The organism is Pseudoalteromonas sp. NZS11_1 (assembly GCF_015864275.1).
Taxonomy (GTDB): domain Bacteria; phylum Pseudomonadota; class Gammaproteobacteria; order Enterobacterales; family Alteromonadaceae; genus Pseudoalteromonas; species Pseudoalteromonas arctica.
Genome location: NZ_JADYXK010000014.1, coordinates 1 through 57,671, shown reverse-complemented (window position 1 = coordinate 57,671; position 57,671 = coordinate 1). Strand labels below are relative to the sequence as shown.

The window sequence follows — 57,671 nt, the reverse complement described above, 5'->3', positions numbered from 1 at the left end:
AGGTTTACTTGTTCTTATTCCACTGTGGATGTATTTTGTGCCACCTCTAAATGGTAATGCGAGTTTAGTGTCTTTATTTTTGCCTATTATTCCGTTACTACTGCCGCTAAGAGGCATAATTAAAGATAATACATACACTTATGCGTGGGCTAACTTTGTTGTAATGTTGTATTTTATTCACGGACTTACCATGCTGTGGGCCGCTCCTGATGAATTAATTTGGGTATTGCTAGAGCTTGTGTTTGCCTCTTCAATGTTTATTGGCTGTACTTACTACGCAAGACACCGCGGACAAGAACAAGGTTTAAAAATCCGAAAGCTTAAAGAAGAACTAGCTGAAGAAAAAGCAGCAAATGAGAACGGTAAATAAGGCTTAACCATAAACGGTTATAAATACAAAAAACGCGCTTAAATTGCTTTAAGCGCGTTTTTTATTAGCTGTTTAAAAGTGACTAAACCAAATCACTTAAGGCAGCTAGCACCACAATGCTCGCCAACCCTATTTGAGCAATTAAGCTAATAAACGAAAAGCCTCTAAGCACAAATAAGCCCCAAGGGTGTTTAATATGTGGATATAACGCACAGCGTTTTAAAGTGGTCGCAAAGAAAAAACAAATCACTGCCGCCATAGTTAAACTCAGCGTCAGCTCACTTTTAATAGAGAGTGTTTCATCAAAAAAGAAGAACAACTGCAAAGGCAGCAATATAGTGACAATAGCGTGCAGCACATGTACTTTTTTAATTCGATCAAACTGCCCTTCCGGCGAAAGCTCTTTAATACCAAAGTCACGCTCTAAGCATTTAACTAAGTTATTAGCTTTAATACTAACCGCCAAACGGTAACAACTTAAACCTTCTTTATTGCGCGCTCTAAAGTTATAGCCTGCCTTAATCAGCAGCACCATTAACGATTCATTTTTAGCAAATACAGCGTAATGAAGTGCTGTGTTACCTAAATTATCAACCGCTTTTTTGTCTTGCTTTGCAAGTAGCGTTTCAACCACATTTACAAAGCCTTTTTCGGCGGCCCACATAAAGGCTGTTTTATTGTTTTCATCAGCAAGAACACCTGTAGCGCCTTGCTCAATAAAACGCATTGCCATTGTTTGCTTGGCTGTTTTTTTACGTAGGTGCGTTAATAATGCTTTTTCTAGCAGTACAACAGAGTCAACATCAGGAGAAACCTGTGTAAGCAACGTAAAATAATCTTTACCCGCTGCTACTTTTTCGCTGGCAAGTTCAGAAAGAGTATCTAAATCAGCAATAGACTCTGGAATAAACGCACTTAAGCGCTCTCTAAAATCAACTTCTTTCCAAAGGGCTAATGTATCTTTTGCCGAAAGTTTACTTTTATTATTTAGCGCATGCTCAATTAGCGTGAAGTAGCGTTTACTAAAAAACAAATCGACTAAAGACAGTGGCGTATCTATGGTGTTTTGCGCAGCCACACTTGCGTATTTTTCAAGGCGCTGGCACAACATAAGCACTAAGCTTTCAGGGGTGTATTCATTATCGTAGTAATGGCTTTTAACCGCACTAATATACGCTTGTGCGTCTTCGTCATATTCAGAGATATGTTGAAAGTAACATTCTTCAAATGGTTCTAGCGGGGTTAGCCATGCCAAATAATAAATAGGCGGTAACACGGTGGTGCATACACCATCGTCTTCATTTGTAGAACGACAAGCAGGCCAAGCTTCCAAAGCATCTAAAATAAAGGCACCGTTTTGTTCTACCAGTCCTTTAATAAGTAATGGGTATTCCTTTGGCCAAATCAGTACATTTTCCATTAAAACAACACAACTCCAGTGTGGCTTGGGGGTGGTAAGTTATATCAGTTTTTAGCTGACACCACGCTTAATCAAAGTGTCGATATTCTAGCACACCTTTGTTTTGCTGCTAGCGCAAAATTACGCAATAACAACAATCCTTTACTTACAAATATAAAAACGGCCAAGTACATAAGTAATTGGCCGTTTTTGAGGTTGGAGTTGGGCTTAATCAGAGCCAGACAAATAGTCTATTTACTTTTTAACTCGCTAATAACTTGATCTAAACCCACTTCAGAAATACGTTGAATAATCTCTTTTTGCTTAGCACTTAATAGTGAAATGCCTTCGGCAACAATATCGTATACTTTCCACTCATCATTTTTACCTAAACGAAGCTTAAAACTTAAGTCGATTGTAGGCGCATTTGGCTCAATAATTTGTGTGTTAACTGTTGCGTACTCAGAGTCACTTTTTGCGTTATTACGCTCAAATACTACTTTTTGACCTGTGTACTTCATTAGTGCACCAGCGTATGTGCCTGTTAAGTAATGCTCTACTGCATCTATAAATTGAACTGCCTGCTCGCGCTCAATGCCTTTAATGTGTTTACCTAATAATTTAAACGACACAAACTTAACATCAATATGTGGCATTAAACGTTTTTCAACAATGGCAGCCATCGCGTCTTTGCTTGCTGTGCCTTTTGAATTTACTTGGCCAATGTCTGCAAATAGCTTATCGGCTACTGATTCAAGTAACTGATCTGGCGATTGCTGAGTTTGTGCAAATAACGAACTACTAAAAAAAGCAGTGGCTAAAACGATTAGTTTAAAGAGTTTCATAATTGTATATGTCTGTGTGATTAAGATGGCTGTAATTTACGCGAACTATACGCAATAAAAAAGGCACAAATAAGCAACTTATTAATGCCAAAATCGCACCAATAAAATAACTAAAATAAATTCAAGCAGTTAGAAACCACCGTTAACAGGCCATATACAACCGGCATTTTGTCCTCATTGTAATTGTTAATAGGTCGCCCTTATCATTTAGTTATCACTTGAATCAGACAAACATTTGGCACCTATGAAAACGTCACTTAAAACACTTATTATCTCTTTTGTATTAGTAGTTTCACTTTTTGGCAAACTTGCTTTTGCTCAATCGAACCACGGTTATGCCGTTGATTTTCTCAAAGGCGAAGGTAACGTAAACGGCGTTAAGCTTGCGTATCAGTATCATGCACCTAGCATGCAAAATATAATTGGTGATGCACGCTTTTACTTTGAAACCAGCGTAAATATGTGGGAATACCGCCACGGCGATGAAACACAATCAAACCTAGTACTTGCTATGTCACCTGTGCTGCAATTTCCTGCCTTTAGTTTTAACAACACCCCATTTTATGTAGAAGCAGGCATTGGTGTATCACTGATTGATGAAACGCAGTTTGCCGGTAAAAACATAAGTACTCACTACCAGTTTGAAGACCGCATAGGCCTTGTTGCCGACTTTGGTCATACTAATGTTGCCCTTAGAGTTATTCACTATTCAAACGCAGGCTTTAAAGAGCCAAACCCAGGACTTAACTTTTTAACGCTTTCGGTAGCTAGACGTTTTTAAGGTTATTGATTGTGTTTAAAGTTATTGATTGTGTTTAAAGTTATTGATTGCGTTTAAAATTATTGATTGTGTTTTGAGTAATTTAATTGCTGTTATAGCGTAAAACGGTCACACTTAAACGTACTAAATATTAAGTGATACTGCGATGCAAACTTGGCATATTGTAATTATTGTCGCCGTTATTTTTGCTATTGTCATTGGTAATATTGCGCTGATTAGACTCTCTGCAAAAACGGAGTTTAAAAAGCCCAACGCCAATATTAAAAATACAACAGACACAAAAAAGCCCTGATTAATCAGGGCTTTTTTAACAATACCGATTCGCTTAATTATATTTTCGTTAATTTAGCCTACTAACCAATGCGCCATTAGCGCAATAACAGGTAAAGTAATTAGCGTTCGCAAAATAAATATAATAAACAACTCTAAAATATTTACCGGTATTTTACTGCCAAGTAAAAGTGCGCCCACCTCAGACATATAAATAAGCTGAGTTACACTCATTGCGGCAATAATAAAGCGCGTTACATCACTTTCAATTGTACCTGCTGCTAATATTGACGGAATAAACATATCAGCAAAACCAACCATAATAGTTTGCGACGCCGCTGCCGCTTCGGGTACTTGTAATAACTCTAAAAATGGCACAAACGGCATACCTAAATACTGAAATATAGGCGTATGCTCAGCAATGATCAGTGCAAATGTACCTACCGCCATAACCACAGGCAATACACCAAACACCATATCAAGCGCGTTATGTAAGCCCTCTTTTATAGTACCTTTAACACCCGTTGAGTTATCTGCTTTAGCTAATGCAACATCTAACGAATGACCAAATAAAGTTTTATGACCCGGAATTGTTTCAGCGTCTCTATCTGGCTCAGTACCATCAATCAATAAGTCTTTTTTAAAGCGCAGTGGCGGTAATCGCGGCACAATAATAGCGGCAACAATACCGGCTAAACATACCGTTGCGTAAAACGGTGCAAATAGGTATTCAAGTTTAACTTGCCCAAGCACCACTAAACTAAACGTAATTGAAACCGCTGAAAACGTAGTACCAATAATAGCCGCTTCGCGTTGTGTATAGTGCTTTTGATCGTACTGCCTTGCAGTCATCAAAATACCCACACTACCATCACCTAACCACGATGCAGTACAGTCAACCGCGCTTCTACCAGGTACACCAAATACAGGGCGCATTACTTTAGTCATTAACGTACCAGCAAGCTCTAGTAGACCAAAGTTAATTAATAGCGGCAGTAATAAGCCCGCTAAAATAAATACCGAAAACAACACTGGCAATAAGTCATTTAATACCAGCGCGCCAGTATTGGCCGAGGTAATCATCTCGCTGCCTAGGCTTAAGTACGTCATTAAACCAAACGCCATACCAAATAAGCGCACCACCAGCCATGTCCAGCTCACGTCAAATAAATGCTTTAACAAAGGTGAGTTACATATAGCGGCGGGTTTAAACACTTTAGTAATTACAGAGATAACCCCTGTAATACAAATAATGAGAGTAATAATTGCTTGAGCAGAACCAAGCATCATTGCTTGAACCGCTTTTGCCATAACGGCAATAGGAATGGTCATCCCTTGCGAGGTACTAATGGGTGTCATAAATAAAAACACACCAATTAACGAAGGAACCAAAAAAGTAAACCAAGTGCGCCACGTGTAGTGTGAACGATGAGGTAGCTGAGACATATTTATTAACCTATAAAAACCACAAAAAGAGCATAGCGCTCTTTTTGTGGTAAAACTTATTATTATTTAAATTTTAATGCCGCGCTGAATGAGTGCTGCTTCTAATGCTTGTTGTAAACCATTCATAGTACCTGGCTCAAGCGTTTCGCCTTTATCATCCATCCACGTTAAGCTAGTACCGCCTTCTTTAGTTTTACTTACTAAAATTTGGTATTGGCCTTCATCAATAGGTAGTTGAGCTACGTCATCACCCCAAATTGAATCCCAAACACTTGTTTCTGGTTTAGTGTAATCAGCAGTAATTAAGCCCGTATCTGGGTTAATTTCAACAATAGTGAACGACAAGCGCTCTAAAAATCCAGAGAAACGGTCAAACACAGCTTCGTAAGATTGCTCAGTTACAAGTGCTGCATTACCTTTGTTATCAAAGCCCATTTCAAGAGAAATAATACCTTGGCGTTTACGCATATCAACTTCAAGTTGACGGTAACGGTAATCAAACTCGCTCACTACTTGGTTAAGCGCACGTACTTCTAACTGCTGTTTTAACAAATCAGTTAGCGTATGGTCGCCTTTAAAATCAATCAGCTCTACACGTAAAGACGCAGTACGCTGATGTGACTTTTCTTCAATAGTGAATCTAAATTTTTCTAAGTCATCGTTAACTTCATCGCCCCACCACCAAAAACCTTCTTCGGTTTTAATGATTGAGTACCAATCAGTTTCAATAGTACCTAGTAGCTTGTCTTCTTTAGTGGTTCCTGCATTGTTATCAGCGAGGACTGATTGAATCGTGTCCCAAAGAAATTCATCTAAATCAGCAATGCCATCGTTTTTATCAAAATAAATACGCGCTTGTTTATCTGTCTCTTCTACCCAACTGCCTTTAGCAATTGTTAATACTTGTGCCGGTGGGCGGTAATTTGTAGCTTCAGGATTGTTGTCGTATTGACCTACATCCATTTTATAAACTGGGTCTTGAGCTGGTTGAGATAACGACGTTGGTGCTTTTACAGGCTCATGCGTACGATAGTTACGTTCGTCATGTGCCTTATTAATAAATACACTACACCCTGATAAACTTACCAATACACTTACTGCAAGTGCTTTTGGGATCCAATACTGCACAGATATTTCTCCTTAGCATACCCTTTAATTGTTTTAACAAATATATGAGTGGGTAATGCCGATTTGGTTCAGTGTAAAATCAATATTAACTTTACATTTATTATTTGGCTGCCTAAATGCAATAAAGTTCAGCACTTCAACTTAGCAATAAAACTAAGCGCAAATAAGCAAATTTTAGCTATGGTACTTTCCCGTGCCAGTAAAAACAAGAAACACCGCACTTTAAAAGCGCTTAATTAGCGTGTGCTGTAGTTTAGAGCCCTTTTTGTGTTAAACTTCGCCGCCGTGCAACTTCTCGTGTGTATTTTTGGTGTTGCCAACTCGGTTGATATAATCCAAGTAACAAGGTATTTGAACTCATGACTGCATTTTCAAATCATCAAATTGTTTTAACAGCGATTGGCGAAGACAGACCCGGTATTGTAAGTGAACTAACCCAACTGGTTAGCGATTGCCACTGCAACATTATTGACAGCCGTATTGCTATTTTAGGCTGCGAATTCACCTTCATAATGCTACTTAGCGGCGACATGTCGGCAATAAGCCGCATAGAGCACGTACTACCAACTAAAGCCATGGAACTTGGCCTGCTAACCATGATGAAGCGTACAGCGAGTCATACTCCTAGCGAATTTTGTGCAGGTTACACACTAGAATATACAGGCATAGACACCCCAGGCACTTTGAGCAAAGTAACGCGCTTTTTTGCCGACAATAATATTAGTATTTGCTCACTTAAGTCAGACACTTATTCTCAAGAAGACAACATTAAAATGCGTTGTGAACTTGAATTCAACATACCTGTTGATGTAGATATAGATCAATTTAAAATTAGTTTTGAGAGCCTTTCTCACACACTAAACGTAGATTATATTTTTAAACGAATTCGTTAAGGATGCTAAACATGAACACAATTAGTCCATTACAAGCTGGCGATACTGCACCCGCTTTTAGCCTACAAAACCAAAACGACGAAACAGTAACATTAAGCGAGCTGTTAAAAGAGCAACAAGTGCTTGTGTACTTTTACCCTAAAGCGTCAACGCCGGGCTGTACTGTACAAGCCGAAAACCTACGCGATGAGCAAGCACAGCTTGCTAAATTTAACACCCGCGTTGTAGGTATTAGCCCAGATCCAATTAAGCGCCTTAAAAACTTTGAAACTAAAAAAGAGCTTAATTTTGACCTATTAGCCGATGAAGACCACGCCATTGCTGAAGCATTTGGTGTATGGGGCTACAAAAAATTTATGGGTAAAGAGTACGATGGTATTCATCGCTTAACATTTTTAGTAGGCCAAGACGGTAAAATTAAACACCTATTTGATAAGTTTAAAACTACAGATCACCACCAAGTGGTTTTGGATTATTTAGCAGCAGAATAAGTTTGTGGCTGAGTAAGTTAGCGGCAGAGTAAGTTACTCGCTGCTAGAAAAATACAGAAAAGCGTTGCTCAAGGGCAACGCTTTTTTTATGCTAGTTATTAAATATTTGGGTTAAGTAAAAGCAGAATCCAGAGGTAGATTGATGTCTGAAAATAGAGATTTGCATCCCTTCGGCTTAGCTTTGACATACAACCTTTACTTATTTATATCATAATGGTCAATTGCCATCATAATACGATCTAGTAATGGCTTCAGACCATTAAAGTTTATATTCTTCTTTTGTGCTTTTATGATATGTGTCGCAAATGCATCTTTACTAAGGTCTTTGTCAGCGTTTCGTTTAGCCACGGTGTTGAAACATTTTTTAGAGTGTTCTCTAAGTCGGTCCTTGTCAGTAAAGAAGTATTCAATATCGGTATCACAATCTTTAATACCTTTAGGTGTCATTACAATATATAGATTATGAAATAAATGTACGAAGTTTGCACTTCTCAAATCTTTTTTTAAATCCAAAGTTTGAGGATATATTTTTGCTTCCTTTTGATTAGAAATGTAACCAAAGATACCCGCATCTTTTGGCCCAGCATCATTATCAATGATTATAATTACAGGGTGCTGTGGTTTAGCCGCTTTATACTTTTTAAATTGTGTCCGGTAGTTAACAATAAAGTCTTTTAAATAGCTAGCTCCACCATATAGCTCCAGTAAAAATCGGGTCCGCTTTGAGTACTCAACGAAGCGAACTAATAACTTATACTCATTCTTAGCTACTCTTGCTAACTTTGGATAACTAATAACTAACTCACTGATAGCTGATTTAATATAAATATTATCAGTTTTACCTTCGCATAAAATTGTCGGCTTATCATTGCCATAAAATAAACGATAGAATATAAATTGGCTGAACGTTTTCTCTCTGCCCGATAGAAGTAGCTTAGTATTACTTCCTACGTTTTTTAATGCCAGCTCAGGCTTTAAGGGACTTTTTTGCCTAATTCTATTGTAATGATCCACTTGGTCAATAAAGTTGAGCTGCCCTTCCAGTTCATTTATATTTCCAGCAACCACAATATCATTTTTAATTGAAGTGAACTCTCCCGTTTTAAATAGAAAATTACACTTAGCCCGTACTGTGCGCCAATACTCTTTTTTAGTATTCGGTCTTTGGTTTACTATTAAGCCAGTAACATCTTGTCTTGAATCTTTATATTGAATACGTGTTTTTTTATGATTTATTAAAAAGCCAGCACGTTTAATTTCATTAGTTAATTTTTCTCCCGGTATATAACCATGATTATCATCAACTTTACCCCTCATTATTTGAGGTGGAAATACTGATTTTCTAGTAGAAAAGGTAATATCATCAGCATACCTTGTGTAAGTACACTTATAATCCTTTGCTAATGAAGCCAAACGAATATCTAGACTATGAGTAATTAAATTAGTTATTACTGGAGAGCAAGGACTTCCTTGAGGCAAGGTGTCTTTGTAACAAGCAATTTGAGCAATCATTGTTGCTATACTAGGATCTAATCGAAAATTTATATTCTTAATAAAAAAGCTGCGCACGCGACCAAAATTAAAACTATCAAAAAAATCTTTTAAATCGATATTGAGCACATTCTTCTTACCCAAGTGCATCATTGCATTAGTAATAATTGAACGTTCTCTAACAAAACCATGAGATAAGGAAGGTTGTTTATGCTCAGAGCTTGGAATTTTAATTTTTAGAACTTCAGCAATATGATCTTTTTTCTTTGGCGAAAGCATTTTTGGAGAAGCAATCTGAGATTCTGGATATTTATTTTTATTAATCTCATCAATACAATCTAGCAATAAATTAGATAAGGAAGATTGTAAACTTTTCAAGTCATCCGATGGTGCATTTATAAGCCTTTGACCGCCAGACTTTTTATCAATCGAAAACTGATGATATTGATTTTCTGGTCTTACAACATACAAGCAACGAGTTAAGAAGCGAGGGTCTACATTTAAAGCTCTTGCGAAACCGGGCTTCGATGAGACTGTTTTTAAATGAGTAAGTCTTGGCATAAATAAATCCATTTATAAGTGGTGGCTTATGGGCACTCCTAGGCATTATTATATACGGAAGCAACTATGAGAAACTATAAGATGCAATCCAGACGGATAATTGTTTCACTGTTCGCGAAGCGCGAACTAAAAATCTGCCCATAAGCCGAGGAAAACAATAACAGATACATAGATAGATTCAAATATATTCTTATCTTTCTAAAAACAACAATAATAACGTTGACACCCATCCTAATTCCCTTCGAAAGTAACAATAGAATGGGCTTTTAGTTCAGAAATTAGCTTAAGTAGCAGCTTGGCTTGTTCAATTAAGATACCCGCTTTTTTATTGTTAATATTGGCTTAAAATTATGATTTTAATGTAAATAAAAACATAAAAAGTTATATAAACTAGTTATTTATATTCGCCGAAACTTAAATAAGTTACTGTGTCGGATGGCGCCTCGCTTATCCGACCTACATTTTCAAATATATAATGCGGAGTTATTGGGCCGTGGGTATTGGAGGTTCATTGGAGCTCGTTGGGTTTCGCTACGCTCTACCAACCTACGCGTTTTTCTTAAATTTTTACGCAGACGAAAATGGCGTTGCCTGAGCGCTGTGCCCATGGGGTTATTTTGTCGTAGTCATGTTCAAATATGTGGAATTCGAAGTACGGCTTTAAGGCTTCTTTAAGCTCGGTATAACTAAAAGCAACCATTGGGTGCTCGTCGTGCCATACGAGTGTTTTATCTGCGGTGGTTTTTTCGATGTTGAGTTTTAATAACTGTTTGCTGCCAGTGCCACTGTAATGCCAACCAGAGCGAAATGTGAAGAAGCTACTTTCGCTTGTTGCTGTGTGCTCTACAAATGAATCGCTGTCGATTTTGTTTTTATCAACCGTGTTAAAGCAAAATATTCCACCCACGTTTAATGCGCTGTGTACGCTGGCAAGGCATTCTTTTAGCTTATTAATGCCGTCGCAGTAATGGATTGAATACAAAAAGCAGGTAATTAAATCCAATTGCTCGGTTACTTTAAATTCACTCATGTTTTGCAACGAAAATTGCGCTTCTGGACAACGAACTTTTGCTTTATCGAGCATTGGCTGGTTTAAATCAAGCCCACTACTTTTATAGCCGTAATCAATAAAGTGGCGTACATGCGGGCCGGTGCCACATGCTAAATCGAGGTGGGTATTTGCGCCATTACCAAAAATTTGGTGCAGCCTGTGAATAGAATTGCTTTGGGCTTGATAATCTATATCTGCGCACATTAAGTCGTAGTAATCAGAGAGGTCGGTGTAAAGTGCATTTGCGGACATATAAGCCTAGTGGTAAGTAGTAGAATATTTTTAAGTCGCGCATAGTAAACTAATTAGCACAATTAACGAAGAAGATATGAGCTTTAGGGTAGATGTAATCTTAGGTTATAAAGTTCAGGCTATAAAGTACAGGGCTGTCGGATGGCGCTTCGCTTATACGGCCTGTGTATTTAAATATTATAGAGCGTTGTTATAAAACGGTGTGGAATTGGAGGCTCGTTGGGTTTCGCTACGCTCTACCCAACCTACGTACTATAACTTTAAGCTACTCTTTAACTAATTCCTAAATACTTATGTACTTGTATTGATAGGCGCCAGTTTTTGGCAATACAGGTGTCGATTGCTAATTTAGTTGCTGATACTTTTTGGCTAATTGGCTGCAAGTAAACAAGCTTTGGATTAACGCCTGTTTTAGCAAATAATTCTTCTAACTCTTCTACGTGCTTTTGCATAGCAACGGGGTGTTTTATCTCGTTTGCACGCTTCATGGTGCTGGTAAGTACTTCATAACCACCGCGCATATTAATTTTTGGCGATACCGTTACCCATGTTTGCTCTGGGGCGAGTATTTCAAACGTGCCGCTGGTTTCTATTTGTGTGCTAAAGCCGTGTTCGTGTAATAAGTTACATACAGGATTTAAATCAAACATGCATGGCTCGCCGCCGGTAATTACTACGTGCTTTGCGGTATAACCACGTGATTGAAACAACGCTAAAATTTGCTCTGCACTGGCGTTAGCCCAATGATCTGAGTCGGCTTTTTTTTCTACGGTTTCATCCAGCGATACTTTATATACATTATCAACATCCCACGTTTGCTTAGTGTCGCACCAAGAGCAGCCTACTGGGCAGCCTTGCAGACGTAAAAATATTGAGGGTGTGCCAGTAAAGCTAGCTTCACCTTGAATGGTTTCAAACACTTCATTAATTTTGTACAAAAGAGATCTCACTTACTACCTAGCAGCCAAATTGCTACTATTAAAAAACCAAAAAGCGCTGTGCAAAAATTGTTATTTAAGCTGCGGCCGTGTAGTATATCGCGCCCTGATATAAACCTCTATTAAAACTAAGAGCAAAACAGATATGACGCAAAAAGTAGTTGTTATTTATTCCGGCGGTATGGACTCATTTACCGTATTAAATAAAGCCCTGCAACAAGGCCATGATGTATATGCCCTATCATTTGACTATGGTCAGCGTCATGTAAAAGAGCTTAAAGTGGCGGCAAGTGTGTGTGAAAAATTAAACGTTCCACACAAAATTGTTGATATTTCGGCGATTAACCAACTTATTGGTGGCTCATCACTTACTGATGACATTGATGTGCCTGAAGGCCATTACGAAGAAGAAAGCATGAAAAGTACGATTGTACCTAATCGTAATATGATTTTGCTCTCGCTTGCTGTTGGTTACGCGGTATCACTTAAAGCTGGCCAAGTTTATTACGGCGCTCACTCTGGGGATCATGCTATTTACCCTGACTGCCGTCCTGAATTTGTGCAAAAAATGGATGATGTATGCCGTATTGCAAATTACGACGCTGTAGAAATTTTTAGCCCATACTTAAACAATACTAAAATTGGTATTTTAACCGACGGTATTGAAATGGGATTAGATTACAGCCAAACGTGGACTTGTTATAACGGCCGTGAAAAGGCCTGTGGTAAATGTGGCGCGTGCCAAGAACGCCTTGAAGCATTTGCACTAAATAACATTACAGACCCGTTAGAATACGAATAAGCACCAATTAATTAGTAATACAATTGCTGTAAACAAAAAAGGCTATCATCGATAGCCTTTTTTGTTTGTTTAATTTTAACGTAGAGATTACAACCAGCGTTTTACGCGCGCTTTATAGGCGGTAAACTCTTCGCCAAATAATTTAGTGAGCGCACGCTCCTCGGGTATTATTTGAAAAAACGTTAAATACGCAATAAACCCTATAATACATAAAAGTGCCCACAAGGAACTTAACCAAATACCCCACCCTGCTAAAATAAATGCAAAACCTACGTACATTGGGTTACGCGAAATCCGATAAATACCGCTAGTAATAAGTTTTGACGCTTGCTCAGGTTTATTAGGGTTTACAGTGGTGTTTGCTATTTTAAAACTCACCACCCCTGCAATACAAAAAACACACCCTATAATGACCAAACTTGCTGCTAAGTAGGTAATAAATGCGGTGAAATCAATAACACTGTAATGCGCAATAAGCGCCATTATGCCTGCAAAAAACAGCACAACAATAACGGGAGGTATTTTATTATTTAACATGGCAACTCACTGTATTGGCTAAAGTATGTTTATTATATGGTGGCTATGCAGCCATTAAACAATATCTGAAGTGTATAAATGATGAACACGCTCAAACCTGAGCTTAAGTAAAGTATACAAATTAAGTTACAATTGTCAGCTTTATCAAAAGCGCTTAAAGGTTATACTTTAACCATAAACGAATAATAAAATGATAAGGAATGAGGTTATGTCTGGAACTACGATGATTGTACTTATTGTGCTAATTTCGGTTGGCTCAGGAGTGGTTTACGATATGTATAAAAAGCATCTTGAGTTTAAGCATAAAATGCAAAACAACAACAGCGATGCCCATAAACAATTAGCTGAAACAGATGCACAAGTGCTTGCATTAAAAGAGCGTGTACAAACACTTGAGGCTATTGTTACCGATTCAAGCTTTAGCGTTAAAGATGAAATTAATAAACTTTAAATTGTTATAAGTAATTTGGATATAAATGTGCATTTTCTGGCTGCTCAATACCGTGAGCAGCTAAAAACCCACCAATAGCTTGCCCGCAGCCCTGTGGTGCTCGCCCGCTGTCTATCTCAAAATTTAACTGGTTAGCATGTTGCTTACCCATAGAGCAAAGCCCTACAGTACTTGGCGAGCGCATAGCGATACTTAAGTTACCTATTTGTTCAACCACAACGTGCTTACTAAAGCGGGCAAAACCTTTGTACTTAAATTGCTCGTTTACGTAATCATTGCTTGTGGCTACTAATGCTGTAATTAAGGCGTGTAAAAAGCTATTAGCGGATGGATCTGCTGTTAAAAACGCGATTGTTTTTTTATTAAACTCGCTAAGTTGGCAATCTTCACACAACAGCTCAACAGTATATAAATGTTGCTCGGCTATTTGCTGCTGGCTCTTAAGCTCAATACTTTTTCCTGCAAATACAATACATTTAAGCACTTCATCAACACGGCTTTCAGCACTTTCACTTTTAACAAGCTCAGGGTTTTGAGCCATTACCGGTAAGTCGTGATGGTTATTAAATGGCGTACTTGTTGCGCCACTTTGCATTAACTGAAAAAGCTCTCTTACTTCATGTTCACGCGCTACTTTTAACGCTAAAAATGCAGTTTGAATAAGTTCTGAAGTAGGTAAGTTTTCCTCTACTATCCAGCGTCTGCCAAATAATAGCTTTTTGGCTTTGCCTTCATTTGCAGATGCACTTTTTTGATAGTTATCTGGGCTCAGCACTGCTACTTGCAGGTAAATTTCTTCACCTTTTTGTGCAGCAAGCACTCTAAAGTGAGCCGAAAACTCAATACTCTCAAGCACTTCGTTTACGCTTTCAAGCGTGTGCTTGTAACGTAAAAAATGTTGTGGCACTACCCAGCTACTATTAGCCAATTGCACAAGGGGTGCATAAGAAATAGGTTGCTCGTAACTGTGTTGCCATTTTTGCTCATTGCTAAGCAAATGATTAATGTGACTCTTGTTATCTGACATAAATAAACCAAATAAACTCGCGTTGTGCGATATAAACTATGAACACATTACGTCGTCAATGTCGTAATTAGATCACATGTACGCCCTACTTTCGGGCTTTTTTAACTATCGGTGAGTTCTTGATAGTCTGTTATAACTTTTTGATAGTATGGCTTATCTTTATTGAGCATTTTATTATAATGATTTATGAGTTGCCGTTGGTACATAGCGTGCTCTGCACTACTAAAATCCCACATTTTATTGCCGGTGTGACTAATCTCATTATTGCTACTAAAGCTCACTTCAATCACTTCATAAAAACGTTTGTTGTCGTAAACTATTTGCTCACTTACAAGCCCTAAACCTAATTGCTTTAAACCGACTCGCAACTTATAAGTGTGATGCACTGGGCATAAAATAAACCGAACATTATTTAAATGCTCACTTACGTTATTAGCAGTAATTTGTTGTATTAAACTTAACAACAGCTCACCGCCAACACCTGCTATTACAACTACTTGGCTTTTACTTTGAGCAATTTCAATTTTGCCTACATCCTGACATAAGACCTGCCACTGCGGATTTTTATTACAGGTTTTTTGTAATTTATTAATAGATGATAATTGCGTTTCTAGGTCGTTCATTAAAGTGGCGACTATATCTACAAAAATAACTTGGTTTGCAGCTGCGCGTTTTAATAGCGCCATGCCTAAATAACCATGGTCGCAGCAGCAATCCCAAATAATACCGTGATGCTGCGAGATTAATGTATCAATGGCAGTTAGGCGTTTGCTGAGCTTCATTTAATCTGCAGATTGTGACGTTTTGTAGATAAGTGCTTTTAAGCTTCTGTCGCTGTCTACTTCAATAAAACGCTCGGTAGGGGCTAGGCGCTCAACAAATTCAATTGCGCCTTGGGTATGCTCGTTTATTAACGCTTTAAACGCCTCTTCGCTAAGCTCTGGGCTATTAGCGCACAATAACAATTGTGTGGTATCGCAAAGTAGCTCTGGCAACCTGCGCAGCACTTTTTGATAGTCTTTAGTTAATATAAAGCTGCCTTTTTGAAAGCTTGGCGGATCAACTATTATTAAGTCAAACGGGGCTGCTTTTTTTAGTTTTCCAAACGACTTTAAAATATCGTGAGGTAAAAAACTTACGCCACGCTCAAAACCATTTAATTGATGGTTTTGCTTGCCGACTTTAAGTACACCTTTGCTCATATCCATATTCATCACATGATCTGCCCCGCCTTGCATTGCGGCAAGCGAAAACCCACACGTGTACGAAAATAAATTAAGCACTTTGCCATGCTTACTATTAGCCATTACAAACTCACGGCCGCTGCGCATATCGGGAAATATTCCGGTATTTTGACGGCTCTGTAAATCAACCAAAAAACGAATGCCGTTTTCGGTTACAACATGCGGGTTAGATAATTGCCCATAAACCACGGTGTTTTGGCTTTGTACGCCAGCGCGTTGCTGATACACAAGTGAGCTAATAAGCTCTGGCTGGTTTTTTTGTGCCCACTGCCACACAACATCGGTAAGCTCGCTAAGTGTTTGCTCGTCAATTTCGTCGTACGAAACCAAAAACAAACTTGGCGGATAAAAGTCTAAATTAATATGACTTAACGCCTCAACACTATGGCCACGGCCATGAAAAACACGGCACAGTTCATTTTTTAAAATTGGCGCATCTTCAAGCGCAGTAATAAGAGGAGTAAAGTTTGCTGTCATTTTTAATTAATCAACTGTTGTTGTAGTTCATGTATTTCATCGCGAACAGAGCCCGCTTTTTCAAATTCTAGATCGCTTGCGTATGCATGCATTTTGGTTTCAAGCTGCTTAATTTGCACTGTAATTTCTTTCGCACTAAGTACCTTTTTAGAGTCTTTACGAACAAGTCTAAGGTTATCTTTAGGGCCGGCTTCTTCGCCTACATCCATCGCATCAAGAATCTTTTTGGCTAGTGAATGCGGTTCAATACCGTGTTCTATATTATAAGCATGCTGAATTTCGCGTCGGCGCGCTGTTTCGTCCATGGCCTTAGCCATCGATTTTGTAATTTTATCACCGTACAAAATAGCGCGGCCATCTAAGTGACGTGCTGCACGACCAATGGTTTGAATAATTGAACGCGCTGAGCGTAAAAAGCCTTCTTTATCGGCATCAAGTATAGCTACTAGCGCCACCTCTGGCATATCCAGACCTTCTCGAAGTAAGTTAATACCCACTAACACATCAAACACGCCTGCACGTAAATCACGAATAATTTCAACCCGTTCAACCGTGTCTATGTCTGAATGTAAGTAACGCACTTTTACGTCGTGCTCACTTAAGTAATCGGTTAAATCCTCAGACATACGTTTGGTCAAAGTGGTTACAAGTACGCGTTCGCCCTTCTCTACACTTTTATAAATTTCTGAAAGTAAATCATCAACCTGATCGCCTACTGGGCGCACTTCAATAAGTGGATCGAGCAAGCCTGTTGGGCGAATTACTTGCTCTGCTATTGCGCCCACACAACGGTCTAACTCAAAGTCGCCTGGCGTTGCCGATACATAAATTGTTTGTGGTGAAATAGCTTCAAATTCTTCAAAGCGCAGCGGCCTGTTGTCCATTGCTGAGGGCATTCTGAAGCCATACTCAACCAGGTTTTCTTTTCGGCTTCTGTCGCCTTTATACATTGCCCCAATTTGCGATACGGTTACGTGCGACTCATCAATAATCATCAATGCGTCGTCTGGGAGGTAATCAAGTAATGTGGGTGGCGGATCGCCCGGCGTACGACCCGATAAATAGCGGCTGTAGTTTTCTATACCAGAGCAATAACCTAGCTCCCGCATCATTTCTATATCGTATTGCGTACGCTGCGTTACGCGTTGCTCTTCTACTAATTTATTAGCACTGAGTAACTGGGCTCTTCGATCTTTTAGTTCTTCTTGTATTTTATCGATAGCACCGAGTATTTTTTCACGCGGGGTAACATAGTGTGTTTTTGGATAGATAGTGGTGCGTATTATATGCTTTTCGACGGCGCCTGTAAGCGGATCAAAAATACTCAAGCGCTCTATTTCGTCATCAAACATTTCTACGCGAATTGCGAAGGTGCTAGATTCTGCAGGAAATATATCAACCACTTCACCACGAACACGATATGTACCACGGCTAAAATCTATATCGTTGCGGGTGTATTGTATTTCAGCTAGGCGACGTAGCATGTCGCGTTGGTCTACTTTTTCGCCCACTTTTAAAAGTAGCATCATTTTCATGTATGATTTAGGGTCGCCCAAACCATAAATAGCCGATACCGACGCCACAATAATGGTGTCGCGACGCTCAAGCAGTGCTTTGGTCGCACTTAAACGCATTTGTTCTATATGCTCGTTTATCGAGGCATCTTTTTCAATAAATGTGTCGCTAGATACAACATAGGCTTCTGGCTGGTAGTAATCGTAATACGATACAAAATACTCAACCGCATTTTTAGGGAAAAACTCTTTCATTTCGCCGTATAGCTGCGCGGCAAGCGTTTTATTGTGCGCCATTATTATTGTCGGACGGTTTAAATCGTTAATAATATTAGCCATGGTAAAGGTTTTACCTGTACCGGTGGCACCTAATAAAGTTTGGTGTGCAAGGCCTGCTTCTAATCCTTCACATAGCTGCTTAATCGCTGTGGGCTGATCGCCTGCTGGTTTAAAATGTGATTTTAACTGAAAATGGTCGCTCAATTATTGCACTCCTGTAACGATTCGCCGCTCAGCGCTTCTAGTTTTTTCATAAACCATTTGTATGCCACTATTGCTGTAAATAAGTTACCTAAAGCAGCGCCAATAAATAGCCCTAATAATCCGGCTATTTCGTTGCCTACATAAGCAAATGGTACATAAAATATGAATAACCGAATGACACTTAATACCAATGCGTACATTGGTTTGTGTAAAGCATTAAACGATGAATTTGATAATATGATCACCCCTTGTAAGCCATAACTTAGCGGGATGGTATAAATAAAGAGTTTAATTACATCTATTACAGCTTGTTCTTTACCAAATAATTGGCTTATAACACCTGAAAATGCAATGAGTAATACGTAAATGGCAAATTGCCATACCATCACAAATTTTAGTGTGCCGGTATACGCTTCTTTAACGCGGCATAATTTGCCAGCGCCAAAGTTTTGGCTAACAAATGGCGGTAATGTCATCGATAGCGCAAGCACTAATATACTTGCAATAGATTCTATTCGACTTCCCACTCCAAATGCGGCTACGGCCTCAGGCCCGTGGTGCGCAACCATAGCGGTCATTACGGCCATTGCAACTGGTGTAAGCATGTTTGCGCCGGCAGCAGGCAAACCAATTTTTAATATTTTACGAATAGCGCCCGTCACTGTTTGCTTGCCTGCTTTTAGGCTCAACAAGCGTTTTTTAACCGCTAATATATATAAAATAATAACCACAGCAACCGACCATGCAATAACGCTTGCTATGGCCGCACCTTGAATACCTAACGCTGGTACAGGCCCAAAACCAAATATCAATATAGGGTCGAGTACGGCGTTTATAAGCCCTGCTCCACCCATTACTATACTTGGCGTTTTTGTATCGCCACTGGCGCGCAGTACCGAGTTACCAATCATTGGGGTTATTAAAAATACACTACCAATAAACCATATATTCATGTATTCGTGTATTAACGGCAATACTTGTGCGCCCGCTCCTAGCAAAGTAAATATGGGGTCAATCAGTAAATACCCAACAGATGACAACACAATAACCAGAACCACACCAACCATTAAAGAAATACTGGCGTCAAAACGCGCTTCATCTATTTTATTACTACCGAGCGCTTTTGCTATTACTGCCGATGTACCGATCCCCAGCCCTATTGCTAAGCTAATAACGGTAAAGGTAACCGGAAATGTAAAGCTCACCGCTGCAAGCGGCTCAGTGCCTAGTAAGCTTATAAAAAATGTATCGACAATATTGAACATCATTAGCGTGATCATGCCGAATATCATCGGGATGGTCATCGTCTTTAATGTGGGCAAGATGGGATCGTTTAGTAAATCTGGGCGAGTCTGGGATTTTGAAATTGCGCGCATGAAATAAATAGGCCTCTTTTACTGAACGAATCATTTTAAAGCATCAAGGCAGTTCAAGCCACGGATTTATCACTACAATTGAAGTAATTAAAAAAGTAAAGATTCGAAAAAATAGTAAAACTTAGTTTTTGCATCTTTTTGTTAAAATAGAGCCTAAACACACCAAAAACCAATTAAAACACATTTTTATAACTTTTATTACAAACACCCAGTGATATATGATGCTTTTTTACACAAAGGTACTGCTTGGTTTATCGTTACGAAAAAATTCCCTCATCGAGTTGCATACATTCAGCATCAAATCATAACCCATTGTTTTATATTGAATTAAAAATAGTGATTTAAAAGCTTGAAATCGTTGTAGCACCCTAAACCATTGGTGCCGATGATGTTCTTAAAGTTTCATAAACAGAGTTATCCACAGAAACCGTGGATAACTCATTCAAACCCGCATTTATAAAGGCTTTGAGAGAGCCTCCATTTTCGGTGATATCCAACCAATTGACCATTTGTTAATTGTGGCATTTTTATAAACTCACGCTAAAAACTGTAGCTCACCAATTTTTCTTCTTAACATAGTTGTACGTTAGGTATAAAAAAACGTTTAATACAAAGTTAAGTTATTGATTGCTCTATTTTTGAACGGATAAAACAAATTCTCATTTTATACATAGTGATTAGATCACAATTTAGATCAAAAAATATTTCTGCGAATATACGCATAGGTATATTTTTAGAAAATTAAAACAAAAAACGAATTAAATACGAAAAATATCGCTAAGTAAAAAATGAGTTTTTATGTTTTTGAGTTGTTTTTTAATAACAAGCCACTTTAATACCGTGTTTAATTTAACCAATTTGAAGACTCAGCAATAATAAAAGTCACATTGTTATTCTTAAATTTTTAAAAAAGTAACTTTAATAGAGCTATAAAACACGCAGATCGAACACAAAAACAACGAATAAACCTCTTTTTTCAATTTATGACTTTTATATGTTGACACTTTGCGGCGCGGTCATTAATATTTCGCCCCGTTGAAAGGCAAGACGCTTCCCCCTTAGCTCAGTTGGTTAGAGCGACGGACTGTTAATCCGCAGGTCCCCCGTTCGAGTCGGGGAGGGGGAGCCAAGTTTTTCAACCATAAACGATTCCCCCTTAGCTCAGTTGGTTAGAGCGACGGACTGTTAATCCGCAGGTCCCCCGTTCGAGTCGGGGAGGGGGAGCCAAGTTTATGTTTATGATGTAGTTCCCCCTTAGCTCAGTTGGTTAGAGCGACGGACTGTTAATCCGCAGGTCCCCCGTTCGAGTCGGGGAGGGGGAGCCAAATCATCATAATAATATCACTACTTTAGTTCCCCCTTAGCTCAGTTGGTTAGAGCGACGGACTGTTAATCCGCAGGTCCCCCGTTCGAGTCGGGGAGGGGGAGCCAATTCTAAGAATTTCATAGACATCTCAAGCTAATTCCACTACTCTTCCTTATATAACTAAAGCATTAGTTTATTCCTTAATGCGCTGTACTTAGTTTATTAATCAAGGACTTGATTCCTTCCCTTTTGAATTATTAAAAGACTGAAAACATGGCTGGATTTAAAAAACTTATTTTTATACAAATTATCTCTTGGTTATTGTGTGTTGCAGCAGGAAGCTACTTCATATCTATAAGCTTTGATACTGCGGTAAGTGATGCACAAAAAAGTGCGCAAACTACTGTTACTAAGTATATTAATGACCTTTCTTTAGACGATATTTCTGCTCAAAATTTAAAACAATCAATTGCAGATGGTAAAACGTTTTCAAGCTTCACCCTAAGAGATTACCAAGGGGCTGAAATATTTAGCATTAACCCCCCTACTCAATTACCAATGTTTGCTGATTTTGTACTCTCTAACTTTAACTCAGTGCGCCCTCAATTTGCTGTAAATGACGCCTCAGATATAAAAGTTGAATTTGTACTTAACATTGAGCATTTAGCGTCGCAGCTACAAACGTCCCTTTTTATTGTTATTTTGATTTCTGCCATTTTAGTTATTATTCCAATAATTCTAATGAAATCTATTTTTTACCATTTAAATAAAAACATAAGTACAACAGTTGCTGACATTATCGATATTTATATCAATCAAAACCAAGTTGATAATGATTTAGAAACAGCACTAGATGGCACTCGATTGAAAAAAATGGGAAAAGATTTAGTACCTAGCTTTAATCGATTATCACATTTCTTAAAAAACAAAAACGAAGACATACAAAGCGCTGCTATGACTATTAAGCATGAAGCGTACAAAGATGTAATTACCTCCCTTGGTAATCGTAATATGTTTGTTGAGTACTACGAAAAAAATATTGAAAACACTGAGCAAAGTACATTTGGATCTTTAGCTATGGTTCGTTGTAGCGAACTACAAGCTATAAACCAAAGCCGTGGTTATCAAAAAGGTGATGAGTACGTTAAGGGCGTTGCCGATATTATTAAGCATATAAGCGGCACTTACACTGGCAGCCAAGTATTTAGATTAAACAGCTCTGACTTTGCGGTAGTACTCCCCCACATTCCTTTAAAAGAAGCTGAGCGCTTTGGTGAAAACCTGCAATCGCGCTTCACGCAGTACCAACAAAACCAAGAGTTAAGCTCGGTAGCTAATACGGGTATTGTAGGTTACGAAAAAGGTAAGCCGTTAGGCGAATTGCTTTCTGTTGTTGATAACGCGATGAGTATGGCGCAATCAAAACAAGTAAACGCATGGCACGTACAACGCGAAACCGATTTAGTTAATAACGTAAGTGCGGGTTTTGGTAATCAAAACTGGCGTAAGGTTATTAAAGAAGTTATTGAATCTAAGCGCGTGCATTTAGTGATGCAAAACATTATGCCGCTTGGTAAAAGCATAAAAGCCTACGCTGAAGTACAAGTTCGATTTAAAACAGAAGACAATCAAGTACTGCCTACCGCTTCTTTTTTAGCGATGGCCGAAAAGCTTGATATGGCAATAGAAATTGATCGCCTGATAATAGACTCTTCTCTTGAAAAGGTTAAAAGCCGTAATTTATCTGAAAAGTTTTTTGGTTTAAACGTAACAGCCTCTAGTGCACACAACGATCAGTTTGTAATTTGGCTAGAGCGCCGATTATTGAAAGATACGCATATTGCATCTAAACTAGTATTTGAAGTAAGTGAGTTTGGTTTACAGCAAAACATCAAGGCTAGTAAGCGCTTTATCGACATGGTTCACCGTGTTGGCGCACGCGTTACTGTTGAACGTTTTGGTGTTGGCTTGACTTCATTTAAGTTTTTCCGCGATTTAAAACCTGACTTTATTAAAATGGACGCAAGTTATACTCGCGGCCTAGAAGACGATAAAAACAATCAGTACTTTATGCGCTTAATGGTCGATTTAGCCCACCGTATTGGTGTTAGCGTATTTGCTGAGGGCGTTGAGAGCCAAGAAGAGAAACACATAATAGAAACTTTGTGTTTAGATGGCGTTCAAGGTTATTACATAGAAAAACCTAAAGATATTTAATTAGTTTTTAATTAATAAAAAAAAGAGCATTCGTTGCTCTTTTTTTGTTTCTGCTATTTGAGTAATTCCTTACATCAAAATCACATTAATTTTACAGCCTTGTGATCAATATGTTTGTCCTTGCGTTTATTTAACTGATAACGACTCGCAAATGTTGTTTATCGGGGCAGAAAAAAGGATAATACGCAGGACTTTAATAGCGTGAGGCACACATGACAGAATATGTCTTGTTATTGATTGGAACCGTTCTGGTTAATAACTTTGTATTAGTACAATTTTTAGGCTTATGTCCGTTTATGGGCGTATCAGGTAAGCTTGATACAGCGATTGGTATGTCTTTGGCAACCACGTTTGTGCTTACCCTTGCCTCTGTAACTAGCTATTTAGTTAACCAATATATTTTAATCCCTCTGGATATCGAATTTTTACGTACCATGAGCTTTATTTTGGTAATTGCCGTTGTAGTGCAATTTACCGAAATGGTTGTACGTAAAACAAGCCCTACTCTATATCGTTTACTAGGCATATTTTTACCGCTGATCACCACTAACTGTGCGGTATTAGGTGTAGCTCTATTAAATATCAAAGAAGATCATTCATTTTTACAATCTGCAGTGTATGGTTTTGGTGCTGCGGTTGGTTTTTCTTTAGTGCTTGTATTGTTTGCAGCGCTACGAGAACGCTTAGCAGCAGCTGACGTTCCTACGCCTTTTAAAGGCGCCTCCATTGCAATGATCACCGCAGGCTTAATGTCGATGGCGTTTATGGGTTTTACTGGATTAGTGAAGTTTTAATATGACCTTGTTTTATGCCTTGATAGCGATTGGCTCGCTAGCACTCGTTTTTGGACTTATTTTAGGATTTGCAGCAATTCGCTTTCGTGTTGAAGGCAACCCTATTGTTGAGCAAATTGATACCATTTTGCCGCAAACTCAATGTGGACAATGTGGCTACCCGGGCTGTCGCCCTTACGCCGAAGCTATAGCCAATGGCGATGAAATAAATAAATGCCCTCCGGGCGGCGAATCAACTATGAAAAAGCTTGCCGGCTTAATGGGGGTTGATGAAAAACCACTTGCAGGCGGCGAGCAAGCAGAACCTATAAAAACAGTGGCTTATATTCGCGAAGATGAATGTATTGGCTGTACCAAATGTATTCAGGCCTGCCCTGTTGACGCTATTTTAGGCGCGACTCGTCAAATGCACACCGTGTTAATTGATGAATGTACTGGCTGTGATTTATGTGTTGAGCCTTGCCCTGTAGATTGCATTGATATGCTACCTGTAGCCGAAACTAAACAAAACTGGAAATGGCAGCTAGATGCTATTCCTGTTACACAAATAGATTAGAGGTTTGAGTGGACAAGTTACTTGAACAAATAAAAAAAGGCACGGTGTGGGCATTTCCTGGCGGCATACACCCACCACAACAAAAATCACTCTCTAATAGTGCGAGTATCACTCGCCTACCTTTGCCCGATAAACTCATTGTTGCGCTTAAGCAACACATAGGCGCAAACGGTAAGTTACTTGTAGAAAAAGGCCAACACGTCTTAAAAGGCCAACCACTTACAGCACCTGCTGCTAACTGGTCGGTACCTGTGCATGCTCCAAGCTCTGGTGTGGTTACTGATATTGCACCTATGCCATCAGCACATCCATCGGCCCTACCTGAACTAAGTGTTATTATTGAACCAGACGGCAAAGACGAATGGGTAGCTCTAAATAAAAATAAAAATCCTACTGAGCTTAGTCATGACGAGCTAATAAATATTATTCACCAAGCCGGCATTAGCGGTATGGGTGGTGCTGGCTTTCCTACTTATGTGAAAGCAGATACTAAGCAACCTATCGAATTTTTGATTGTAAATGCTGTTGAGTGCGAACCTTATATTACTGCCGATGACGTTTTAATGCGCGAACACGCTAAAGAAGTTATCCAAGGCATTGAAATAATGCAGCAGCTTTTAAACCCAACACTGTGCATTGTGGGTATAGAAGATAATAAGCCTGAAGCTATTGCAGCAATGAAGCAAGCAGCTGAGCATAACTCAAAAATCATTATTCAAACGGTGCCCACTATTTACCCCTCTGGCGGTGAAAAGCAGTTAATTAAATTACTTACCAACCGTGAAGTTCCTAGCATTGGTATTCCTGCCGATATTGGTATTTTAGTGCACAACACGGGTACTTTGTTTGCCGTACAACAAGCCGTTTATGAAGGCAAACCGCTAATTGAGCGTATAGTTACAGTAACAGGTAACACTATTCATAAGCCTGGAAATGTATGGGCACTACTTGGCACTGAAATAAAGCACTTACTTGATTGCCAAGGGTTCTCGCCTGTACCTCAGCAAAGTGTTGTGATGGGCGGCCCGATGATGGGATTTACGCTACCCACAGTACGTATTGGCATAGTTAAAACAACTAACTGTATTTTAGCGCCCGATCATAAAGAGCTAGCAGAGCCCGGCCCTGAAAAAGCCTGTATACGTTGTAGCGCTTGTGCTGATGCCTGCCCTGCTTCTTTATTACCACAGCAATTGCAGTGGTTTGCTAAATCAAAAGAGTACGACAAACTACAAGAGCATAATTTATTTGACTGTATTGAGTGTGGTGCTTGTGCATATGTGTGCCCAAGCGAAATCCCTCTTGTACAGTACTACCGTATAGCCAAAGTTGAAATTAAAGAACAACAAGCTGACAAAATTAAAGCCGACAGAGCAAAAGAGCGTTTTGATGCACGAAAAGAGCGTTTAGATCGCGAGCAAGAAGAACGTCAAAACCGCCATAAACGTAAACCTGCCGCTAAATCTGCTGACGAAAAGCAAAAAGTAGCAGAGGCACTAGCCCGCGTTAAAAATAAATCAGATAACGGCGATGAAAAATCAGCTGTTGCAGCTGCTATTGCACGCGCTAAAGCTAAAAAGCTAGGCGATCAATCTGCTGAATTAGAACCAGACAACAGCGAAGTAGCAAAAGAGCGCGCACTACGTAAAGAACAAGCGCGTAAATATAAAGAGCAAAAATCTCAAACAGATGAATCGGCCGAGACTGCACCCGTTGATGATAAAAAATCAGCAGTCGCTGCAGCCATTGCTCGCGCTAAAGCTAAAAAAGCAAGACAAGCATTAGACAACGCTGAACAAGCAGCAAGTGAAGAGCCACAAACTGATGCCCCTATTGATGATAAAAAGTCAGCCGTAGCGGCGGCCATTGCTCGTGCTAAAGCCAAAAAGGCAGCACAAGCATTAGATAACGCTGAACAAACAGTAAGTGAAGAGCCGCCTGTTGATGATAAAAAGTCAGCAGTAGCGGCGGCTGTTGCGCGTGCTAAAGCTAAAAAAGCGGCTAAAGCATTAGATGGCGCTGAGCAAACCGTGAGTGAAGAGCCACAAAGCGATACGCCTGCTGATGATAAAAAAGCAGCCGTAGCGGCGGCCATTGCTCGCGCAAAAGCCAAAAAAGCGGCTAAAGCATTAGAAGACGCTGAGCAAAAAGTGAGTGAAGAGCCACAAAGCGATGCCCCTGTTGATGACAAAAAGGCAGCGGTAGCGGCGGCTATTGCCCGCGCTAAAGCTAAAAAAGCAGCTAAAGCATTAGAAGAAACCGAGCAAACCGTGAGTGAAGAGCCACAAAGCGCGGCACCCGTTGATGATAAAAAAGCAGCGGTAGCGGCGGCCATAGCTCGTGCTAAAGCTAAAAAAGCGGCTAAAGCACTAGAAGATACCGAACAAACTCAGCCCCAAGAGCCACAAGTTGATAGCGCAGCACCTAAGAGTGCAGAAAGTAACACCGATGACTCATCAGATCTTATTAACGCAGATAAACCTAAATCAGCAGACGATAAGAAAAAAGCCGCCGTGGCTGCTGCAATTGCGAGAGCAAAAGCTAAAAAGTTACAAAAAGAAGGAAATAATCAGTCATGAAATTAACCATGGCCAGTTCGCCGCATAATCACAGCCATAAATCGTTAACGCGATTAATGCTTAGCGTTATTGCTGCGTGTATTCCTGGGCTAATTGCTCAAGTTTTCTTTTTTGGAACAGGTGTACTTATTCAACTGGTACTAGCGCTTGTTGCTGTAAGCGTATTTGAAGCTGCAATAATGCTAATGCGCAAACGCCCTGTTTGGCCTGCATTAAGTGATGGCAGTGCGTGGCTTACTGCTGTGTTACTGGCACTGAGTATCCCTCCACTTGCACCTTGGTGGATAATTATTATTGGCTGTTTATTTTCTATTGTTATAGTTAAACAGCTTTATGGCGGCCTTGGGTTTAACTTATTCAATCCAGCAATGGCGGCTTATGTACTGCTTTTAGTTTCGTTTCCGGTACAAATGACCGCATGGTTGCCTGTTACCGATTTAATAAATACACCAATAGGCTTTGCAGATCAGCTAAGGCTAATATTTACCGATTTTACGGCCTCTGGGTTTAGCCTTGATCAAGTACGCGCAGGGGTTGATGGCCTAACAATGGCAACACCGCTGGATACGGTTAAAACAGACATAGCACACGGTTTAACCGTTACCGAAAGCATGCAAAAGCCATTATTTAACGAATGGGCTGGCCTTGGTTGGGTGTGGGTTAACTTAGGCTTTTTAGTGGGTGGTTTATACTTATTAAAAACAAAAATAATTAACTGGCATATTCCTGTCAGTTTTATCGCAAGTTTAGCTGTATGTAGTGCTATTGGTTATATCGCATCACCAGGTACAGAGCCGGGCACCCTATTTCACTTATTAAGTGGTGCCACTATGATGGGGGCCTTTTTTATAGCAACCGATCCGGTATCTGCAGCAACAACTAACAAAGGGCGCTTAATTTATGGCGCGCTAATTGGCTTACTAATTTATTTAATTCGTACCTTTGGTGGTTTTCCTGATGCCATCGCATTTAGCGTATTATTGATTAATATTGCAGTGCCGCTAATAGACTACTACACACAGCCACGTACTTATGGCCATGGAGCAGTAAAATGATCATTTCGTCAATGGCTAAAAATGGTGCTATTTTAACTGCGTTTGCGTTAGCAACAACGGGCTTAGTTGCCTCTATCAACGCGCTTACTGCCGATAAAATTGCAGAGCAAGAACAACTGCAACTTACTGCGCAGCTACAAGAAGTGCTCGACCCAAAATCGTACGACAATCAATTATCAAAAGATTGCGTAATTATTACTGATGAAAAACTAGGCCCACACGCAAACCAAGTAATTTACCGTGCTCGTAAAAACAATAAACCAGTCGCTGTTGTTATTAGGCATGTTACGCCAAACGGCTACAGTGGCGATATTAACTTATTAACAGCTGTATTGAGCGATGGCACTATTGCTGGCGTTCGTACGACTAAACACGAAGAAACCCCTGGTTTAGGCGACAAAGTAGAAGTTAAAAAATCACTTTGGATCACAACATTTAAAAGCTTAACGGTTGAAGGCGAAGAAGACGCTCGCTGGGCTGTAAAAAAAGATGGCGGCCAGTTTGATCAATTTACAGGCGCGACCATAACGCCACGTGCTGTTGTGGGCTCTGTTAAAAATGCCGTATTGTTCGCACAAACTAATTTTGATGATATTTTTGCAGCACCTAATGCCGAATGTATGGAGGTAGCTAAATGAGTGAGTTAAAAACATTATACAAAGAAGGTGTATGGGTAAATAACCCTGCCCTTGTGCAGCTTTTAGGTTTATGTCCACTGCTTGCCGTTACCTCAACTGTAACAAATGCCTTAGGTTTAGGCTTAGCAACTTTACTCGTACTAATAGGCTCAAATGTTACCGTATCAATTGTGCGTAACTGGGTGCCAAAAGATATTCGTATACCTGTATTTGTAATGATCATCGCGGGCTTTGTAACAATAGTTCAATTACTTATGAACGCTTATACCTTTGGTTTATATCAATCATTGGGAATTTTTATTCCGTTGATTGTAACTAACTGCGCCATTATTGGCCGCGCCGAAGCATACGCCTCTAAAAACCCTGTTCATTTATCAGCATTTGACGGCCTAATGATGGGCTTAGGCTTTATGGCTGTACTATTAGTATTAGGTACTATGCGCGAACTAATCGGCCAAGGTACGCTGTTTGACGGTGCCGACTTATTACTTGGCCCATGGGCACAGAGCTTGCGCATAGAAGTATTTAATTTTGATAACCAATTTTTACTCGCAATTTTACCACCGGGTGCCTTTTTAGGTCTTGGACTACTTATTGCTGCTAAAAACGTAATTGACGCACAAATAAAATCAAAGCAAATTGCACCGCCAGAGGCTGAAAAAGGCCCTCGAGCACGTGTTACTAGCTTAACTTAAGGGGAAAACGTATTAGAGCAACAATTAGCACTAATACGTTTTAAGTTGCATGAATAAAGAAAAACGTCACCAAATACTGTCGCGCCTGCGCGACAATAACCCGCACCCAGTTACAGAGCTTGAATATTCAAGCCCATTTGAGTTACTAGTAGCAGTAACTCTTTCAGCACAAGCAACCGATGTAGGCGTTAATAAAGCCACTCGAAAGTTGTTCCCTGTTGCTAATACACCGCAAGCCATTTTAGATATAGGTCACGATACACTGCGTGATTATATAAAAACCATCGGCTTATTTAATTCTAAAGCTGCCAACGTTTACAAAATGTGCCAAATTTTGGTGAATGAACATAACAGCATCGTGCCAGAAAATCGTGAAGCCCTAGAAGCCCTACCAGGCGTTGGCCGTAAAACCGCTAATGTTGTACTCAATACAGCCTTTGGCTGGCCTGTAATAGCCGTAGATACACACATATTTCGTGTTTCTAATCGTACCAAGCTTGCCATGGGTAAAGACGTAGTTGCTGTAGAACAAAAGCTTGAAAAGGTTGTACCAAAAGAATTTAAAGTAGACGTTCACCATTGGTTAATACTGCACGGGCGTTACACCTGCGTAGCGCGTAAACCAAAGTGTGGCAGCTGTATTATTGAAGACTTGTGTGAGTTTAAAGAAAAAACTGATTAGTTCCAAAAGCGCGGCAAGTAGTCGCGAGTTTACCTCGCGCAATGAAGCACAAGCCTCAAAACCCCAAAAGCGCGGCATAAAGCCCCGCCTACAAATACAACGCCAACCCTGTAGTCGCGAGTTTACCTCGCGCAATAAAGCACAAGCCCCAAAATCCCAAAAGCGCGGCATAAAGCCACGCCTACAAATACAACGCCAACCCTGTAGTCGCGAGTTTACCTCGCGCAATAAAGCATAAGCCCCAAAATCCCAAAAGCGCGGCATAAAGCCACGCCTACAAATACAACGCCAACCCTGTAGTCGCGAGCTTACCTCGCGCAATAAAGCACAAGCCCCAAAATCCTAAGAGCGCGGCATAAATCCACGCCTACAAATACCACGCCAACCCTGTAGTCGCGAGTTTACCTCGCGCAATAAAGCACAAGCCTCAAAATCCCAAAATCCCAAAATCCCAAAAGCGCGGCATAAAGCCACGCCTACAAATACCACGCCAACCCTGTAGTCGCGAGTTTACCTCGCGCAATAAAGCACAAGCCTCAAAAGCGCGACATAAAGCCGCGCCTATCAATCCATCTAGATAAAACATTTTTATACGTGAGGGCATGTTAGTGAAATTGTACAATTATTAGAACATTATCAAAGTATTAATTTCACAACGCTCACTCCTTTGGTTATGCTAGTGAGCATTATAAAATTATATTGCGAAACCCTCTATGCTACCTCTACTTCGTATCTTGATAATTGAACAAGACCCAGCCACCTTACAAGGGCTTTCAACTAATCTGTCAAAGACCATTCCTAACTTTGAGCGAGACGATATTCATATCGATATTATTGAATGCCTCGAGCTTAAACACGCGCTGGAATGTGTAGAGGAAGATGGTGATATTCAAGCCGTGGTTCTCAGTTGGGATATGCACAACAAAGTGGGTGAGCGGATGTATAGCCGCTTTATCGAGGATTTAAAGGCAATTCGTCTTGAGTTACCGGTTTATGTTATTGGCGACGACACAAAAGGGCTGGAGATCGTAAACGAATCAGAAGAAATCGAATCATTCTTTTTTAAAGGTGAAGTGATTTCTGACCCAGAAGCGATTTTAGGTTATATGATCAACGATTTTGACGACCGCTCTGAAACGCCATTTTGGACGGCGTATCGTCGTTACGTTGGTGAAGCAAACGACTCTTGGCATACACCGGGTCATAGTGGGGGTTCTAGCTTTAGAAACTCACCTTACATCAAAGATTTTTATCAGTTTTACGGCCGCAATGTATTTGTTGGCGACCTGTCGGTTTCGGTAGACTCGCTAGGTTCATTATCAGACAGCACTAATACTATTGGTCGCGCTCAAGAATCAGCTGCGGCGACGTTTGAAGTTAAGCACACCTACTTTGTTACAAATGGTTCATCTACCTCAAATAAAATCATTTTGCAGACACTCCTGCGCAAGGGAGATAAAGTAATTGTCGACCGTAATTGCCATAAATCAGTACACTATGGCATCTTGCAATCAGCTAGTTACCCCATTTATTTGGCGAGTATCTTAAATCCAAAATATGGAATTTTCGCGCCACCGTCGTTGGCCGACATCAAGTTAGCAATTGAAAACAATACTGATGCTAAATTACTAGTGCTTACCGGTTGTACCTACGATGGCCTACTTAGCGACCTAAAACAAGTCGTGGATTATGCTCATCAATATGGTATTAAGGTGTTTATAGATGAAGCCTGGTTTGCATACTCTTTGTTTCATCCTAGCTTTCGTCATTATTCTGCAATACATGCTGGGGCTGACTACATTACGCATTCGGCGCATAAAGTAGTATCGGCGTTTTCTCAAGCGTCTTATATTCATATTAACGACCCCGATTTTGATGCTGATTTCTTTCGAGAGATTTATAGCATCTACGCCAGCACATCGCCAAAATATCAGCTTATTGCATCGCTTGACGTGTGCCAAAAGCAATTAGAGATGGAAGGCTATAAGCTGCTCAATGCGCTGCTAAATCATGTTGAAGAGTTTAAACAACAGATGGCCTCGCTTAAGCAAATTAAAGTATTAGCTAAGCAAGACTTTATGGAAATATTCCCGCATTTTAGTGGTGATAATATGGGTCACGATCCATTAAAAATCCTTATTGATATTAGTGAGCTACCTTACTCATTAAAAGATATTCATAAATATCTACTGGATGAAATTGGGCTAGAGATAGAAAAATACACACACAGCACCATTTTGGTTTTACTGACGCTTGGCGGCACGCGCTCAAAAATAATTCGTTTGTACAATGCGTTGAAAAAGCTAGACAGCGGTAAGGTAAAACTATCGAAATCGACGCGCAGAGCTCGCTTACCTGAAAATTTACCTGCCATCGACTTGGCGTGTATTCCAAGCGATGCTTTTTATGGCGATCGCGAATCTGTGCCGATTAGCAAAAGTAACAACCGCATTTGTGCCGGTTTAGTTACTCCATACCCACCGGGCATTCCGCTTTTGGTACCGGGCCAGCATATTACTGATGACCACATTGAATATTTGCAAGAATTGGCAAGCCAAGGACTGACGATTCAAGGCAGTTTCGATGGTGAAATTTATGTTCTTAAGGGTAAGGTTAAAAAATAAAGGTATTGGTTTAATACTATCTCGATAATAATACCAATCTGCTTATATACGGGGTCTATTTAACGTTAAGAAAATTACGCTAGAACTAGGCAAAAATTTTTGTATCTAGTTGTTCTAAATAAAAAATTTTTAACGACGTTATAGTGCAATTTAATTCGTTAAATTGATCAAAGATTTATGCAGGTTGGTATAATTACTGGTGGCAGTGCCGCAAGACATTGCCGCAGTAACAGTATTGAGAAGTAAAATACAAAGTGGGATAAATCATTTTTATAAATGTTAACTAGTTTTAGTTAAAAAAAAGCAAGCCAGATGGCTTAATGCCAGTCAGTTAAGCTGACTGGCATTTTTCTTTTTATGGGGATACTTAGATGGTTTTGGCTTAACCCATCGGGGATATCTTCTATCCTCTCGTCTAGCTGGAAGCTTAAATAAGACCAGTGTACTGAGTAAGTGCTGCCAGTGTATTGGAATGTTCCCTGGACTCATTATAGATACTGACGAGAAATACTGAATGACAGCCATCGAACTGCTAGAGAAACTAAGCTGGTTAGGCCATATCCCTGTGACTGTCGCGGCCATCGTCATTATTCTTCGTATTAAATTATAGGCGAGTAACACGCCCCATAGCTCCTGACGCACCATGTCTGGACGTTTACTTCTCAAATGGTATGCGCTATCAAGCATGGTTTGTTTGATTTCTCTAAACCCAAGTTCTATCTCCCAACGATGACAATATAATTCAACAATTTCATTACCTGGATAACGCAATCTATCCGTCATCGAGGTTAATATACGGTAGCTTTTGCCCTTTATTGTTTTACTGATTAATCTCGCTTTAATCGTTTCAGGAACATCGGGAAAGTTTTTTTGTGCATGCTTTGTTGTTTTCAATTCAATGATATGGTCATTTTTACCCGCGCTGGAGATGATTTCATACTGTAAGTCGGGCCTTGCAGGTATCAGCCAGTGCCTCATCTTCCCAGTTTGGTGCCAACGATTTAACAGGCCTAAAGAATAATATCCTTTATCAAACATAGTCAGTGAATTATCTGGTGTACGTTCAATTAAACGCTCAGCTAATTTCATCTCGTTGGTTTTATAGTTATCAAACTCGCTACTGAGCAGTTGATGGCTGGTCAATTCCATATGACAGACCATGCGTATTTGAGGAAAGGCCGTATCACCGTATTGGTTGCTACCAGAAGAGAAGGCTTTACGATTATCCGGCGTGTCGGCTGTTCGCCACACAACACCGTCAACAGCTAATAGATTGAAACCATTCCATGTTTCGAATGACTGTTGCTTATACATTGATTGAGCAGATTTATTGAAAACGTGTTTAACGGAATCATCACCTAACCTTTGTCTCGCCTGTACCATCGCACTTGGAGCAACGAGTTGGTTCTTGCCTGGTAACATGATATCTAGCTTATTAGCGATATTCCAAACCGATTCTTTTCGAAACAATGCCATGCCAATAACTGACCACAAAACGGCCTCAAGCGGTAGCCTTCGCTTACGAACGGTTGCAATCCCAGCTTGTTGAAAACCTTGTTCAATGATTTCAGGGTCAAGAATTTCTGATAATTTTTCAAAGGTATGGTATCGGCTGCTTTCTTCAAGTGTTGCTTGCAGTGCTTGTTCTATATTCACAAAAAAATCCGTAGTTAGTTTCCTAACTACGGATTTTGCATGATCGTTTGGATCGGTCAACCGGTCATTTTCTTAACTGATCGGCATTAGCCAGATGGCTTGCTTTTAGCGTCTTTAAATACACACACTTATAGACTCGATTTAACTATAACTTTTAAAATCTATAGCTAGCGCCAAATGTAATACGGCGGTCTGTAATACCTTGGAAACAAAGTAAAGCACCTTCGTTAACACAAGACTGGCTAACTTCTGATTCAGTTAAGTTAACGGCTTCAATACCGATATTTAGCTGATCGTTCACATCATAACTTATGCTGGCATTAAGCTGCCCTCTGTCTTCTTGTACAACAGGGAAACCCCATGGAAAGCTCGAGGTGCTACCAAAGTCAGTTGAACGGTACCCTTCGCGCCACGTGTAACGCGCTCGAGCAGATAGACCGTATTTCTCATAGTAAAATGTAATATTATATGCGTTTTCTGACAGTTCAATGAGTGATTGCTTAGCACTTATGTCTGCATCCGGGTTACCGGTTGTTAATGCAAAAACTGCATTTGCACGACTCGTTGCAGTGTCAAATGATTCACCACCAGAAAATTCTTGATAGGTATAGTTAGCAACCACACCAAAACCTGATGCCCAACCTAGCTCTTTTTCAAAACTTGATAAGTCGTATTGAGCTGCAAGCTCAATACCTTGCTGTGTTGTTTCACCTGAATCATTAATAGTAGTTTGCGTAGGAACACATAACCCTACGCCAGCATCTGGGCCAAACACGTTTATGTCTGCAATTGGATTAAATATGCCGCCGCCTTCACACTCTGGACCATTTGTATCGCGAAAGCCTGTGCTTGGGTCTTCAAATGGGTCAACTTGTTGTGTAACGTGCAAATCGCTACGTGTTTTATGAAAGTACCCCACACTTAACAAAGCAGCGGGTGCAAAATACCAATCTGTAGATATATCGAAAGAGGTTACTTCTTCTGGCGCTAAGCCTGAATTACCAATTGAAACGGCACTATTAGGGCTGGTGCCAAACGTAACAGATGTAGATAGGTCATCAAAATCTGGGCGTCTAATATCTTTTGACCAACCTAAACGAACAATCACATCTTCACTTACATTCGCGGCTAAATTGAATCGAGGTAAAAAGAAATCGTAATCACCTTTTGACGTTAGCTGAGTAACCAGTTCGTTGCCACTTCCATCTTGAGTAACAGAGTTACCTAGCGATGTAACTTCAGTCTCTAAATAACGTAGGCCAAAGTTACCGCGAAACATGCCGTACTCAAAATTTGCTTGTGCATATAAGGCATGTGTTTCTTCTTCAATATCAAAAAATGCATTTACTTGAGACGTTGGTGAACTTATTGGACCGCGATCAGAACCCGTTATTGCATTATTAGCTTCAATCGCTTGGTTAAGCGCTGCTAATACGGCTTGTGGATCAGAGGATGCAAGCTCTGGGTTTATAAGTAAGAAATCACGAATATAGAGTGCTCGCCCATCACCATCGTTAAAGTTATCTGGGCCCGCAGTTAATAATTGTGCAAATAAATCACCCGTTGGGCTATCAGCCATATTTCTTAAACCAACGTTAGAGCGAACTTGATCCGACATACTGCTCGTTTTGCTGTAGCGATAACCAAAATCGACTGACGTTATTACATCATCTAAGTAATATGTAAAATCTGTACGAAACGCATCTTCTGTATTTTCTGACTCATCTTGCCCTTGGTTTACGTCACGTAGAACAACATTTGCAGGGTCGAGTAATTGAGCCATTGTTGGCGCGTTTGCCTCCCCCGTTGCAATGCCAAATGTAAGTGCATCACCTGTAAGATCATACTCAAAAGGAGTACCGTTTTCATTTGACGAATTAGTAGCGACATTTGGATTTATAAAATTGAGCGTTGTATTAAAACTTGGTGTAGTTGAATCAGAACGAGAGGTTGAGGCTTCAACACTTGCAAATAATCTATCGCCTTGCCATTCGCCCCCTATTCTAAATATTTTGCTCTTTGTGATGCGTGAATTAGTATCACTAGAAAAACGTAAGTTAGGATCGCCACCACCGTCTTCAACCGGAATCACGCCTCTTACGGCCGCCTGTATGCTGCCCAGGTTTTGTCCGTCAAGTGAACCAAAATTAACTGTTTTAAATTCACTCGGTATTGATACATTTCTAAGATCACTTAGGCCAGATGCTTGTACTCTTGAGCTTTCTTGGCGGCGCTCTTGATCATTAACAACTGCATCAAAAAAGAATTTCATATTATCGTTTGGCGCATATTCAAATGTACCTGCGAAGTTTTTTGTCTCGTATTCGTAATTATCGTAATCTTGAATTAAAAATTGAACTGGTAGAAAATCAAACGATTGTGCACTTGCAGCACCACTATCAGCGGCTACCGAATTATCTCTATCTGCGCGAGGACGAAATGCGGTTACGTCTTGCTCACTGTAACTACCACTAAATACAACACCAAACTTACCGCCCGAATCAAGCTCCCAGTTATCACCCCAAGCACCCGATACCCTAGGAGTCACGCCATCTGTTGATAAGCTACTATCTTCACCTTGAACTCTAATTGAGCCTAGAGTTTCATTTAACTGTAACGGGCGAATTGTTTTAAGGTTTATTGTTGCGCCCACAGAGCCTTCGATTGTTTTTGCTTCTGGTGACTTAATTACTTCTACACCAGAGATGATTGCAGCTGATACATCTTCAAAACTAATGCCACTTCGTCCAGACCCTGAGCCAACTGTTGATACGCCGTTCACTTCTGTACGGTTAGCATTGGTACCACGAATTTGAACACCCGTACCTACCCCTGCTTCACGGGTAATTTGAATCCCCGTTACATTTTCAAGTACTTCTGCGAGGTTTTGATCTGGTAGCTTACCAATATCGACAGCCTCAATAATCTCAACAAGGCTATCTGCTGAACGCTTTTGTGCAAGCGCATTTGTAAGCGATTGTCGAATGCCTGAAACCTCAATAACCTCAAGATCGTCTGCAGCTTTTTTTGGAGCTTCTTGCGCCTGTGTAGACAAAGACATACCAAGTGCGGTTGCCGATATAACTGCCAGTGTAATTTTAGATAACTTGTGACTCATAGTTTTTTTCCTGTGTGTGTGAAATGCTATGTTTAACCAGCTACTTTATTGTTTTTATTAAAAACCCTTAATTATTACAAACCCTTAACTTTATATTTACACCCAACCATAAAAAGGTCAACCTTTTGGTAATAAATTTAGATCAAATATTATGCAATATGTTATTACCAAAATAGAAAAACCTAACTGAATTTCAAGTTAAAAGCAAAACTTACGTTTTAAGTTGATGTTATTTATGATTTTTAAATTCTATTAGAAATAGGGCTGTCAATAACAAAGGTTAGAATAGTTATCGTTTTAAAAATGAAATAATTTAGGCAGGAGAAACCGATGATGTTGGGCGTGCTTAATAAACAGCATTATTGGTTAACCAATTTAATTGTTTTTAGTCAAGTAGCGTAATTCTGGAGTAAGTTTTTTTTTAGTACTGTCTGTTAGTGTTATCGAAAATATAAAATTGAAGAATTTAGGGATCAAAAAAGGCGGTAAAACCGCCTTTTTAATGAGATTTAATGTTTAACTATTATTACAGCTTGTAGCTTAAGCCTAAGAATAAGCGTGGGCCGTAGTCATTCACTTCACCTAAGTTTCCTTCAACAAAGAAATCTTGTGATTTAGGTGCGCTGAACAAGTTAATTGCTTCTGCTTTAACTCTAAAGTGCTCATCAATTTTGTATGATGCGCGCATTTCCCATACGCCTACGCCATCAACATAACGAAGTCGAGTACCATTTGTAGTATATGGTTGGAAATACTCACTACGATATTTGTAAATAACAGCAGTATCAAATCCACCAATTTGGTAGTACAGCTGACTGCTAAATACATGCTTTGAGAAACCAGGTACTGAAGCCGACTCAATAATACCGTCAGTTAATTGTGTAGTATTACCATCTACGTCAGTCTCAAACGTATCGCCGTATAAGCTATCTTGGAACTCAAAATCAGTGTCTGCATAGTTGTAACCAAATTTCATACCGATGCCATTATCCCAGCGGTAAGAAAATGAAGCTTCAAGACCTAATATTTCACTGTCATCGTCTGATGTAACAGAGTTAGTAATTGGTAATGAAACAGTTTCACCGGCAACAGTAAAATCTTCAATTACTGTTTGTTGTTGAAAACCACCGTTGAACTGTTTGTAGTATAAGCTTAACGCTAAGATTGAATCTTCGTTAGGGTACCATTCAAACGCAGCATCGTAGTTCCACGACATAAGCGGTTGAGTGTCCGGGTTACCAGAGCCATTTACACCCACTAATAAATCGCTGATTGAAGTTGCTGTACCTTCTGTATCTTCTTGGAATGTACGGCTGTAACCTAAATCAGATGGATCTGCGCGTGACATACCACGGTATATACCTGCACGGAATAAAATATCTTCACTGTAGTCAATAACTAGGTTAAAACTTGGTAAATACTTCGTGTAGTCACCACCGCTTTTTATTTTATCCAATGAACCATTATCAGATTCAACCAGAGAAAGTACACCGGTGTCGCTTGTTACTACGTCAAAGCTATTTCTAAAACCAATCGAAGTTACTTCTGTGTCTACAATACGAAGACCAAAGTTACCGCGAATGAATTTACCAAACATTTCAGTATCGTAGTTAGCCATTAAGTACACTGATGTTGTTTTTTCTGTTACATCGATTGTACCTGCATTTTCATATTCAACTTCTGGGTAAGCAAACACACCATCAGCGTTAGAACCAGCTACAGCTTGTGAGAAACATACGTTGTCGTATGTAGCCCATGATGAACCTGTACCGCTATCTACAACGTTACCGTCACTATCAACATTTGTTACGATATCGCCATCAGATACACTTGATAAAAAGCCTGATTCAGGGAAATCGATTTGACAACCTTGTAATACGTCAAGCGCTTCAGTACCAGAGTCTAGTGTAAATTCGTTTCTTGAACCGTTACCTTGGCTACCACCATACTGTAGGAAGGTCATTTCAGATGTTCTAATACCACCTTGAATACTGGTGAAAACATTGCCATCTAAGGTATAGTCAAAATCTAGTCGCGCTGAGATAACTTCGTTTTCACGAACATTTTCACGATCAAGTCGTGTTCTTAGGCTATCTGTAAAGTTTGAAATATCTGTTACGTCAAAGTCTGTCAGTGTGAAATGAGGGATCTCATCGCCCATATCCCAAGAAAAGAAATTACGACCTGATGTTCTACCACGGTTAGATATTTGAAGTTCTTCACGTTCAGTTTTTGAATACGCTAAATCTAAGTCAACAGTTAATCTATCGGTAACTGTATGTTCTATATTTATGCCGTAACCTTGGTAGTTTTCTTCACGAGAAAATTGCTCACCCGCTGATTCAATGCGCTCTTCACCTTCCCAGTGCAAAATACCGCCTACATCATTAGTAACAAGTGTTGGACCGGTTACGCCTGGTGTTGCACGTTTTTGTAAAAAGATTAAATCGTGGCGTGCTTCTTGTTGTGTTCTATCTGAAATCTGTGCATCAAAGTTAACATCCCAATCAGCTGACGGTTGGTATTGCAGTGCAAAAAACATTGCATCACGTTCATCTGATGTCTCGTTTTGGCGGTAACTACGGCTACTGCCAGTCCAAGCGTAAGGAGTACCATCACTTACTGCTTTACCTGTTTCAGGATCAATTTCTGTATCGTAACCTTGGTTGCTACTGCCACTAACTTGGTCTTCACAGTCGCCTGCGCTGCTACGATAAAAACCTTCATTGGTATTATTAGGATCGTTTAAACACGCCCACAATGAAGAACCTGATGGGCTAGAGCTTCTGTATTCAGCTTCTGGTTGGCTGATATCTTGGCGCTGTACACCAAAAGACACACCAACAGCTTGGCCGTTATCAAATTCAAACTGGTCTACATAACTAAACGTGCCACGGTAACCCGCGTCACTTTGAAGTGAGTTATCTACATTACCTTCATCAGGGTTGTAGTTTAATTTAACTTCAGCTGATACACGTTGCTTGCCAAAATCAAGTGGAGTTATAGTTTCAAGTGCAATAACACCTGCAACACCACCTTCAATCATTGACGCATCTTGCGTTTTATAAATTGCTACTTTTTTTACAAGTTCAGACGGAAACTGCGAAAAGTTAACTGAGCGGTCACCACTACCATTAGTCGCTTCACGACCATTGATATGCGTTGCACTTAAAAATGGACCAAGACCACGAATAGTGATTTCTGTTGCACCACCGTTTTCACGGTGAGATGCAGCACCTGTAATTGATTCCAGTGCTTCACCGATAGACAGTGCTGGTAAATCACCAATATCTTCAGATGACAGGCCATCAACTACCGTTGTTGCTTCACGTTTAATTGCTATTTGGTCTTGAATCGTTCTACGTGTACCTGTAACACTAATTATTTCAACGTCTTCTTCAACTTCTGTCGCTTTTCCCTGATCTTCCTGTGCGCTTGCTGTAAATACGCAAGAACTTGCCATACCTGCGATGACCGCTGTTCTTACCCATTTTGCAACTGGGCGCATTGCAAACTGCCCTGTTGTAGAATTATTGTTATCTCGTGACTTCAACGACATTTGAATTCTCCGCTGGTTGTTGTTGTGTGATTTTAGTGTGTTAGCTTGTTATGCTGATGTATATTTTATGTGACCTTTGACGTTAATATACTTAAAGGCAGCACGATGATCAACCAATTTGACGTTTTAATATTACCATAAGGTATACCAATTTTAACTTAGCGGCATTACCAGTAGGTCAGGCAGGTTTTTTACTAGAATATAAACCGCTCTAAACTAGTTTATAAATGGGTAATGTAGGTTGAGAAAAGTGTGGTGATTATTAATAAATAATAAAAAAGCCCCAAATTTGGGGCTTTTAAAAGTTAACTGATTAATTGGTTACTTAATCGTTTTGTATTTTCCATGTAGATCCAACACCTACTTCAGATGATTGAATATAATGAAGACCTTTAGCACCTGCCTCTGCCTGAAGGCCTGCAGGGTCAGTTTCTAATAACGTACTTGCTGCTGTAACGTACTCAAGCAATTCTTTACCGTTAGTTGCTGGGTCTTGGTCAATTGCACCATCAGTATCGAATGCGCCATTACCATTTAGTTTTCTAATTTCAACCCAGTCACCGCTTGCATCGCCTGATACTCGACTATCCATATAACCAAAGTTGTTACTTAGCAGCGAGCTATCATGATTAATTAAGTCACAGTCATATTCAAAAGCATGGTCACTATCAAGTGTATTTGGGTAAAATAGGCCTTGAGTTGTAGCACTGCTGTTTATTGTATCTGCGTCTGTTTGATCGCCTAAACCGTTTGCAATTAAATTTCCATTAAAGTTTATAACAAACGCATTTTTGGTTAGGCCGTATAGTACCGGCGCATTCGCTGCGGTTAACTCATCACAATCACTTGTTGGTGCTTTAGAGCCTATTTCTGTACTAAATACAATAGGTTGCTGTGAATTCAAAACTGTATTATTTGTTACATTTAGTGTAAAGTCGCCAGCCGCATCAAGTACAGCTTGGTTACCCGAGTTTGGCACACCGCCGTCAGCTTGCGAAAATGGATTTGCCGTAAATACAATACCGCCCGCTTCTTTATTACCAGAACGAATACCTGCAATGTAGTTGTTACTCACGGTGTGACCAAGTGGTGTAATCATCACGCCTGCAGGTCTATCGCTTGAGCTTTCAATATCTGTGGTACGAATAATAATGTTGTCTGTAACACTATTAAATCCACCATCTTCTAATGAAATACCACCATTAGGATTTACGATTGTATTGCCTTTGATGGTTGCACCAGAAGTTTGTACACGCATTAAACGACGACCTGTTACAAAGTTTTCTACGCGGTTATACTGAATAGTAAAGTTTGCGTTATCAGCTGCACCGCTACCCGTTGTGCTACCCGCATTGATCAAATATAAACTTGATTGACCAAAGTTTGGATTATCACTGTCACTAAATAAATTATATTGAATAACGTGATCAGAGCTTGATGATGATATTTTTATCACAGACCCTTTTTCTGCTACATTTCGATTAGAGAATGTATTTCGCTCAACCAATGCGCTTTGACCTTTTATCATCAGCCAATGGTATTCAGAGTTATTGAGTGTAGCTTCCTCTCCATCCATCGTGTTTTGCGAAAAAGTAAAGTTATCCCCTTCTGAGTAAATAACAGCACCTTCTTCGGTTTCACAAAATGCACCCGCTTTAGTATCTATATTCTTAAAGGTAAGCCCTGTTAATCCAGCGCCATCTACTCCAGCAGCTACATGCACACATACTTCACCGCTAAGTACAGGAGTTTGACCTTCTACAGCGCGAAGCGTTACTGCACTGGTTAATAAAACTGCGTCCATATCAGCATAAACACCGGTGTTTAAGCCAATAACATCACCATCAGCTAAACCGCCGCTTAAAGCACCAAGGAGTGCTTCAGGGTTACTAACTAATTGTGTGTAAACTAATGTATCAAGTGAGTTTGTAACCTCACTCGCAAAACCATCGTTATCTGTATACGTAGCTTTTACCGACATTATTGAGCCAGCGTAAGCAGAAGGTGTAAATGTTTTACTATTACTGTCGGCTACTTCAACGCCATCAGCAGACCAAGTATAAGTAACGTTTGCCTCTTCAACACCGTTGTTATCAGTTATCTCTGCTGTTAACTCGCCACTTGTCAAATAAGGCGCTACGCCCATAATGGCGACGCTACCGGCTTCGTCAACCGCAACAGCAGAAACAACAATTGTTTCCTCTGATGTATTATCCTCGATAAATCCATTATCATCTGTGTAAGCAACTTGAACACTTATCTTTTGACCTAAAAGTGATGCATCAACTGTAAAGGTGCTTTGTATTGCGCCATCTATCTCTTGTGCGTCAGCAAGCCATTGGTAAGTAATATCTCCTGTTGCCCCGTCGGTATCAGCAACTTCTGCTGTTAATATATTACCAACGGTTGGCGTGCCACTAATTGTAACTTCGCCTTCTGAGTTTGTTCGTGCTACAACCTCTGTACCCGTTGAAGTCACAGACTCGTTAAACCCACGGCTATCTTCAAAAGATGCACTAACTGTTATAACTGTACCAAACTGTGCGTCTGTTAACGTAAGCGTTGAAAGTGCTTCATCTGCAATCTCTACGTCATCAGCAAACCATTTATAAGTTACTGTATCGCCATCAAAGCCATTTTCGTCAGCTACATTGGCTGTTAGTTGCGATCCAACTAGAGCGTCACCCGTAATAGTTAAACTTGCAGGGAATGCGATTGCGGCAACATCTGCGGTTGGATCTGTAATATGCGATTCATTAATACCGCCATCATCGGTATAAAGCCCTTGAACTGTAATTGGTAACCCTATCTGATCGTCAGTCAGTGTAAACGAAGCGCTATTTGCACCTGTAATTGCCTCACCATCTGCATACCAATAGTAAGTCACGTCACCTGAGATACCATCAGGGTCACTAACTTCAGCTGTTAATGTTTGTCCGCTTGTAACAGTTCCACTAAGAGCAATAGAGCCCAAGTTGTTGTCATTGTTGTTTGAGTTTGTGTCACAACCAACTATTGCAGCTGCAATAGCGCATAGCGCAAAATGTTTTAATTTCATGGTGGCTCTATTCTCCAAATTTATGGTTTTAATATTTGGTTATCTATTGTGTGTGTTACCAAATAAATCATGCGTTTATTACCAAATTCATTTAAATTGCAAATAAATTGTTAACCAACTTGGTAATATAACCATAATAAAATAACTTTTTCCACTATACCCACCTAATTAAATAACAATAAATAAACATAAAGTTAACCCTGCACTGTTATCCCAGGTCAAAAATTGAATTCAATCGTGCACAATTACTGCGAAAATACATAACCTTAGAGTAAAAAATTAGTTTTACATGGTGTTAAGTAAATAAGATTTATTTAATATATATGAAGTATTCTTATTTGAAGACTATAAGAAAATTAAGAAATGAAGTGAGTTTGTATAGAAAGGGTTATTTACAAAGAGAATAAAAATAAGGGTAAAGAAAGGGGCTATTTTTTGCCCCTTTTTTATTAAGTACTGTTTTATAAAATAGCGTTATTATAAAACTCTACAGGCTCATTTGAGCCCAAAGCAACAGGCACACGTTGATGCAAGCTAGTTGGCGCAATATCTAAAATACGCGTTCCTCTAGAGGTTGCTTTACCACCTGCGTTTTCAACTAAAAGTGCCAACGGGTTTGCTTCATAAAGCAGTCTTATTTTTCCGTTATCGTTACCACTGCGTTTATCTTGCGGATACAAAAATAACCCGCCTCGGCATAATATACGATGAACGTCGCCTACCATCGCTGCATTCCAACGCATTGAGCTTTTTTCAAAGCTTTCACAGGTGTAAAGCAATTTATCAAAATACACTTGTGTCGGTTCGTCCCAATAACGGTAGTTAGCCATATTAACGGCAAATTCACGACTCTGCTCTGGCACACTTAACTGCTTATTTGTCAGTAGATAACCGCCATGCGTTGAGTCTAATGTATAACAACGCGTTGGACCGCCAGTACTCATTACAAGTAATGATGAAGGGCCGTATAACACATAGCCTGCACATACTTGATTTACACCAGGCTGACTAAATTGCTCGTCGCTGTCGAAGGCAACATCATCACGGGCTAAGTAAATAGTAAATATAGTGCCTATTTGCCCATTAACATCAATATTAGAAGAGCCATCTAGTGGGTCAAAAGCAACAATAAACTTACCTTCAGGGTGGCCACCTACCGCATGATCTTCTTCCTCTGATGCAACTGATCGAACGCTGCTGTCGTCAAGTAGTATGTCTTTAAGTAGTTGGTTTGCGATTACATCTAGCTTTTTTTGAACTTCACCTTGGATGTTTTCATTCAATGTTGAACCTAAAACACCGGCTAATTCACCTTGGCTTACTCGAAAAGCAATTTCTTTACTGGTCGCTAAAATTGTGCGAATAAGTAAAATAAGATCGGTATCTACACCGTCTTCTTTTAATACTGTATTTAGTCTTTTCATGCGCTATACCTATTTACACAATTTAGATCGTCAAAGCATTGCTCTAGTCTTGCAACCATACTTTGCTCTGAATGACGCAACCATACGCGAGGGTCATAGTATTTTTTGTTTGGCTTATCATCCCCATCAGGGTTACCAATTTGCTCTTGTAGGTATGCTTGGTTATCTTTGTAGTAGTCTAAAATACCTGTCCAACACGCCCACTGCGTATCGGTATCAATATTCATTTTAACTACACCATAGGTTAAAGACTCTGCAATTTTATCGTACTCAGAACCACTACCACCATGAAACACAAAGTTAATTGAGTTGCTTGGTAGATTAAATTTTTCTGATACGTAAGCTTGTGAATCTTTTAAAATAGTTGGTGTAAGAACAACGTTTCCTGGCTTATATACACCGTGAACATTGCCAAAAGACGCTGCAATTATAAAGTTAGGGCTAATACGACTTAAACGTTCGTAAGCAAATGCAACATCTTCAGGCTGAGTGTATAAAGAAGAGCTGTCTAGGTGTGAGTTATCAACACCGTCTTCTTCGCCGCCCGTGCAGCCAAGCTCAATTTCAAGCGTCATACCTATTTTTGCCATACGCGTTAAGTAACGTTCACAAATTTCGATATTTTCTTCTAAAGACTCTTCTGACAAATCAATCATATGCGAGCTAAACAGTGGTTTGCCAGTCAGTTCAAAGTGTCTTTCACCTTCATCAAGCAAACCATCAATCCAAGGTAGTAGCTTTTTAGCTGCGTGATCAGTATGAAGCATCACTGCTACTTCATAATGTGCTGCCACTGAATGTACATATCTTGCAGCACTTACCGCCCCAAGCACTGCTGATTGTTGCTCTGGTAAAGATAAGCTTTTACCACAAAAAAATTGAGCTCCACCATTAGAAAGCTGAATAATAACGGGCGAGTTTTTCTTTTTAGCAGCTTCTAGCGTCGCATTTATAGATGTTGTACTAACAACATTTACCGCTGGCAACGCATATTGATTAGTACGCGCATGTTCATACACAGCACTTACTTCATCGCCAACGATTACGCCTGGCAGTATTGTTGGGGCTAAATAATTCATTTATGAAATCCTTTCTATTTTAAAGCCTGGATACAAGAATCAGTAATTGCTTGCCAATTTTCTTGTTCAACCCACTCTTTTTTCGCTATCCAAGTACCGCCAACGGCGAATACATTATTTAAAGAAAGATAGTCCATTTTGTTACTTTCGCTAACGCCGCCTGTAGGGCAAAAGCTGACTGCTCTAAATACTGACGACACAGCTGATACAAAAGGTGCTCCTCCGGCAAGCGAAGCCGGGAATAATTTTTGCTCTTCAAAGCCATATTCAAGTGCCATTAAAATATCACCTGTGTTTGATACACCAGGAAGTACCGGCACATTACATTTAGCAAGAGCAGTAAGTAGCGCAGGAGACACCGCTGGCGTTACAATAAAGTCAGAACCCGCTTCAAGTGCTTGCTCTAAAATGTCAGTATTTATGACTGTACCCGCACCGACTTTTAGCTCTGGCACTTGTGCCTTAATAGCTTTTAATGCTTCTAAAGAAGCCTCTGTTCTTAGTACTACTTCAACTAAAGTAAGGCCAGCGTTAGCCATAGCTTTCGCTATTTGAACACCTTGCTCTGGCGTATCAGCTTGAATTATAGGTAGCAGTGTTTGTCCTGACATAAGTTCAGAAAAGCGAGTCATAACGTTGTTCCTTTATAAAAAGTAATGCGGCCGAGGTATGGCGGCCTTTAATGTTTAATTATTTTGTTATACCAATTGCATTAAATTAATGAGCTATTATAGCGACAAGAAAATAGCTCAATAACAAGGCTAAAATTATGATACATAGTTGTTCTATATAAATAATTTTTAACGTAGTTAGTGAGTTATTTAATACGCTAAGGTGATCATGTTTTTAATAAAATTGGTATCAGATACCAGCTTCAACCATTGCCAGCTGAAATATATCTTTTGGAGCAATAGCGCCAGGCTGTTGTATAACAGCACCTGCTGCTTTTGCAGCAAGTTGTACAGCACTTGAAATTGGTTTATCAGATAAACGAGCACCTAAATAAACACCGTTAAAGGCATCGCCTGCGGATGTAGTATCTACAACATTTGTTACCGGTATTATGGTGTGGCTTTGAAGGGTATCGCCCTCTTTTGTCACTACCGATTCAGGGCCATTTTTAACAACAATTTCTTCAATTTGGTAAGGTTTTAAATATTCAACAACCGCTTCTACGCTATGAACGTCATAAAGTGTTGTTAAATCTTCAACGCCAGGTAGGGTAATATCTGCAAGCGTAAAGGCTAAATGATATTGCTCTTTAGTTTCCTCTACACTATTCCACAAACGCGCTCTGTAGTTAGGATCAAAAACTATTTTAACCCCAGCATCTTTGAGCTGCTTTACAACTTTCCAAAAATGCTCACGTGCACTTTCTTCAATTATTGCTAATGAAATTCCTGAAAAGAAAAACATATCACCTTGGCTAAGCTGCTCGAGTGCATCAGCATCTAAAAAATCAACAACCTTTTTAGCTGCAGAATCATTACGCCAATAAATAAAGCTACGCTCACCATGCTCATCGGTTTCTATGTAATACATGCCAGGTACTTTGGTATCGTGAGCAAATACGAGTTGTGTATTTATTTGTTCACTTTCAAAGCGTTCTAGCATTTTTTTACTTAAATTATCTTGACCTAAAGCCGTAACAACCGAAGTAGTAACCTGCGGGAAGCAACGTTTTAAATACACTGCAGAATTATAAACATCGCCTGCAAATGATTGGTGTAGTGTGGCTGCGCTCATAGCTCTAAGCTCGACCATGCATTCACCGATAAAGTAAATATTTTTCATCTTGGAAGTTACCCTATGTAGTTAACTGCTATGCGCTTATACAAAACATGTTGGCATAGCAGTTATTATCTAGATTATTGAGGCTTTTTAAGAGGTTCTATTTTTGGAATTAAAATCCAAACAGCTGCCATTGCTATAATGGCTAAAGAAGCACCAATAACAAATGCTGGCGTATAGTTACCATCAGCAGTAAGAATAGGCACAAGCGATGTAAGGCCTACAGCACCAAGTTTTGCCGCCATACCAGAGAAACCTGATAATGTACCTACAGCTTTTTTGCCTAACAAATCACTTGGTAGTGTTTGCACGTTACCAATTGCAGTTTGAAAACCAAATAATATAACAGCCATAATTAGTACCGCTGTCGTTGGTCCGCCTGGATTTGCCATTGCAAGTAACGCAGGTAACATAATTAAACAGCCCAGCGTTATAGTTAGCTTACGTGTTTTATCTGTATTCCAACCGGCTTTGAGTCGGTTTTGAGCTAATAAGCCACCAAACCAAGCACCAAACATAGCGCCAACATAAGGTACCCAACCATATATACCAATAGACTTAACATCCATGCCGTATACTTCGTTTAGGTAAATAGGTATCCAAAAAACAAATAACCACCAAATAGGGTCAATCGCAGCAGAGGCAATAATTACACCCCAGCTTTGCTTACGAGAAAGTAACTCAGCAGTTGAAGGGTTATATTCTTCTTCGTCTTCGCCTGTTACATCGCCATTATCATCAACACGTCTTTGACCTGTTAAGATATATTCACGCTCTTCGGCAGTAAGCCAAGGATGAGAGCTAGGCGGCGCTTTAACCAAAATTAACCAAGGCACTAACCAAAGAAAACCTAATACGCCCACAAAAACAAACACCATTTGCCAGCTAAAGTAGATAGTTAAATAAGCAATTAAAGGAATAGCAATAATACCGCCAATAGCAGCGCCAGAGTTAAAAATACCCTGTGCTAAGGCGCGCTCTTTAGTAGGAAACCATTCAGCATTACCTTTAGCTGCGCCCGGCCAGTTACCGGCTTCTGCTACACCTAAGATTGCGCGAAAAATACTAAGGCTAAGTACACCTTGTGCAAATGCATGTGCAACGGTTGCAATAGACCAAACACCTATCGATAAAACAAAACCGAAGCGTGTGCCTACCCAGTCAAATATTTTACCAAATATGGCTTGACCAAATGCATAAGCGAATACAAACACAATTGAAATATTAGCGTATATTTGTTTGCGTTCTAGCGCTGATTCATCAGGAAATAAATCTTCAACAATGTCCGGCCAAAGCACACTAAGTGCTTGACGGTCGATATAGTTAATAATGGTAGCTAGCGCAATTAGCGCTATAACCCACCAACGTAAGCCTTTAAGTTGCATAATTAATCCTCAAGAAAGTCTTCACGCGCTGGGCTAAAAGTATCAATCAGGATTCCGCCTGTTGGGCAGGTAGCTCCATGATCTGCAAATGGTGGGATTAAGCAGCTATCACCCGGTTTTAAGATTTTAGTTACGCCATCAATGTTAAAGTGGAACTCACCTTCAACAACATACGTTACTTGAGAATGTCTGTGAGCATGGTTATAACCAATAGCCCCTTTCTCAAACCAAATTTTAACAGCCATTAGCTCTTCGTTATAACCTAGCATTTGACGTTTTAGACCATTTCCTAAATCTTCAATTTCGGTCTCGTTGCCAAATGAAAAGTTTGCGCTTTGCTTTTGCATCCTATTTACTCCTGATTATTGTTCATCATATAAACGCCTAATCGGCCATTTAAAGTGAACTCTTTATTTTGATAATTGAATGTATTTTTAGCTGAGGTTGGTGCTTTATTAATAGCCACTAAATATGACTTGCCTTTAATATCAAGTTCAACAAGTGTTAAATCGCCCTGCTGACTATATTCAAGCTTTGTAACTCTACTAACAGCTTCTAACGTATATTCTTTACTTGGATTGTATTCACCGTGAGGCTCTAATACAGATATAAATTTATGATGCTTTTGACCCTCAACACGACGAATAAAACCGTTTTCGTTGCGTAAGTTAAAATCAGGGTCGTTTGCGCCTATTTGAGTAAACAAGAAAGACTCATCACCTTTAACCAAACTCGTTTGCGTATAAAAGCGACCATTTTCGTTTAACCACGTTACTTTAGCTAAACCACTTTGAGGTTGCGCTTGAGCTTTAAGCCATAGATGCTGGTAGCCATTTTTAGTACCTAATGCAGACAGTTGTGTTGCATTCGCTTTTAGCTCAAAGCTGGTATCTATAAGCTGACCTTTATAATGCAAAGGCAAATCAAGCTGATGTGCTTTATTTGCAGCAACATCAAATATATCAAGTGCAACTGTGCTTTGTAGTTCAGGTAAGTTAATAAGTGCAAGCGTACGTTCAAGATCAACGCCTTTATAAGCTGTGCTTATTTCGCCGCTTGAAACCGTGCCGTATTCATTCGTTTCGAAAAAGTTAAGTGTAGGGTAATTACTATTTCCTACTTCAACATTTGCATTAAAATGCGTTGTTTCGTCAACCACTACCGTATTGTGCGCAACAGTGTGTTTAGCGTAAGTTTCGTTTTCAGGTAAATAACGACCGCCGTATTTAGCTTCTACATTTAAAAAACGTGCTGCGCCATAATCAGATACAATTTCATTACCGTGGTCGTAAAACTGCCATGTTAGTTTATCAAAATGACCGTGACCTAAGCCTTGTGCAGCAGGTTTAAATAGTAGAGCTTGATCGCCACCTACCTGCGTTCTCATTACAACTAGAGCACCTTGTTTACCGTCATTACCATCGCCGAAGGCAACAGATTTAAACGAATAAGGTTTTGCCATGTTGTTATCAAGTGCTTGAGCTACTTTTAGTCCATCACCAGAGAGAATTATTTGGTCTTGTTGCTTAGCAATATCTAAATAACCCGCATCGTTGGTTAAGCCATATGCTGCCGTTACACCATTAACTAACTCAATGGTATCGATACCTTTACTTTTTATTGCATCGTTAATTGGGAAAAACAAACCGTTGTAGCTAAGTTGAATCGTCGTATCAATCGCTTTTAATAATATGCCATCGCGATATTCGAAGATTTTTCGTTGTGGTTCGTTGTTTTCAATCGCTTTAGCAAACGTTACAAAGGGTAATAGTGCAAAGCGTTGATAGTAAGGACCTTCGTTATAGTAACCTTGTGGTGAAAACAGCATTTCTAGCTGCTTAATAAAGCCACCTTTACCCGACTTTTCTAAATCGTATAATGATTTTTCTACCCACTCAGGTTCACCTAATACATACCCAGCCATGCCAACACCCGCTGTTGCCCATGTTCCATGGTTATGTACTTTATTAAATGTAGAGGGTTGGCCTACTGATGTGAACAACGAAACAGGACGTAGTAAGTCATCCTCGATTGTTTTAATGTTATCGGCATTTAACGAGTCATGAATTAGATCATAAGCTTGTATTGTGTACACAAGCCACATTGCTTCATTTAGGCTTTGCCAAAAAAACTTACCTGGATTTTGCGAGTCCATTTTACGTTTTGGATGCAGACCAAGCGTTGGGTATAATTTTGCATACTCAAGCAACATATCACGCACGTAATTTGCATATTTATCATCTTGGCTTAGTTGATAAATGATGCCTGCGTTATACATAAGCTGATAATTTTTTTTGTGGCGTTCATGTGTATAACCACCACCACCATCTTTTGGTACAGGTACCGCAATTGGTTGAGCTATTTGTTCGTCTACTTGCGCTTTTAATAGCTCAAACGCAGTAGAAAATTTACCTTCGCTGCCTATTGCTTGACGCATATGACTTACGTCATCAGTAGTAATTACTAAGTTTGGGTGCGCTGCATGCGCACCCAATGATGTAAGTAATGTAAGTGCTGCTACAGCCGCTATTTTAAAACCTGTTTGGCATTTTAATAAGTACATAGTATTTACCCTGCCTTATTTAAAATGTTGTTATTTTTTAATACTGCTGTATGTGGGCCTTTAACTCTTAGTTCTTTAACACTTGGTGCTTTAGTTACATCAAATGTATTATCTGAGATTTCAGTTTTAGGCTCGCCTACTGTGTGCTCTACAACAATAGGAGCAGATTTAACAAATTTATTATCTTTGATATTAGTAACCTGAACACCGTGAACATAAATGCTCGCTTGCTCTTTGTTACGCTTACCAAGGCCAACGTTATTAAGCGTGTTATTTGTCATTTCAAAATGAGGGCCAAATGTACTTTCATCAGTACCACCACGGTAAAGCTTAAGTACACCACCTTGCACATCATTAAATGTATTATTATTTACAATAACGTATTCCGCGTTATAAACACCTAAGTCTTCAATTTCAGTATTTAGACGTAAAATGTCACCTGTTACTGTATTAAAGGTATTACCTGTAACAATAATTTCGTCAGCCATTGCACCTTTACCAGTGATAAAGAAATGGAATGAATGATTAATATCTAAAGCATTTAACTCTGAGTTGGTCATTACAAAGCGGTAATTATCAACCATACCCCATTTTTGCGTACGAACAATGCTGTTACCTATTGCATCTGGCGCGTTTTCACCTGAAATAGATAAACCATCTAGTTTTAAGCTGCCGCCATCATGTATTTCAAACAAGGTAGAGCGTTGAAAAGTAAGTTTAGACTTTGTGTTCTGCTTTGCTTTAATTGTCAACGTTTTATCAATTTTAACCAGTTTAGAAACATCATACTGGCCAGGCGCTAGTTCTAGAACATCACCCGACTCTGCATTATCAATAGCGTCTAGTAATGCACTTACATCAGCTTTAACAGAATGTGTCTTACCAGAATCAAAATCAACTAAAGCAGGTACTTTTGCATACCAGCTAACACCGGTATCTTCTTTTTTAAGTACTTTTAAATCGCGCTTTGCACCTACATTTAAACTTTTAGATGTTGGGTAAAGTAGACCATTACTTGCTTTTTTAAGCGTGATTTTTTCTTTTTTTACACCGTACGTTAGCTCAGAAAGTACTTTTGTATCAGCAATGTTGTTACTTAGTACCAGCCCGCTTACATCATCAAATGTTGTAAATGGCTGTTCACCATCTTGATTTATGATTAAGTTGTTTTTCATTACGCTATCTTTAGGTGCAGCGCTACGCTCAGCATCGCTACCAGCGGCAAGTTGAATATGACGCACATTTATAAATGTGTTGTTTTCAATTGTCGCATTTTCAACTTGGTGATAACGATTTATAGATGAATTTGGTACGCCGTTCATCACAGTAAAGCCACTGCCAAAACGATACCCTGTTAGACCTTGTAGGTAGTTATTTCTTACAATTTGATCTTTATTGATAACGCGAATACCACCTGTGTGGTCAACACCATTACCAATAAAAATATTTTCTTCTATAAGGTTACCGTTACCATGGCGCAGCGTTAATGTACCGCGCGCTTCATAAAATACGTTATTGCGAAGGATGTTTTTACCTGACTTAACCGAAACAATTTCTACTTCACCATTGGTGCGTTCAAAATAGTTATTTTCTACCAATGTATGCGAATCAGTTAATGAGTAATGGCTGGTGCCAATACGTAGGGTTTCACCACCGTTCGAACCAAAAGTTGGACGGTAGCCAAAATAGTTGTTGTCTATGCGGTGATAGTTTTCCTGACTTGCTTGAGTGTTTAAACGAACAGCAACTGTCACACCTTTATTTCGTTTGCCAACTAAATGACTATGATCAAAGCGGTTATGTTGTCCATATAATGCAACCCAATAATCAGACTCTCGTTTGTCTGGATTACTATAATTATCGATTACTGTTTGAGTAACTCGTGAATTGTAGGCTAATTCATTTTTATTTTTACGAAACTCTATTACAGCTGAGCTCGGTGTGTAGCCGTCTTTAAATACTAAACCTGAGGCTTCAAGGTATTTACCTGCAAGTCTTAGGTTCGATTGACCCGATAAAATTACTTTACCGTTAGTTTCAGCGGTCAATAAAATAGGAGAGTTTTTTGTACCTTGGCCTTCAAGTAGGATTTCGAAGTCAGACCAAGTACCATTTTTAAGTACTACTTTGTCGCCAGCAACTAGATTAGCTGCGATATCATTAAAAGCTTGTTTACTTTCTACAAAATAATCTTTGGCCGCTATTTGTGTGGATATGCAACCGATGAGAACTAGACTAAGCTTTATTGTGTTAATCAAACGCATAGTTAACTCTTTTTCGTTGTGACTGAAAGTAGTGCTTCATCAGAATTTAAAAAAGCTGACATTGCACAAAGACTTTAGTCAATTGGTGTCATGTGTGTTAAAGCGCCTTAAGCTAAAAGCTTAAAGCGCTCAATAAGGTCGAGAAGTATTACTTTTCTAGCTTTTTGAAGTAATCAAAAATTTCAGGAACGTTACCTTGACCCATACCAGCGTCAAACGCTGCTTGTAGGTTAGCTGATGAACCTTCAGCGATTTTTGATTCAGTACCTAGGTCTTCTACCATTTGTAGGAAGTAGCCTAAATCTTTGTTTGCATTAGCAATCGAGAAACCAAGGTCGCTAACATTATCAACTGCATAGTTTTTACAAAATTGCATAAACGGTGAGTTAGATGGACCAGTCGACATGATGTCAAAAAGTTGTTGACGGTCAACACCAGCAAGCTCTGCAACTGCAAATGCTTGTGACATAGCACATACTGTAGTCATGCCCATGAAGTTGTTGATAAGCTTAGTTGTATGACCTGCACCTAGCTCGCCAAGATGGAAAACGTTTTCACCTTGATCTTCTAGTACTGGTTTAACTTTATTGAATGTATCAATATCGCCTGCAGCCATGATGTTTAAAAGGCCGTCTTTAGCATGTGCTGGTGTACGACCAAGAGGAGCATCAATCATGCCTGCGCCTTTAGCTGCTAAATCAGCACCAATTTTTTTAGTAGATGATGGAATAGAAGTACCAAAATCAACTAGTACTGCACCTTCTTTAATACCCGCTAGGATACCGTCTTCTGCATAAATGATTTTTTCTACAACGGCAGAAGTTGTAAGACAAAACATAACAATATCTGAACCTTCAGCTAGCTCTTTAGCAGTGCTTGCTGTTTTTGCGCCTCTAGCGACACATGCTGCAACCGCATCTTTGCTAAGGTCCATAACAATTAGCTCATAGCCTTTGTTTTGTAAATTTTCGGCCATGTTGCCGCCCATTAAGCCTAAGCCGATGAAACCGATGACTGGTTTTGACATGAATAACTCCTAAATATGTGGCGCATACTTTTATAAGAACAAGTAAAATCTACTTTAAAATACGCTGTGTCTTTGTTTCAATTTGTAGAGTAACTTTAAGCTTGAGTTATTTATAAATTAACCTGTGCAAAACGTAACTCTGATTAATTACCAATACATTGTATTCACTCAAACCAAGCAACTTACCAATTGGTATGCAAAAACTGTATTACCATACGCCTTTTTTGTCAACCAATAAGTTAACCAAGTAAACCCCGCATTTTTACAAATTACATACAAAAAAATTTAATACAAAATAAAAACAATAAGTTAGACAGAACTGACCCAGTCAAACTTAGGTTAATTTTTGTTGAACAATCAGTAACTTTTTTATACTAATAGGTTGACCAATAATTAAGTGTTCTTTATTTAAATATGCAAAATTCAATAAAACGGTTCATTAATTGGCAATTTACAATTGATGTTATTGGTAAATCATAAAGGCCATACATGAACAGCTTCCAAATCTCTATCTTATTGAGGTTGTGATCTATAAGTAACGCCTACATATATGGCTAATACACATAAAACCACAAAATGTGCTTAATAATAGTGCTTAGTTGAAAATCTACTGAACTTTGAAAAAATCACTAAAGGAACTGAATAATGCGTTTATTACATACTATGCTGCGTGTAGCTAATTTAGACAAATCAATTGCTTTTTATACTGAAGTCTTGGGTATGAAAGAATTACGCAGAGCCGACAATGACGAGTATCGGTATACATTAGCTTTTATTGGGTATGGAAATGAAAAGGACACGACGGTCCTCGAATTGACATATAACTGGGATGAAGATAGCTACGACCTGGGTAATGCTTATGGACATATAGCTATTGAATTTGAAGATATTTACAAAGCCTGTGCTGATATTAAGGCAGCCGGTGGCAATGTTAGCCGTGAACCAGGACCTGTAAAAGGCGGTACCACTGAAATTGCTTTTGTAAAAGACCCTGATGGTTACTCAATAGAGCTAATTCAGAAAAAAGAAGACATGAGTAACTTTTAAATTACTCACTAACAAATTCAAGTGATAACAATTTACTTAGCCATGTAGGGCCTAATTGAGGGTGTAACAAATTTTATGAATTGTTCAGATACTTGTGTAGATTAGTATTAAATAAAAGGTGCTTTTTAGCACCTTTTTAACGCAACTGACTATCTTTACTACCACGTCTATTGAATGATTTTGCGCTAGCACCATTACCTTCTATTGCAGCTTGGCATGCAACACAATAACGCACTCCTGGTAACGCAAGCCTTCGTGCTTGTGGGATTTTCTCGTCGCACTCATCACATAGCTCTGCACTTGCGCCAGATATTAAATTGCTTCTTGCATACTGTACAGCATCGTTAACACTCGCATCAATTTGATCTTGAATTGCACCGTCTCGTGCCCATCCACTTGCCATAAATCCTCCTAATAAAGTTGGATGTTTAAATTTATGCTACCAAATCGAATCTTTATAAGTACTGAATATTTTTGGATTTTTGGATTTTTGGATTTTTGGATTTTTGGATTTTTGGATTTTTGGATTTTTGGATTTTTGGATTTTTGGATTTTTGGATTTTTGGATTTTATCTTAATAACACTACACTTCCCTATAAAAAAATAAGTAAGTGGCGTCCCCAAGGGGATTCGAACCCCTGTTACCGCCGTGAAAGGGCGGTGTCCTAGGCCTCTAGACGATGGGGACACATAAATGTGTCACTAGGACAACTGAATTTTTAGACTC

The 57,671-nt window shown here is 39.4% G+C and carries 44 protein-coding genes and 5 tRNA genes (1 of these 49 running past the window's edge); 21 read left to right on the top strand and 28 right to left on the bottom strand.

Features of this window, described 5'->3' with window-relative positions:
• On the top strand, positions 1-370 hold the 3' portion of the coding sequence (locus I6F44_RS11490) for a DUF2069 domain-containing protein (RefSeq protein ID WP_197103090.1). The gene continues 74 nt to the left of window position 1, outside the view; only the last 370 of its 444 coding nucleotides appear in the window; its start codon lies beyond the left edge, outside the window; the stop codon is at positions 368-370.
• Between the two features lie 82 nt (positions 371-452).
• Here the strand turns inward: I6F44_RS11490 and I6F44_RS11485 are convergent, their stop codons facing one another.
• Both I6F44_RS11485 and I6F44_RS11480 read right to left on the bottom strand, forming a co-directional pair.
• Entirely contained in the window at positions 453-1,790 is a 1,338-nt protein-coding gene (locus I6F44_RS11485) for an ankyrin repeat domain-containing protein (RefSeq protein ID WP_010555074.1), read from the bottom strand.
• A 230-nt stretch (positions 1,791-2,020) separates the two neighbouring features.
• Positions 2,021-2,614: an MlaC/ttg2D family ABC transporter substrate-binding protein gene (locus I6F44_RS11480; RefSeq protein WP_197173803.1), complete on the bottom strand. Its 594-nt coding sequence runs from the start codon at positions 2,612-2,614 to the stop codon at positions 2,021-2,023.
• A 244-nt stretch (positions 2,615-2,858) separates the two neighbouring features.
• On the opposite strand from I6F44_RS11480, the gene I6F44_RS11475 reads away from it, so the two are divergent.
• The gene (locus I6F44_RS11475; protein WP_101163303.1) at positions 2,859-3,395 is read left to right on the top strand and encodes an acyloxyacyl hydrolase; all 537 of its coding nucleotides are present in this window, start codon (positions 2,859-2,861) and stop codon (positions 3,393-3,395) included.
• A 145-nt stretch (positions 3,396-3,540) separates the two neighbouring features.
• Complete coding sequence (locus I6F44_RS11470) at positions 3,541-3,687, top strand: DUF2897 family protein (RefSeq protein WP_197173802.1); 147 nt, start codon at positions 3,541-3,543, stop codon at positions 3,685-3,687.
• A 53-nt stretch (positions 3,688-3,740) separates the two neighbouring features.
• Here the strand turns inward: I6F44_RS11470 and I6F44_RS11465 are convergent, their stop codons facing one another.
• On the bottom strand, positions 3,741-5,111 hold the full coding sequence (locus I6F44_RS11465; RefSeq protein ID WP_007583911.1) for a YjiH family protein: 1,371 nt from the start codon (positions 5,109-5,111) through the stop codon (positions 3,741-3,743).
• A gap of 66 nt (positions 5,112-5,177) precedes the next feature.
• Positions 5,178-6,239: an outer membrane protein assembly factor BamC gene (gene bamC / locus I6F44_RS11460; protein WP_024591010.1), complete on the bottom strand. Its 1,062-nt coding sequence runs from the start codon at positions 6,237-6,239 to the stop codon at positions 5,178-5,180.
• A gap of 359 nt (positions 6,240-6,598) precedes the next feature.
• Between bamC and I6F44_RS11455 the strand changes: the two genes are divergently transcribed.
• Positions 6,599-7,132 (top strand): glycine cleavage system protein R, encoded by a 534-nt coding sequence (locus I6F44_RS11455; protein WP_007583906.1) that lies wholly within the window; start codon positions 6,599-6,601, stop codon positions 7,130-7,132.
• A gap of 11 nt (positions 7,133-7,143) precedes the next feature.
• The gene (gene bcp / locus I6F44_RS11450) at positions 7,144-7,623 is read left to right on the top strand and encodes a thioredoxin-dependent thiol peroxidase (RefSeq protein ID WP_197173801.1); all 480 of its coding nucleotides are present in this window, start codon (positions 7,144-7,146) and stop codon (positions 7,621-7,623) included.
• A gap of 195 nt (positions 7,624-7,818) precedes the next feature.
• Here the strand turns inward: bcp and I6F44_RS11445 are convergent, their stop codons facing one another.
• The 3 genes from I6F44_RS11445 to queE all read right to left on the bottom strand — a co-directional run bounded on the left by I6F44_RS11445 (position 7,819) and on the right by queE (position 11,916).
• Positions 7,819-9,675 (bottom strand): retron Ec67 family RNA-directed DNA polymerase/endonuclease, encoded by a 1,857-nt coding sequence (locus tag I6F44_RS11445; protein WP_197173800.1) that lies wholly within the window; start codon positions 9,673-9,675, stop codon positions 7,819-7,821.
• Positions 9,676-10,234: 559 nt separating this feature from the next.
• Positions 10,235-10,978 carry a class I SAM-dependent DNA methyltransferase gene (locus I6F44_RS11440; protein ID WP_197173799.1) on the bottom strand — a complete coding sequence of 248 codons (744 nt, stop codon included), beginning with the start codon at positions 10,976-10,978 and terminating at the stop codon, positions 10,235-10,237.
• Positions 10,979-11,250: 272 nt separating this feature from the next.
• Complete coding sequence (gene queE / locus I6F44_RS11435) at positions 11,251-11,916, bottom strand: 7-carboxy-7-deazaguanine synthase QueE (protein ID WP_002960417.1); 666 nt, start codon at positions 11,914-11,916, stop codon at positions 11,251-11,253.
• A 145-nt stretch (positions 11,917-12,061) separates the two neighbouring features.
• On the opposite strand from queE, the gene queC reads away from it, so the two are divergent.
• Positions 12,062-12,718, top strand: a complete 657-nt coding sequence (gene queC, locus I6F44_RS11430) for a 7-cyano-7-deazaguanine synthase QueC (protein ID WP_007583902.1) — start codon at positions 12,062-12,064, stop codon at positions 12,716-12,718.
• A gap of 87 nt (positions 12,719-12,805) precedes the next feature.
• Here queC and I6F44_RS11425 read toward each other — a convergent pair whose 3' ends face one another.
• A complete protein-coding gene (locus I6F44_RS11425; protein ID WP_007583901.1) occupies positions 12,806-13,255 on the bottom strand; it encodes a methyltransferase family protein in 450 nt (149 codons plus the stop codon).
• Positions 13,256-13,463: 208 nt separating this feature from the next.
• On the opposite strand from I6F44_RS11425, the gene I6F44_RS11420 reads away from it, so the two are divergent.
• The gene (locus I6F44_RS11420; protein WP_197173798.1) at positions 13,464-13,706 is read left to right on the top strand and encodes a hypothetical protein; all 243 of its coding nucleotides are present in this window, start codon (positions 13,464-13,466) and stop codon (positions 13,704-13,706) included.
• 4 nt (positions 13,707-13,710) lie between these two features.
• On the opposite strand, the gene I6F44_RS11415 is transcribed toward I6F44_RS11420, so the two are convergent.
• From I6F44_RS11415 to I6F44_RS11395, 5 genes are all read right to left on the bottom strand, one after another.
• Positions 13,711-14,733 carry a hypothetical protein gene (locus tag I6F44_RS11415; protein ID WP_197173797.1) on the bottom strand — a complete coding sequence of 341 codons (1,023 nt, stop codon included), beginning with the start codon at positions 14,731-14,733 and terminating at the stop codon, positions 13,711-13,713.
• Positions 14,734-14,834: 101 nt separating this feature from the next.
• The gene (locus tag I6F44_RS11410; RefSeq protein ID WP_197173796.1) at positions 14,835-15,515 is read right to left on the bottom strand and encodes a tRNA (adenine(22)-N(1))-methyltransferase TrmK; all 681 of its coding nucleotides are present in this window, start codon (positions 15,513-15,515) and stop codon (positions 14,835-14,837) included.
• Positions 15,516-16,454 (bottom strand): class I SAM-dependent methyltransferase, encoded by a 939-nt coding sequence (locus I6F44_RS11405; RefSeq protein WP_197173795.1) that lies wholly within the window; start codon positions 16,452-16,454, stop codon positions 15,516-15,518.
• Positions 16,455-16,456: 2 nt separating this feature from the next.
• Complete coding sequence (uvrB, locus tag I6F44_RS11400; protein ID WP_007583893.1) at positions 16,457-18,451, bottom strand: excinuclease ABC subunit UvrB; 1,995 nt, start codon at positions 18,449-18,451, stop codon at positions 16,457-16,459.
• Positions 18,448-19,827, bottom strand: a complete 1,380-nt coding sequence (locus I6F44_RS11395) for an MATE family efflux transporter (protein ID WP_024591018.1) — start codon at positions 19,825-19,827, stop codon at positions 18,448-18,450. Before I6F44_RS11395 ends, uvrB begins: the two co-directional genes overlap by 4 nt.
• A 1,052-nt stretch (positions 19,828-20,879) precedes the next feature.
• Here I6F44_RS11395 and I6F44_RS11390 point away from each other — a divergent pair.
• The 13 genes from I6F44_RS11390 (at position 20,880) to I6F44_RS11330 (ending at position 32,973) form a co-directional block, all read left to right on the top strand.
• Positions 20,880-20,956, top strand: a tRNA-Asn gene (locus tag I6F44_RS11390).
• A gap of 21 nt (positions 20,957-20,977) precedes the next feature.
• Positions 20,978-21,054 (top strand) — tRNA-Asn (locus tag I6F44_RS11385).
• Between the two features lie 21 nt (positions 21,055-21,075).
• Positions 21,076-21,152 (top strand) — tRNA-Asn (locus I6F44_RS11380).
• Positions 21,153-21,181: 29 nt separating this feature from the next.
• Positions 21,182-21,258 (top strand) — tRNA-Asn (locus I6F44_RS11375).
• A 148-nt stretch (positions 21,259-21,406) separates the two neighbouring features.
• Positions 21,407-23,350 carry an EAL domain-containing protein gene (locus I6F44_RS11370; protein WP_007585367.1) on the top strand — a complete coding sequence of 648 codons (1,944 nt, stop codon included), beginning with the start codon at positions 21,407-21,409 and terminating at the stop codon, positions 23,348-23,350.
• A gap of 212 nt (positions 23,351-23,562) precedes the next feature.
• Positions 23,563-24,144, top strand: coding sequence for an electron transport complex subunit RsxA (gene rsxA / locus I6F44_RS11365; RefSeq protein WP_008134172.1), 582 nt, complete (start codon positions 23,563-23,565; stop codon positions 24,142-24,144).
• A gap of 1 nt (position 24,145) precedes the next feature.
• The gene (gene rsxB / locus I6F44_RS11360; RefSeq protein WP_002960333.1) at positions 24,146-24,700 is read left to right on the top strand and encodes an electron transport complex subunit RsxB; all 555 of its coding nucleotides are present in this window, start codon (positions 24,146-24,148) and stop codon (positions 24,698-24,700) included.
• An 8-nt stretch (positions 24,701-24,708) separates the two neighbouring features.
• Entirely contained in the window at positions 24,709-27,279 is a 2,571-nt protein-coding gene (rsxC, locus tag I6F44_RS11355) for an electron transport complex subunit RsxC (protein ID WP_197173794.1), read from the top strand.
• A complete protein-coding gene (rsxD, locus tag I6F44_RS11350) occupies positions 27,276-28,334 on the top strand; it encodes an electron transport complex subunit RsxD (protein ID WP_197173793.1) in 1,059 nt (352 codons plus the stop codon). The genes rsxC and rsxD overlap by 4 nt, the downstream gene beginning before the upstream one ends.
• The gene (gene rsxG / locus I6F44_RS11345; protein WP_197173792.1) at positions 28,331-28,972 is read left to right on the top strand and encodes an electron transport complex subunit RsxG; all 642 of its coding nucleotides are present in this window, start codon (positions 28,331-28,333) and stop codon (positions 28,970-28,972) included. Before rsxD ends, rsxG begins: the two co-directional genes overlap by 4 nt.
• A complete protein-coding gene (locus I6F44_RS11340) occupies positions 28,969-29,667 on the top strand; it encodes an electron transport complex subunit E (RefSeq protein ID WP_010553676.1) in 699 nt (232 codons plus the stop codon). Before rsxG ends, I6F44_RS11340 begins: the two co-directional genes overlap by 4 nt.
• 49 nt (positions 29,668-29,716) lie before the next feature.
• Positions 29,717-30,349: an endonuclease III gene (gene nth, locus I6F44_RS11335; protein WP_197173791.1), complete on the top strand. Its 633-nt coding sequence runs from the start codon at positions 29,717-29,719 to the stop codon at positions 30,347-30,349.
• A gap of 713 nt (positions 30,350-31,062) precedes the next feature.
• The gene (locus I6F44_RS11330; protein ID WP_197173790.1) at positions 31,063-32,973 is read left to right on the top strand and encodes an aminotransferase class V-fold PLP-dependent enzyme; all 1,911 of its coding nucleotides are present in this window, start codon (positions 31,063-31,065) and stop codon (positions 32,971-32,973) included.
• 327 nt (positions 32,974-33,300) lie between these two features.
• Here the strand turns inward: I6F44_RS11330 and I6F44_RS11325 are convergent, their stop codons facing one another.
• From I6F44_RS11325 to I6F44_RS11265, 13 genes are all read right to left on the bottom strand, one after another.
• The gene (locus I6F44_RS11325; protein ID WP_442960265.1) at positions 33,301-34,629 is read right to left on the bottom strand and encodes an IS4 family transposase; all 1,329 of its coding nucleotides are present in this window, start codon (positions 34,627-34,629) and stop codon (positions 33,301-33,303) included.
• A 154-nt stretch (positions 34,630-34,783) separates the two neighbouring features.
• Complete coding sequence (locus tag I6F44_RS11320; RefSeq protein WP_197173789.1) at positions 34,784-37,747, bottom strand: TonB-dependent receptor; 2,964 nt, start codon at positions 37,745-37,747, stop codon at positions 34,784-34,786.
• Between the two features lie 526 nt (positions 37,748-38,273).
• Positions 38,274-41,306, bottom strand: coding sequence for a TonB-dependent receptor (locus tag I6F44_RS11315; RefSeq protein WP_165726277.1), 3,033 nt, complete (start codon positions 41,304-41,306; stop codon positions 38,274-38,276).
• Between the two features lie 325 nt (positions 41,307-41,631).
• The gene (locus I6F44_RS11310; RefSeq protein WP_197173788.1) at positions 41,632-44,364 is read right to left on the bottom strand and encodes a poly(beta-D-mannuronate) lyase; all 2,733 of its coding nucleotides are present in this window, start codon (positions 44,362-44,364) and stop codon (positions 41,632-41,634) included.
• A gap of 461 nt (positions 44,365-44,825) precedes the next feature.
• Entirely contained in the window at positions 44,826-45,788 is a 963-nt protein-coding gene (locus I6F44_RS11305; protein WP_010555334.1) for a class 1 fructose-bisphosphatase, read from the bottom strand.
• Entirely contained in the window at positions 45,785-46,867 is a 1,083-nt protein-coding gene (gene fbaA / locus I6F44_RS11300; protein WP_101217450.1) for a class II fructose-bisphosphate aldolase, read from the bottom strand. The genes I6F44_RS11305 and fbaA overlap by 4 nt, the downstream gene beginning before the upstream one ends.
• 14 nt (positions 46,868-46,881) lie before the next feature.
• Positions 46,882-47,499: a bifunctional 4-hydroxy-2-oxoglutarate aldolase/2-dehydro-3-deoxy-phosphogluconate aldolase gene (eda, locus tag I6F44_RS11295; RefSeq protein WP_007585331.1), complete on the bottom strand. Its 618-nt coding sequence runs from the start codon at positions 47,497-47,499 to the stop codon at positions 46,882-46,884.
• A 229-nt stretch (positions 47,500-47,728) separates the two neighbouring features.
• Entirely contained in the window at positions 47,729-48,661 is a 933-nt protein-coding gene (locus I6F44_RS11290; RefSeq protein ID WP_007585330.1) for a sugar kinase, read from the bottom strand.
• 74 nt (positions 48,662-48,735) lie between these two features.
• Entirely contained in the window at positions 48,736-50,043 is a 1,308-nt protein-coding gene (locus tag I6F44_RS11285; RefSeq protein ID WP_007585328.1) for an MFS transporter, read from the bottom strand.
• Between the two features lie 2 nt (positions 50,044-50,045).
• Complete coding sequence (locus I6F44_RS11280; protein WP_002962963.1) at positions 50,046-50,390, bottom strand: cupin domain-containing protein; 345 nt, start codon at positions 50,388-50,390, stop codon at positions 50,046-50,048.
• A gap of 5 nt (positions 50,391-50,395) precedes the next feature.
• Positions 50,396-52,606: a heparinase II/III domain-containing protein gene (locus tag I6F44_RS11275; protein ID WP_024591531.1), complete on the bottom strand. Its 2,211-nt coding sequence runs from the start codon at positions 52,604-52,606 to the stop codon at positions 50,396-50,398.
• A gap of 5 nt (positions 52,607-52,611) precedes the next feature.
• Positions 52,612-54,870, bottom strand: a complete 2,259-nt coding sequence (locus I6F44_RS11270) for a polysaccharide lyase 6 family protein (RefSeq protein ID WP_101217453.1) — start codon at positions 54,868-54,870, stop codon at positions 52,612-52,614.
• A 148-nt stretch (positions 54,871-55,018) separates the two neighbouring features.
• A complete protein-coding gene (locus tag I6F44_RS11265; protein ID WP_007585320.1) occupies positions 55,019-55,897 on the bottom strand; it encodes an NAD(P)-dependent oxidoreductase in 879 nt (292 codons plus the stop codon).
• A gap of 645 nt (positions 55,898-56,542) precedes the next feature.
• Here I6F44_RS11265 and gloA point away from each other — a divergent pair.
• Positions 56,543-56,944, top strand: coding sequence for a lactoylglutathione lyase (gloA, locus tag I6F44_RS11260; protein WP_024598720.1), 402 nt, complete (start codon positions 56,543-56,545; stop codon positions 56,942-56,944).
• Between the two features lie 136 nt (positions 56,945-57,080).
• Here gloA and I6F44_RS11255 read toward each other — a convergent pair whose 3' ends face one another.
• Together I6F44_RS11255 and I6F44_RS11250 are read right to left on the bottom strand one after the other, a co-directional pair.
• The gene (locus I6F44_RS11255) at positions 57,081-57,347 is read right to left on the bottom strand and encodes a DksA/TraR family C4-type zinc finger protein (protein ID WP_002962957.1); all 267 of its coding nucleotides are present in this window, start codon (positions 57,345-57,347) and stop codon (positions 57,081-57,083) included.
• Positions 57,348-57,556: 209 nt separating this feature from the next.
• A tRNA-Glu gene (locus I6F44_RS11250) sits at positions 57,557-57,632 on the bottom strand.
• Positions 57,633-57,671: the final 39 nt, after the last annotated feature.

Bases quoted from the DNA above. Each gene is read 5' to 3' on its own strand.
- I6F44_RS11485 (WP_010555074.1), bottom strand. From the start codon at position 1,790: ATGGAAAATGTACTGATTTGGCCAAAGGAATACCCATTACTTATTAAA.
- I6F44_RS11480 (WP_197173803.1), bottom strand. From the start codon at position 2,614: ATGAAACTCTTTAAACTAATCGTTTTAGCCACTGCTTTTTTTAGTAGT.
- I6F44_RS11475 (WP_101163303.1), top strand. From the start codon at position 2,859: ATGAAAACGTCACTTAAAACACTTATTATCTCTTTTGTATTAGTAGTT.
- I6F44_RS11470 (WP_197173802.1), top strand. From the start codon at position 3,541: ATGCAAACTTGGCATATTGTAATTATTGTCGCCGTTATTTTTGCTATT.
- I6F44_RS11465 (WP_007583911.1), bottom strand. From the start codon at position 5,111: ATGTCTCAGCTACCTCATCGTTCACACTACACGTGGCGCACTTGGTTT.
- I6F44_RS11455 (WP_007583906.1), top strand. From the start codon at position 6,599: ATGACTGCATTTTCAAATCATCAAATTGTTTTAACAGCGATTGGCGAA.
- bcp (WP_197173801.1), top strand. From the start codon at position 7,144: ATGAACACAATTAGTCCATTACAAGCTGGCGATACTGCACCCGCTTTT.
- I6F44_RS11445 (WP_197173800.1), bottom strand. From the start codon at position 9,675: ATGCCAAGACTTACTCATTTAAAAACAGTCTCATCGAAGCCCGGTTTC.
- I6F44_RS11440 (WP_197173799.1), bottom strand. From the start codon at position 10,978: ATGTCCGCAAATGCACTTTACACCGACCTCTCTGATTACTACGACTTA.
- queC (WP_007583902.1), top strand. From the start codon at position 12,062: ATGACGCAAAAAGTAGTTGTTATTTATTCCGGCGGTATGGACTCATTT.
- I6F44_RS11425 (WP_007583901.1), bottom strand. From the start codon at position 13,255: ATGTTAAATAATAAAATACCTCCCGTTATTGTTGTGCTGTTTTTTGCA.
- I6F44_RS11420 (WP_197173798.1), top strand. From the start codon at position 13,464: ATGTCTGGAACTACGATGATTGTACTTATTGTGCTAATTTCGGTTGGC.
- I6F44_RS11415 (WP_197173797.1), bottom strand. From the start codon at position 14,733: ATGTCAGATAACAAGAGTCACATTAATCATTTGCTTAGCAATGAGCAA.
- I6F44_RS11410 (WP_197173796.1), bottom strand. From the start codon at position 15,515: ATGAAGCTCAGCAAACGCCTAACTGCCATTGATACATTAATCTCGCAG.
- I6F44_RS11405 (WP_197173795.1), bottom strand. From the start codon at position 16,454: ATGACAGCAAACTTTACTCCTCTTATTACTGCGCTTGAAGATGCGCCA.
- I6F44_RS11395 (WP_024591018.1), bottom strand. From the start codon at position 19,827: ATGCGCGCAATTTCAAAATCCCAGACTCGCCCAGATTTACTAAACGAT.
- I6F44_RS11370 (WP_007585367.1), top strand. From the start codon at position 21,407: ATGGCTGGATTTAAAAAACTTATTTTTATACAAATTATCTCTTGGTTA.
- rsxA (WP_008134172.1), top strand. From the start codon at position 23,563: ATGACAGAATATGTCTTGTTATTGATTGGAACCGTTCTGGTTAATAAC.
- rsxB (WP_002960333.1), top strand. From the start codon at position 24,146: ATGACCTTGTTTTATGCCTTGATAGCGATTGGCTCGCTAGCACTCGTT.
- rsxD (WP_197173793.1), top strand. From the start codon at position 27,276: ATGAAATTAACCATGGCCAGTTCGCCGCATAATCACAGCCATAAATCG.
- rsxG (WP_197173792.1), top strand. From the start codon at position 28,331: ATGATCATTTCGTCAATGGCTAAAAATGGTGCTATTTTAACTGCGTTT.
- I6F44_RS11340 (WP_010553676.1), top strand. From the start codon at position 28,969: ATGAGTGAGTTAAAAACATTATACAAAGAAGGTGTATGGGTAAATAAC.
- nth (WP_197173791.1), top strand. From the start codon at position 29,717: ATGAATAAAGAAAAACGTCACCAAATACTGTCGCGCCTGCGCGACAAT.
- I6F44_RS11330 (WP_197173790.1), top strand. From the start codon at position 31,063: ATGCTACCTCTACTTCGTATCTTGATAATTGAACAAGACCCAGCCACC.
- I6F44_RS11320 (WP_197173789.1), bottom strand. From the start codon at position 37,747: ATGAGTCACAAGTTATCTAAAATTACACTGGCAGTTATATCGGCAACC.
- I6F44_RS11315 (WP_165726277.1), bottom strand. From the start codon at position 41,306: ATGTCGTTGAAGTCACGAGATAACAATAATTCTACAACAGGGCAGTTT.
- I6F44_RS11310 (WP_197173788.1), bottom strand. From the start codon at position 44,364: ATGAAATTAAAACATTTTGCGCTATGCGCTATTGCAGCTGCAATAGTT.
- I6F44_RS11305 (WP_010555334.1), bottom strand. From the start codon at position 45,788: ATGAAAAGACTAAATACAGTATTAAAAGAAGACGGTGTAGATACCGAT.
- fbaA (WP_101217450.1), bottom strand. From the start codon at position 46,867: ATGAATTATTTAGCCCCAACAATACTGCCAGGCGTAATCGTTGGCGAT.
- eda (WP_007585331.1), bottom strand. From the start codon at position 47,499: ATGACTCGCTTTTCTGAACTTATGTCAGGACAAACACTGCTACCTATA.
- I6F44_RS11290 (WP_007585330.1), bottom strand. From the start codon at position 48,661: ATGAAAAATATTTACTTTATCGGTGAATGCATGGTCGAGCTTAGAGCT.
- I6F44_RS11285 (WP_007585328.1), bottom strand. From the start codon at position 50,043: ATGCAACTTAAAGGCTTACGTTGGTGGGTTATAGCGCTAATTGCGCTA.
- I6F44_RS11280 (WP_002962963.1), bottom strand. From the start codon at position 50,390: ATGCAAAAGCAAAGCGCAAACTTTTCATTTGGCAACGAGACCGAAATT.
- I6F44_RS11275 (WP_024591531.1), bottom strand. From the start codon at position 52,606: ATGTACTTATTAAAATGCCAAACAGGTTTTAAAATAGCGGCTGTAGCA.
- I6F44_RS11270 (WP_101217453.1), bottom strand. From the start codon at position 54,870: ATGCGTTTGATTAACACAATAAAGCTTAGTCTAGTTCTCATCGGTTGC.
- I6F44_RS11265 (WP_007585320.1), bottom strand. From the start codon at position 55,897: ATGTCAAAACCAGTCATCGGTTTCATCGGCTTAGGCTTAATGGGCGGC.
- gloA (WP_024598720.1), top strand. From the start codon at position 56,543: ATGCGTTTATTACATACTATGCTGCGTGTAGCTAATTTAGACAAATCA.
- I6F44_RS11255 (WP_002962957.1), bottom strand. From the start codon at position 57,347: ATGGCAAGTGGATGGGCACGAGACGGTGCAATTCAAGATCAAATTGAT.